The organism is Nocardia sp. NPDC004718 (assembly GCF_053601535.1).
In genome coordinates, this window is sequence record NZ_JBSGCA010000013.1 from 1 (window position 1) to 55579 (window position 55579).

Annotated in this window: 55 protein-coding genes and 1 pseudogene; 33 read left to right on the top strand and 23 right to left on the bottom strand. The window is 68.6% G+C overall.

What is annotated here, in order from left to right; all coding sequences use genetic code 11:
- Positions 1 to 524: 524 nt before the first annotated feature.
- Together ACWEH3_RS12150 and ACWEH3_RS12155 are read right to left on the bottom strand one after the other, a co-directional pair.
- A complete protein-coding gene (locus ACWEH3_RS12150; protein ID WP_364437868.1) occupies positions 525 to 926 on the bottom strand; it encodes a nuclear transport factor 2 family protein in 402 nt (133 codons plus the stop codon).
- 67 nt (positions 927 to 993) lie between these two features.
- Positions 994 to 1962 carry a helix-turn-helix transcriptional regulator gene (locus tag ACWEH3_RS12155; protein WP_450024908.1) on the bottom strand — a complete coding sequence of 323 codons (969 nt, stop codon included), beginning with the start codon at positions 1960 to 1962 and terminating at the stop codon, positions 994 to 996.
- A 63-nt stretch (positions 1963 to 2025) separates the two neighbouring features.
- Between ACWEH3_RS12155 and ACWEH3_RS12160 the strand changes: the two genes are divergently transcribed.
- The 6 genes from ACWEH3_RS12160 to ACWEH3_RS12185 all read left to right on the top strand — a co-directional run bounded on the left by ACWEH3_RS12160 (position 2026) and on the right by ACWEH3_RS12185 (position 9733).
- Positions 2026 to 4314, top strand: a complete 2289-nt coding sequence (locus tag ACWEH3_RS12160) for an ATP-binding cassette domain-containing protein (protein ID WP_450024910.1) — start codon at positions 2026 to 2028, stop codon at positions 4312 to 4314.
- Between the two features lie 38 nt (positions 4315 to 4352).
- Positions 4353 to 5231, top strand: a complete 879-nt coding sequence (locus tag ACWEH3_RS12165) for a glycosyl hydrolase family 32 (RefSeq protein ID WP_450024912.1) — start codon at positions 4353 to 4355, stop codon at positions 5229 to 5231.
- A 119-nt stretch (positions 5232 to 5350) separates the two neighbouring features.
- Entirely contained in the window at positions 5351 to 6763 is a 1413-nt protein-coding gene (locus tag ACWEH3_RS12170; RefSeq protein ID WP_450024914.1) for an L-fucose/L-arabinose isomerase family protein, read from the top strand.
- 2 nt (positions 6764 to 6765) lie between these two features.
- On the top strand, positions 6766 to 8247 hold the full coding sequence (locus ACWEH3_RS12175; RefSeq protein ID WP_450024948.1) for an FGGY-family carbohydrate kinase: 1482 nt from the start codon (positions 6766 to 6768) through the stop codon (positions 8245 to 8247).
- 56 nt (positions 8248 to 8303) lie between these two features.
- Positions 8304 to 8726, top strand: coding sequence for a thioredoxin domain-containing protein (locus ACWEH3_RS12180; RefSeq protein WP_450024916.1), 423 nt, complete (start codon positions 8304 to 8306; stop codon positions 8724 to 8726).
- Positions 8711 to 9733 (top strand): glycoside hydrolase family 172 protein, encoded by a 1023-nt coding sequence (locus tag ACWEH3_RS12185; protein ID WP_450024918.1) that lies wholly within the window; start codon positions 8711 to 8713, stop codon positions 9731 to 9733. The genes ACWEH3_RS12180 and ACWEH3_RS12185 overlap by 16 nt, the downstream gene beginning before the upstream one ends.
- Here the strand turns inward: ACWEH3_RS12185 and ACWEH3_RS12190 are convergent.
- Positions 9724 to 10215, bottom strand: a complete 492-nt coding sequence (locus tag ACWEH3_RS12190; RefSeq protein ID WP_450024920.1) for a hypothetical protein — start codon at positions 10213 to 10215, stop codon at positions 9724 to 9726. The two genes, ACWEH3_RS12185 and ACWEH3_RS12190, sit on opposite strands and share 10 nt — an antisense overlap.
- A 235-nt stretch (positions 10216 to 10450) precedes the next feature.
- Between ACWEH3_RS12190 and xylB the strand changes: the two genes are divergently transcribed.
- Positions 10451 to 11860: a xylulokinase gene (gene xylB, locus ACWEH3_RS12195; protein ID WP_450024922.1), complete on the top strand. Its 1410-nt coding sequence runs from the start codon at positions 10451 to 10453 to the stop codon at positions 11858 to 11860.
- 141 nt (positions 11861 to 12001) lie between these two features.
- Entirely contained in the window at positions 12002 to 12631 is a 630-nt protein-coding gene (locus ACWEH3_RS12200) for a maleylpyruvate isomerase family mycothiol-dependent enzyme (RefSeq protein ID WP_450024924.1), read from the top strand.
- 15 nt (positions 12632 to 12646) lie between these two features.
- On the opposite strand, the gene ACWEH3_RS12205 is transcribed toward ACWEH3_RS12200, so the two are convergent.
- Positions 12647 to 13432, bottom strand: a complete 786-nt coding sequence (locus tag ACWEH3_RS12205; protein ID WP_450024926.1) for a helix-turn-helix domain-containing protein — start codon at positions 13430 to 13432, stop codon at positions 12647 to 12649.
- Positions 13433 to 13520: 88 nt separating this feature from the next.
- Between ACWEH3_RS12205 and ACWEH3_RS12210 the strand changes: the two genes are divergently transcribed.
- On the top strand, positions 13521 to 13904 hold the full coding sequence (locus tag ACWEH3_RS12210) for a nuclear transport factor 2 family protein (RefSeq protein ID WP_450024928.1): 384 nt from the start codon (positions 13521 to 13523) through the stop codon (positions 13902 to 13904).
- A gap of 260 nt (positions 13905 to 14164) precedes the next feature.
- Here the strand turns inward: ACWEH3_RS12210 and ACWEH3_RS12215 are convergent, their stop codons facing one another.
- Complete coding sequence (locus tag ACWEH3_RS12215; protein WP_450024950.1) at positions 14165 to 15835, bottom strand: 2-isopropylmalate synthase; 1671 nt, start codon at positions 15833 to 15835, stop codon at positions 14165 to 14167.
- Positions 15836 to 16091: 256 nt separating this feature from the next.
- On the opposite strand from ACWEH3_RS12215, the gene ACWEH3_RS12220 reads away from it, so the two are divergent.
- From ACWEH3_RS12220 to ACWEH3_RS12240, 5 genes are all read left to right on the top strand, one after another.
- Positions 16092 to 16763, top strand: coding sequence for a FadR/GntR family transcriptional regulator (locus ACWEH3_RS12220; RefSeq protein WP_450024930.1), 672 nt, complete (start codon positions 16092 to 16094; stop codon positions 16761 to 16763).
- Positions 16760 to 17569 (top strand): ABC transporter ATP-binding protein, encoded by an 810-nt coding sequence (locus tag ACWEH3_RS12225; protein WP_450024932.1) that lies wholly within the window; start codon positions 16760 to 16762, stop codon positions 17567 to 17569. The genes ACWEH3_RS12220 and ACWEH3_RS12225 overlap by 4 nt, the downstream gene beginning before the upstream one ends.
- A 99-nt stretch (positions 17570 to 17668) precedes the next feature.
- On the top strand, positions 17669 to 18019 hold the full coding sequence (locus ACWEH3_RS12230; protein ID WP_450024934.1) for a YciI family protein: 351 nt from the start codon (positions 17669 to 17671) through the stop codon (positions 18017 to 18019).
- A 13-nt stretch (positions 18020 to 18032) separates the two neighbouring features.
- Entirely contained in the window at positions 18033 to 19310 is a 1278-nt protein-coding gene (locus ACWEH3_RS12235) for an RNA polymerase sigma factor (RefSeq protein WP_450024936.1), read from the top strand.
- A 94-nt stretch (positions 19311 to 19404) separates the two neighbouring features.
- Entirely contained in the window at positions 19405 to 19902 is a 498-nt protein-coding gene (locus tag ACWEH3_RS12240) for a hypothetical protein (RefSeq protein WP_450024938.1), read from the top strand.
- Positions 19903 to 19998: 96 nt separating this feature from the next.
- Here the strand turns inward: ACWEH3_RS12240 and ACWEH3_RS12245 are convergent, their stop codons facing one another.
- Both ACWEH3_RS12245 and ACWEH3_RS12250 read right to left on the bottom strand, forming a co-directional pair.
- The gene (locus ACWEH3_RS12245; protein ID WP_450024940.1) at positions 19999 to 20520 is read right to left on the bottom strand and encodes a hypothetical protein; all 522 of its coding nucleotides are present in this window, start codon (positions 20518 to 20520) and stop codon (positions 19999 to 20001) included.
- Positions 20517 to 20882, bottom strand: coding sequence for a hypothetical protein (locus ACWEH3_RS12250; protein ID WP_450024942.1), 366 nt, complete (start codon positions 20880 to 20882; stop codon positions 20517 to 20519). Before ACWEH3_RS12250 ends, ACWEH3_RS12245 begins: the two co-directional genes overlap by 4 nt.
- Positions 20883 to 20903: 21 nt before the next feature.
- Between ACWEH3_RS12250 and ACWEH3_RS12255 the strand changes: the two genes are divergently transcribed.
- Positions 20904 to 21497, top strand: coding sequence for a TetR/AcrR family transcriptional regulator (locus ACWEH3_RS12255; RefSeq protein WP_379256232.1), 594 nt, complete (start codon positions 20904 to 20906; stop codon positions 21495 to 21497).
- A 9-nt stretch (positions 21498 to 21506) separates the two neighbouring features.
- On the opposite strand, the gene ACWEH3_RS12260 is transcribed toward ACWEH3_RS12255, so the two are convergent.
- Positions 21507 to 22157, bottom strand: a complete 651-nt coding sequence (locus ACWEH3_RS12260; RefSeq protein WP_450024944.1) for an HAD family hydrolase — start codon at positions 22155 to 22157, stop codon at positions 21507 to 21509.
- A 198-nt stretch (positions 22158 to 22355) separates the two neighbouring features.
- On the opposite strand from ACWEH3_RS12260, the gene ACWEH3_RS12265 reads away from it, so the two are divergent.
- Positions 22356 to 23033, top strand: coding sequence for a PaaI family thioesterase (locus ACWEH3_RS12265; protein ID WP_450024946.1), 678 nt, complete (start codon positions 22356 to 22358; stop codon positions 23031 to 23033).
- A 498-nt stretch (positions 23034 to 23531) separates the two neighbouring features.
- Here ACWEH3_RS12265 and ACWEH3_RS12270 read toward each other — a convergent pair whose 3' ends face one another.
- From ACWEH3_RS12270 to ACWEH3_RS12280, 3 genes are read right to left on the bottom strand one after another with little or no spacing between them, the layout of a single operon-like run.
- The gene (locus ACWEH3_RS12270) at positions 23532 to 24695 is read right to left on the bottom strand and encodes a sulfotransferase family protein (protein WP_450025163.1); all 1164 of its coding nucleotides are present in this window, start codon (positions 24693 to 24695) and stop codon (positions 23532 to 23534) included.
- 9 nt (positions 24696 to 24704) lie between these two features.
- On the bottom strand, positions 24705 to 25481 hold the full coding sequence (locus ACWEH3_RS12275) for an SDR family oxidoreductase (RefSeq protein WP_450025165.1): 777 nt from the start codon (positions 25479 to 25481) through the stop codon (positions 24705 to 24707).
- Positions 25481 to 26644, bottom strand: coding sequence for a hypothetical protein (locus ACWEH3_RS12280; protein ID WP_450025167.1), 1164 nt, complete (start codon positions 26642 to 26644; stop codon positions 25481 to 25483). The genes ACWEH3_RS12275 and ACWEH3_RS12280 overlap by 1 nt, the downstream gene beginning before the upstream one ends.
- Positions 26645 to 26728: 84 nt before the next feature.
- Here ACWEH3_RS12280 and ACWEH3_RS12285 point away from each other — a divergent pair, with 84 nt between their 5' ends.
- The 3 genes from ACWEH3_RS12285 to cysC are packed head-to-tail and all read left to right on the top strand — an operon-like array spanning position 26729 to position 30405.
- Positions 26729 to 27628 (top strand): helix-turn-helix domain-containing protein, encoded by a 900-nt coding sequence (locus ACWEH3_RS12285; RefSeq protein WP_450025169.1) that lies wholly within the window; start codon positions 26729 to 26731, stop codon positions 27626 to 27628.
- A gap of 9 nt (positions 27629 to 27637) precedes the next feature.
- Complete coding sequence (cysD, locus tag ACWEH3_RS12290; protein ID WP_450025171.1) at positions 27638 to 28570, top strand: sulfate adenylyltransferase subunit CysD; 933 nt, start codon at positions 27638 to 27640, stop codon at positions 28568 to 28570.
- Complete coding sequence (cysC, locus tag ACWEH3_RS12295) at positions 28570 to 30405, top strand: adenylyl-sulfate kinase (protein ID WP_450025173.1); 1836 nt, start codon at positions 28570 to 28572, stop codon at positions 30403 to 30405. The genes cysD and cysC overlap by 1 nt, the downstream gene beginning before the upstream one ends.
- 96 nt (positions 30406 to 30501) lie before the next feature.
- Here cysC and ACWEH3_RS12300 read toward each other — a convergent pair whose 3' ends face one another.
- The 5 genes from ACWEH3_RS12300 to ACWEH3_RS12320 form a co-directional block, all read right to left on the bottom strand.
- Positions 30502 to 30792 (bottom strand): hypothetical protein, encoded by a 291-nt coding sequence (locus ACWEH3_RS12300; protein WP_450025175.1) that lies wholly within the window; start codon positions 30790 to 30792, stop codon positions 30502 to 30504.
- 251 nt (positions 30793 to 31043) lie between these two features.
- Positions 31044 to 31454, bottom strand: coding sequence for a VOC family protein (locus ACWEH3_RS12305; protein ID WP_450025177.1), 411 nt, complete (start codon positions 31452 to 31454; stop codon positions 31044 to 31046).
- Between the two features lie 309 nt (positions 31455 to 31763).
- On the bottom strand, positions 31764 to 32204 hold the full coding sequence (locus tag ACWEH3_RS12310; protein WP_450025179.1) for a hypothetical protein: 441 nt from the start codon (positions 32202 to 32204) through the stop codon (positions 31764 to 31766).
- 74 nt (positions 32205 to 32278) lie between these two features.
- A complete protein-coding gene (locus tag ACWEH3_RS12315) occupies positions 32279 to 32446 on the bottom strand; it encodes a hypothetical protein (protein WP_450025201.1) in 168 nt (55 codons plus the stop codon).
- A gap of 85 nt (positions 32447 to 32531) precedes the next feature.
- Positions 32532 to 32969, bottom strand: coding sequence for an alpha/beta fold hydrolase (locus ACWEH3_RS12320; RefSeq protein ID WP_450025181.1), 438 nt, complete (start codon positions 32967 to 32969; stop codon positions 32532 to 32534).
- 308 nt (positions 32970 to 33277) lie between these two features.
- Here ACWEH3_RS12320 and ACWEH3_RS12325 point away from each other — a divergent pair.
- Positions 33278 to 33451, top strand: a pseudogene (locus ACWEH3_RS12325) (NAD-dependent epimerase/dehydratase family protein); the annotation flags it as partial.
- Between the two features lie 14 nt (positions 33452 to 33465).
- Here the strand turns inward: ACWEH3_RS12325 and ACWEH3_RS12330 are convergent.
- The gene (locus ACWEH3_RS12330) at positions 33466 to 34230 is read right to left on the bottom strand and encodes a metalloregulator ArsR/SmtB family transcription factor (protein WP_450025183.1); all 765 of its coding nucleotides are present in this window, start codon (positions 34228 to 34230) and stop codon (positions 33466 to 33468) included.
- A gap of 63 nt (positions 34231 to 34293) precedes the next feature.
- Between ACWEH3_RS12330 and ACWEH3_RS12335 the strand changes: the two genes are divergently transcribed.
- Entirely contained in the window at positions 34294 to 34767 is a 474-nt protein-coding gene (locus ACWEH3_RS12335) for an SRPBCC family protein (protein ID WP_355158435.1), read from the top strand.
- A 386-nt stretch (positions 34768 to 35153) separates the two neighbouring features.
- On the opposite strand, the gene ACWEH3_RS12340 is transcribed toward ACWEH3_RS12335, so the two are convergent.
- A complete protein-coding gene (locus ACWEH3_RS12340) occupies positions 35154 to 35522 on the bottom strand; it encodes a hypothetical protein (RefSeq protein WP_450025185.1) in 369 nt (122 codons plus the stop codon).
- Positions 35522 to 35863, bottom strand: a complete 342-nt coding sequence (locus ACWEH3_RS12345; protein WP_450025187.1) for a hypothetical protein — start codon at positions 35861 to 35863, stop codon at positions 35522 to 35524. The genes ACWEH3_RS12340 and ACWEH3_RS12345 overlap by 1 nt, the downstream gene beginning before the upstream one ends.
- Positions 35864 to 36219: 356 nt before the next feature.
- Here ACWEH3_RS12345 and ACWEH3_RS12350 point away from each other — a divergent pair, with 356 nt between their 5' ends.
- Positions 36220 to 37476: a hypothetical protein gene (locus ACWEH3_RS12350; protein WP_450025189.1), complete on the top strand. Its 1257-nt coding sequence runs from the start codon at positions 36220 to 36222 to the stop codon at positions 37474 to 37476.
- Here ACWEH3_RS12350 and ACWEH3_RS12355 read toward each other — a convergent pair.
- Together ACWEH3_RS12355 and ACWEH3_RS12360 are read right to left on the bottom strand one after the other, a co-directional pair.
- Entirely contained in the window at positions 37460 to 37996 is a 537-nt protein-coding gene (locus tag ACWEH3_RS12355) for an NUDIX hydrolase (RefSeq protein WP_452358312.1), read from the bottom strand. The genes ACWEH3_RS12350 and ACWEH3_RS12355 overlap by 17 nt on opposite strands.
- Before the next feature lie 105 nt (positions 37997 to 38101).
- Complete coding sequence (locus ACWEH3_RS12360; RefSeq protein WP_450025193.1) at positions 38102 to 39247, bottom strand: epoxide hydrolase family protein; 1146 nt, start codon at positions 39245 to 39247, stop codon at positions 38102 to 38104.
- On the opposite strand from ACWEH3_RS12360, the gene ACWEH3_RS12365 reads away from it, so the two are divergent.
- The 11 genes from ACWEH3_RS12365 (at position 39246) to ACWEH3_RS12415 (ending at position 54378) form a co-directional block, all read left to right on the top strand.
- Positions 39246 to 42500 carry a helix-turn-helix transcriptional regulator gene (locus ACWEH3_RS12365; protein ID WP_452358313.1) on the top strand — a complete coding sequence of 1085 codons (3255 nt, stop codon included), beginning with the start codon at positions 39246 to 39248 and terminating at the stop codon, positions 42498 to 42500. The genes ACWEH3_RS12360 and ACWEH3_RS12365 overlap by 2 nt on opposite strands.
- A 187-nt stretch (positions 42501 to 42687) precedes the next feature.
- Positions 42688 to 44481, top strand: coding sequence for an acyl-CoA dehydrogenase (locus tag ACWEH3_RS12370; RefSeq protein WP_450025195.1), 1794 nt, complete (start codon positions 42688 to 42690; stop codon positions 44479 to 44481).
- A gap of 46 nt (positions 44482 to 44527) precedes the next feature.
- Positions 44528 to 45139, top strand: a complete 612-nt coding sequence (locus ACWEH3_RS12375) for a QsdR family transcriptional regulator (protein WP_450025197.1) — start codon at positions 44528 to 44530, stop codon at positions 45137 to 45139.
- Positions 45136 to 46131 carry a 1-aminocyclopropane-1-carboxylate deaminase/D-cysteine desulfhydrase gene (locus tag ACWEH3_RS12380; protein WP_452358314.1) on the top strand — a complete coding sequence of 332 codons (996 nt, stop codon included), beginning with the start codon at positions 45136 to 45138 and terminating at the stop codon, positions 46129 to 46131. Before ACWEH3_RS12375 ends, ACWEH3_RS12380 begins: the two co-directional genes overlap by 4 nt.
- A 236-nt stretch (positions 46132 to 46367) precedes the next feature.
- The gene (locus ACWEH3_RS12385; protein ID WP_450025250.1) at positions 46368 to 47123 is read left to right on the top strand and encodes a GntR family transcriptional regulator; all 756 of its coding nucleotides are present in this window, start codon (positions 46368 to 46370) and stop codon (positions 47121 to 47123) included.
- Positions 47124 to 47351, top strand: coding sequence for a 4Fe-4S dicluster domain-containing protein (locus tag ACWEH3_RS12390; protein WP_039797742.1), 228 nt, complete (start codon positions 47124 to 47126; stop codon positions 47349 to 47351).
- A 12-nt stretch (positions 47352 to 47363) separates the two neighbouring features.
- A complete protein-coding gene (locus ACWEH3_RS12395) occupies positions 47364 to 48791 on the top strand; it encodes an ABC transporter substrate-binding protein (protein ID WP_450025252.1) in 1428 nt (475 codons plus the stop codon).
- Positions 48788 to 49645: an ABC transporter permease gene (locus tag ACWEH3_RS12400; RefSeq protein ID WP_450025254.1), complete on the top strand. Its 858-nt coding sequence runs from the start codon at positions 48788 to 48790 to the stop codon at positions 49643 to 49645. Before ACWEH3_RS12395 ends, ACWEH3_RS12400 begins: the two co-directional genes overlap by 4 nt.
- Entirely contained in the window at positions 49642 to 50382 is a 741-nt protein-coding gene (locus ACWEH3_RS12405) for an ABC transporter ATP-binding protein (protein ID WP_450025256.1), read from the top strand. The genes ACWEH3_RS12400 and ACWEH3_RS12405 overlap by 4 nt, the downstream gene beginning before the upstream one ends.
- Positions 50379 to 53090 (top strand): fumarate reductase/succinate dehydrogenase flavoprotein subunit, encoded by a 2712-nt coding sequence (locus ACWEH3_RS12410; protein ID WP_450025258.1) that lies wholly within the window; start codon positions 50379 to 50381, stop codon positions 53088 to 53090. The genes ACWEH3_RS12405 and ACWEH3_RS12410 overlap by 4 nt, the downstream gene beginning before the upstream one ends.
- Positions 53091 to 53232: 142 nt before the next feature.
- Positions 53233 to 54378 carry a MarP family serine protease gene (locus tag ACWEH3_RS12415; RefSeq protein ID WP_450025260.1) on the top strand — a complete coding sequence of 382 codons (1146 nt, stop codon included), beginning with the start codon at positions 53233 to 53235 and terminating at the stop codon, positions 54376 to 54378.
- 7 nt (positions 54379 to 54385) lie between these two features.
- Here ACWEH3_RS12415 and ACWEH3_RS12420 read toward each other — a convergent pair whose 3' ends face one another.
- On the bottom strand, positions 54386 to 54970 hold the full coding sequence (locus tag ACWEH3_RS12420; protein WP_450025262.1) for an NAD-dependent epimerase/dehydratase family protein: 585 nt from the start codon (positions 54968 to 54970) through the stop codon (positions 54386 to 54388).
- Between the two features lie 112 nt (positions 54971 to 55082).
- Entirely contained in the window at positions 55083 to 55571 is a 489-nt protein-coding gene (locus ACWEH3_RS12425; RefSeq protein WP_450025284.1) for a GNAT family N-acetyltransferase, read from the bottom strand.
- Between the last annotated feature and the right edge of the window lie 8 nt (positions 55572 to 55579).

Here is a 55579-nt window from a genome sequence, read left to right on the forward strand (position 1 = left end):
GTCCGAAAACCCAGCAAAACAATCGCCAGCCGGAAAATTAGCTGACTAAAAATATCCGACCCTCCACACGGGGGTATGAAGAGCCGAAACCAAAAATAATTGGCACTGACATTCATCGACACACTATTGAGTTCTCAAAGAACACACGCACACACATTCAATCCGAATTACTCCGGACCTTCAGTGAGGCAACTTTTCCAGCTTAGCCCATTCGTTCACCCGATCAAAATCGGGCTCCCGATCGAGCCAGTGTGATCGTCAGGCGCTCCTCGTCCTACCTCGTTTCCCGGTCCTTCCGCTCGGCGTCTCCGCCTCGCTTCTCGGCTCCGGGTCGGTGTCCGTGTCGCTCTGACTTGGAATAAGTTACGCGGCGGATAACGCTTCGTCAAATCGCCTGCCCAGCGCGCTTTTTCGCAGGTCAGCGGCGTGCGCGCAGGGAAACTCCGGCGCGAATGACACAAGTGTGATTCAGACCACGACAAGATCGATTGGCAGCGCTTCTACGACAATGCGCCCCTCGGCGATCAGCCACCCAGTGGAGCGCGGCGCGGAATGACTTTGCGATACGTGATCCGCCAGCCGACGGGTTCTCGCACCACCACGTCCTCATACGTAACGCTTCCGCAGCGACCATCGGCGGCGATCCCGATTCCCTTCGACAACACCTGTGCGCGGTCGGCCTCACTTTCGGTGACGATCACATTCGTGACGTGATGGCCGACCGGATTCGCGTCGCCGAGCGCGAGGGCCGCGTCACGCACAGCGGCGATGCCGCGCAATTCGCCGTATCCCATGGCGGTCAGGTCGTAGACGACCTCCGCGCTGAACAGCTCGTCCATGCGATCCAGTTCGCCCGCATCGATGATGTGGCCGTGCCGGGCGATGAGGTCGGTGATATCGAGGCGGTCTTCCACTGAGAGCGTCATGCGCAGCACCGTAGTGCCGCTTCCCGCATCGGGCAGCCGAGTATCCGCACGCCGCGGCGGCCTTCGCTCAGCCAGGCTTGTCCGCCGCACGAAGCAGTTTGGCGCCGAGCCGAGCGAGCAGGTCTTTCATCTCGACGGGTTCGACGACCTCGAAGTCCAGGTCGAGGTGCGCGATGCGGAGGGCGGTCCACTCCAGCGAATCCGCGGAGGTGCGCAAGAGACAGGTTCGCTCGTCCAGCGGTTCGACTTCCTCCGCGCGAACGCGGAACGTCTCGGCCAGCACGGCGGCGCGGGCATGCACCCGCAGCACCACGGGACGAACCGGTCTGGAGCGCGCCAACTGGCTGGTCACGAAACTCGCCGCGTCGGCGGTGGGCAGCGTGCGAGGTGCGCAGCGTATTCCGATCGGCCGCGGTGAGGTCACACGGTCCACGCGGAAAGTGCGCCAATCGGCGCGGTCGACATCCCAGGCGACCAGGTACCAGCGGCGACCCGCCGAGACCAGACTGTGCGGTTCGGCGAGGCGGCTGCTTTCCGTATCGGTCTTGTCGCGGTATCGGAAGCGGATCCGCTCGCTGTCGCGCGCGGCGGCGGCCAGGGCGACCAACACCTCGGGATCGATCATCGGACCGGCGGCGGGCCCGCCGAGCGAGACGGTGGTGGCGTCTATCGCGTCGACTCGGCGGCGCAAGCGCGACGGCAGGACCTGCTGCAGCTTCACCAAGGCGCGAGCAGCCGATTCCTCGATACCCGCGACCGCGCCCTGCGCCGCGCCGCGCAGTCCGAGCGTGATCGCGACCGCTTCCTCGTCGTCGAGCAGCAGCGGCGGCAGTGCCGCGCCCGCTTCCAGGCGGTAGCCGCCTACCGCGCCGAGGCTCGCGACCACCGGATACTCCAGCTCGCGCAGACGCTCCACGTCTCGGCGCACCGTCCGCACCGTGACGCCGAGCCGCGCGGCCAGTTCGGGACCGCTCCATTCGCGGCGGGTCTGCAACAGCGACAGCAGCTGGAGCAGTCGCTCGGCGGTCCGGGTCACGTACTCGAGTATGGCCGCGAAGGAGGACAGAAACCGACCTCATCGCTGCCTAGCGTGAGGTTCGTGCATGCAGATCGAGACACCATCAGGATCGTCGGGGCTCGCGAGAACAATTTGCGCGATGTCTCGCTCACGATCCCCAAAGGCAAGATCGTGGTCTTCACCGGCGTCTCCGGTTCGGGCAAGTCGTCGATCGTCTTCGGGACCGTGGCGGTCGAATCGCAGCGGCAGCTCAACGAGACCTTCACCTGGTTCATCCGCAATCGGCTGCCCAAATACGAGCGTCCGGAGGCGGACGCGATCGACAACCTGGCGCCCGCCGTCGTCGTCGATCAGAAGCCGATCGGCGGCAATTCCCGTTCCACGGTCGGGACCATGACCGACATCCACTCCGTCATCCGCGTCCTGTTCTCCCGGCACAGCGTGCCGAGCGCGGGCGAGGCCACGCGCTATTCGTTCAACGATCCGCTGGGCATGTGTCCCGCGTGCGGCGGTCTCGGCAATGTGGTGCGGCCGGATCTGGGCAAGCTCATCGACCGCGGCAAATCGCTCAACGAGGGCGCCATCACCTTCGGGCCCTTCGCGGTCGGAACGTTTCAATGGCAGCTCTACGCCGAGTCGGGGCTCTTCGATCCGGACAAGCCGCTGCGGGACTTCACTGCCGAGGAGTGGCGATTGTTCCTGCACGGCAAGGGTTTCCGGGTGCCGCGCAAGAATCGGAACGGCTCGGCGGGAAACAACGCGTACGAAGGCCTGTTGGAGCGGTTCGACCGCCTCTACATCAAGCGTGATCTCACCGCGTTGTCGGACAAGAATCGCGAAGCCGCCCGCGCGGTGGTCACCGAGGAGGTCTGCCCGGACTGCGGGGGCGCACGGCTCAACGCCGCCGCGCTGGCGAGCCGGATCGATGGGCTCGGCATCGCCGACTACGGCAGGCTGGAGATCACCGACCTCATCGAGGTGCTCGACCGCCTGGACGATCCAGTGGCTCGGCCGATCGCCCAAGCCGCCGTCGCCCGGCTGCGCCGGATCGAGGAGGTCGGGCTCGGCTACCTGTCGCTCGATCGGGAAACCGCCACCCTGTCCGGCGGCGAGGCGCAGCGCCTGAAGGTCGTCCGGCATCTCGGCTCCAGCCTCACCGGCATGACCTATATCTTCGACGAGCCCAGCGTCGGCATGCATCCCCGGGATGTGGGGCGGCTGAACACTCTGCTGAGCCGGCTGCGCGACAAAGGGAACACGGTGCTGGTGGTGGAGCACTCCCCCGATGTCATCGCCGTCGCCGACCATGTGGTCGACATGGGGCCGGGCGCCGGTTCCCGCGGCGGGCAGGTGGTGTTCGAGGGCACGGTCGATCGCTTGCGGCGTGCGGAGACGCCGACCGGTGCTGGCCTGCGCCGGGTGCGGCGGGTGAAGGAGGACGTCCGGGAGCCGGCGGGATGGCTCACCGTCGCCGATGCCGACGCCTACAACCTGAAGAACCTCGCCGTGCGGTTTCCGACGGGCGTGCTCACGGCGGTGACCGGCGTGGCGGGCTCCGGGAAGAGCACGCTGGTGTCCGGCGCGTTCGTCGCGGCGCATCCGCAGGTCATCGCGGTGGACCAGGCCGCGATCGCCGCCTCCCGGCGCTCCAGCCCCGCGACCTATCTCGGCATCATGGATCCGCTGCGTCAGCTGTTCGCCAAGCGGCACGGCGTACGACCGGGCTTGTTCAGTTTCAATTCCGACGGCGCCTGCGGCGAATGCGACGGCGCCGGAGTGATCTTCACCGATCTGGCGTACATGGATCCGGTCACCACGATCTGCCAGGCCTGCCACGGACGCCGATACCGTCCGGAGGCGCTCGCTTACGAGATTCGCGGGGCGTCCATCGCCGACGTGCTGGAGATGCCCGCGGCGGAAGCGCTGGACTTCTGGGCCGCGGAGGGGGACCGGCGGATCGGCACGCCGTTGCGGTCGCTGCTCGACGTCGGTCTCGGGTATCTCACCCTCGGCCGGTCGTTGTCCTCGCTGTCCGGCGGCGAACGCCAGCGCGTCAAGCTGGCCGATCACCTCCAGCGTCGCGCCGAAGCCGCCGTCTACGTGCTGGACGAGCCGACCACGGGGCTGCACATGGCCGATGTCGACGCGCTGGTCGGGCTGCTGGACCGGCTGGTCGACGCGGGCAACACGGTGATCGTCATCGAGCACGACCTGGACGTCGTCGCGCGGGCCGACTGGGTGATCGACCTCGGACCCGACGGCGGAAAGCACGGAGGCGAACTCGTTTTCGCCGGGACACCGGCGGACTTGCTGGCGGACGACCGGTCGCTGACCGCGGAATACCTGCGGCGCAGTGTCGTTGCCCGATGATTCCGCCACCGGGGACGTGATCGCGGCATCATGAATCCATGGCGACACGGGAGGTGGTCCGGGCGGGAGCTTTCGCGCGGATCTACGATCCGAGCGCCGGGGAGTCGGAAGCCTGGTACATCAACGATCACACATTCGTTCGCGACGCCGCCGGGAGGTGGCACCTTTTCGGGATCACCCACCCCGAGCCCGCGGATCCGTTCGACGAGATCGAGTTCGCTCACGCCACCGCCGACCGGCTGCGCGGTTCGTGGACCAAGCAAGCCTCGGCGTTGCGGGTGGATCGGGACTACGGCGAGACGCATCTGTGGGCGCCTTTTGTGCTCGGCGCTCACGGCCGCTACTACATGTTCTACGCCGCAGGCGGCGACGACCGCACCGCCGCGGCGATGAACCTGGCGACCTCGCCCGATCTGTTCCACTGGACCAGATCGGCGGAGGGCCCGCTGTTCCGCGACGGCTACGACGCTCGCGATCCCATGGTGGTGCGCGTCGGCGACCAATGGGTGATGTACTACTGCGCGACCAGCGCCCCGGCGGGTGGTCACCATGTCGTCGCCTACCGCACCAGCGCCGACCTCGTGCACTGGGGCGATCGGCACATCGCGTACACGGACCCGGCCAAAGGCACCGAGGCGGGCAACACCGAATCGCCTTACGTCATTCGGTACGGGGGATGGTGGTACTTGTTCATCGGTCCGCGCCCGCATTACGTCGGCACCGACGTCTTCCGCAGTGACAATCCTTTTCACTTCCGCATCGGCGACAAGGTCGGGCACATCGCCGCGCACGCCGCCGAGGTGGTCGACGAGGACGGCCGCTGGTGGATCACCAGTGCGGGGTGGGGGCAGGGCGGGGTACATCTGGCGCCGCTCGGCTTCCCGCAGTCGCGGGTCGTCAAAACGGTTCCGCGCTAAGCGGTCCGAAGCACCAGGCCGAGCGCTATTTCGGCGAAACGCGTCTCCGGGCGCGGTCGCGGCTGGTATCTCTTGAGCGAGTCGAACTTTCCGATCACCCACCTACGGGAGGGACCGGCATGGCCCGTATCGGCATCATCAGCATCTCCGATGGCCGCGACTATGTGCATGCGGGCATCGCCGATTTCATCGTCTCCACCGAAGACCGGCTGGTGGCCGCGCTCGCGGACGCCGGCCACGATGTGGTCCGTGGCGCGGCGCCGATCAGCGACAACGCGTCGGCCGGTGCGGTGGCGCGCACGGTCGCCGCGGCGGGCGTCGATCTCACCGTCTTGCATTACGCGGTCTGGGCGTTCCCGCATTTCACCATGCTGGCGGCGGGCGCGATTCCGGGGCCGCTGCTGTTGCTGTCGAATATCGACCCGGTCCAGCCGGGAATGGTGGGCATGCTCGCCGCCGGAGGTGCGCTGGATCAGATCGGACGTCGGCACAGCAGGCTGTGGGGTGATCCGTCCGATCCCGAACTCATCGATGCGATCGGCGTGCGCGCGCGGGCCGCGGCAGCCGTGGCGAGCCTGCGCGGTTCGACGTTCGGGCGCTTCGGTGGGCGGCCGATGGGTATGAACACCGCGGTCGCCAACACCGATCAGTGGCAGCGCCTATTCGGCATCGACGTCGAGGAAATCGATCAGTGGGAGATCGTGCGGCGCGCGGAACTGGCCGACGCGGGCGAGGCGAAGGCCGCGCGCGAGTGGCTGGAGCGCAACACCGCGGGCGTGCACTACGACGGCGCCAAGCTCACCCCGCAACTGCTGGAACGTCAGATCCGCTCGTATCTGGCGGTGCGCGAGCTGATCGACGAGTGGCGCCTGGACTTCTCGGGGATCAAGGGGCAGCCCGAGCTCACCCAGTATTTCGCCACCATGGACGTCACCGAGGCCTTCCTCAACGATCCCTACGACTGGAACGGACCGAAGAAGCCGCACGTCTGCGCGACCGAGGCGGACATGGACGGCGCGCTGACCATGCAGCTGCTCAAAGGGATCGCGGGCACCCCGGTGCTGTTCGCCGACGTCCGGCACTATCACGCCGATCGGGACATCTGGGATCTCTGCAATTCCGGCCAGCACGCCACCTGGTTCGCCGCTCGCAGCGACGACCCGGCGGAGAACCTGGCGAAGGTGCACTTGTACCCGGAGGTGTTCTTCTTTCCCGCGGGCGGCGCCTCGGTGCATCATCTGGCCGCGCCGGGCCGGATGACTCTCGCCCGGCTCACCCGGCTCGACGGCGACTACCGCATGCAGCTGATGCTCGGCGAATTCGAGGAATACGACGAGCAGACCAACGAAGCCCTGATGAAGCAGTCGACCCGGGAATGGCCGCACGCGTTCGCCCGGCTGGACGCGCGCGCCGAGGATTTCCTTAACCGCTTCGGCGCCAACCACATTCACGCGGTGCCCGGCGACCACCGCGAAGCCGTGCGTGCGACGTGCGAATTGCTCGACGTCACGGTGGACGAGTTCACGCGGTGACGATGTTTCTCGGTATCGACATCGGGACCTCGAGTTCGAAGGGCGTGCTCACCGACGCGCGCGGCACGGTCATCGCCAGGGCCGAGCGGGCGCATGAGGTATCCATGCCGCACCCCGGCTGGGTCGAGCACGACGCGGAGAAGGTGTGGTGGGCGGATTTTCTCGCACTCGCCCGTGAGCTGGTGGCGGCGGCAGGCGGCGCCGCGCTCGAGGGACTCGCGGTGTCCGGTATCGGCCCGTGCCTGTTGCCCGCCGACGCGGAGGGCAGGCCGTTGCGACCGGCCATCCTCTACGGCGTCGACACCAGGGCGAGCGTCGAGATAGCGGAATTGAACGACGAATTCGGCGCGCGGGCCGTGCTCGACCGCGCCGGATCGCCGCTGACCAGCCAGGCTGTCGGCCCGAAAGCCCGGTGGCTGGCCCGGCACGAGCCGGATGTCGCCGCACGCACCGCGATGCTGCTGATGGCGAGTTCTTTCCTGGTGCACCGGCTCACCGGCCGGTACGTTCTCGACCACCAATCGGCCAGTCAGTGCGTGCCCCTCTACGACCTGCGCGAACGTGCGTGGGCGAACGACTGGGCCGAGCGGATCGTGCCCGGCTGGCGGCTGCCGGAGCTGGCCTGGCCCACCGAGATCGTGGGCCGGGTGAGCGCGGACGCGGCGGCCGCGACTGGACTTCCGTCGGGGCTGCCCGTCACCACGGGGACCATCGATGCCTGGGCCGAGGCAGCCAGCGTCGGCGTCCGCGCTCCGGGCGACGCGATGATCATGTACGGCACCACCATGTTCCTGGTGCAGGTGCTCACCGACCCGCGCCCGCATCCCGGCCTCTGGGGCACCTGCGGCACCTGGCCGGGCACGTATACCCTCGCCGCGGGCATGGCCACCTCCGGCGCGGTCACCGACTGGCTGCGCAAGCTCGTGGGTGGCGAGTTCACCGACTTGGTCGCCGCGGCAGCGGAGGTGCCCGCGGGGAGCAGGGGGTTGCTCGCGCTGCCCTATTTCGCCGGGGAACGCACGCCCTTGTTCGATCCGGACGCGCGCGGCATCGTCGCGGGATTGACCCTCGGGCACGGACGGGCCGAGCTCTACCGCGCGGTTCTGGAGGGCATCGCCTACGGAGTGCGCCACAACCTCGAGGCCATGACCGAAGCAGGCGGGCAGGCGGGGCGTCTGGTCGCGGTGGGCGGCGGCACCAGAGGCGGGCTGTGGACCCGGATCGTCTCCGATGTCACCGGGCTGCCGCAGCAATTGCCCGCCGACACCGTGGGGGCGAGCCTCGGCGACGCGCTGCTCGCGGCCGAGGCCGCCGGGGTCGACACCTCGGGGTGGAATCCCGTCGTCGACACCGTGCGACCGCAACCCGAAAGTGTCGCGATCTACGACGAGTACTACCGGCACTACCGCGATCTGTACGACCGAACGACGAATATCGCGCATTTCCTCGCGGCCGAACAGCACCGCGCCGGGGCGGCTTCCTGATCGCGAATATCCGTACGACGATGCACAGTTGCTCCGCGGAACGATACGAGGATTTCATGCCCACGATCACCTTGACCCAGGACGATTTCGACTCCGTCGTCACGTCGCGTCCGATCGTGCTGGTGGACTGGTGGGCCGGTTGGTGTGGGCCGTGCCGGTATTTCGCTCCGGTGTACGAAGCGTCGTCGCAGCGGCATCCGCAGATCGTGCCCAGCAAGGTCGACACCGAAGCCGAGGTCGCGTTGACCGCTGCCGCCCAGGTGACGCGGTGTCCGACGGTGATGGCGTTCTGCGACGTCGCCTCGGACGCGCTGGAAGACCTTGTGCAGCAGATCCTCTGGCTGGACATGGACCGGTTCCGCCGGGAACTCGCCCAGCAGACCGACACCCGGCAGCTGGCCGCGACCGACGGGGCCGCCACGGCGCACCGGGCCGGGCTCGCGCCGACCGCAGCCCGTTACGGGTGGCCGGGACTGTGACCGCGCCGGGCGGTGAACTGTGGCGGCTGGACGGCACGCGAACGCGGTCGATCAGCGCCGAGAATCCGACGGGGGCGCCCGGCGCGGGCGCGCGGGCGACCGACGGCACCGGAGCGCACGCGGCACGGCTGCTCGGGGCGGGATGGAAGATCTCCCCCTCGATCGCGCTCGCCCACGGCGAAACCGCCACGCTGGCCGACGTGTCCGGTCCCGGCGTTTTCCGGCATTTCTGGTTGACCACCGAGCGTTCCGTCCTTCGCGGGCTGACGCTGCGGATGACCTGGGACGACGCGGCACGGCCCGCGATCGCCTCGCCCCTCGGCGACTTCTTCTGCAACGGATGGGGCGAGACCGCCCTGCTGAGTTCGGAGATGGTGGTCGTCGCGCCCGCGGGTGGATTGAACAGCTACTGGCCCATGCCGTTTCGGCACCGCGCTCGCATCACGCTCGAAAACCACTGCGGCCGTGCGGTTCCGGTGTACTACCAGGCGACTTACACCGAAGAGGACGTACCGGACGAAGCGGGGTATCTGCACACCCGATGGACGCGGACCACCGGCCTGGGGAACCCTGCCGTCCACACCGTGCTCGACACGGTGCCGGGGCCGGGCCGCTACGTCGGCACCTACCTCGCCATCCGCCCGGGCGCGCCGGGATGGTGGGGCGAGGGCGAGGTCAAGTTCTTCCTCGACGGAGACACCGAGCATCCGACCATTTGCGGGACGGGCACCGAAGACTATTTCGGCGGCGCCTGGAATTTCGATCTCGACGGGACATACCGGACATATTCCACGCCTTATCTCGGGCTGCATCAAGTGCTGCCGCCGGAGGAAATCTATCGAGCGGATCAGCGCTTCGGCATGTACCGCTGGCATGTGCGCGATCCGATCTGTTTCGACCGCGAACTACGCGTCACCGTCCAAGCCCTCGGATGGCAGGACGCCGAGACCTATCTCCCGCTGGAGGACGCCGACGTGGCGACCACCGCCTGGTGGTATCAGGCCTGAGGGGGGTCGTCGGCATCCGGCGGAAGCTCCGACGCCAGCAGTTCGTCGGCGCGCGCCAGCGCCGCGTCCATGCCCGCGGTGAGATCGTCCATCACGGTCAGGCCGTCCAGGAGTCCGGTGAGTTCGTCCTGCACGGCGCGCAGCTCGGCGATCGCCGGGTCGACGGGAAACCACGCGACCGAGTCGCGCCACCACGGATCGTCGCAGAGCCAGGCCCACAGCACATCACGCACCAGCACCGGGTCGGAGGTGTACACCTGGAACGACTCGGTCGCCGACCCGGCCCGGTGCTCCAGCTCATAGACCCCGTCGGGCAGCAACCTGGCCCGGATCTCGTGCAGGTCGGCACGGCTGAGTTCGAGCACGGCGTCTTCCGGCCCGGCCGGTTCGCCGAGCAGGTCGCCGAGCGCCTCCTCGGTCAGTTCCGGCAGCTGCGTCCCGTCTCCCGTGCGGATGCGCACGTCGGTGGGGTCGATGCTCATCGCGACAGTCTGCCCGATACGGCGGCGGAATACCCGAAATGCTCCGGTGCGGGGCAGCGAGGTGCAAGGTGGTCGGTATGGGTGTGCTCCAGACGATCGGACGATTCGCCGGATCGCGCGACGGGCTCGTCCTCGAAATGCGACCGGTTTCCTCCGAGGCGTCGATCCGCCCGCGTCCGCTGTGCGACGGGGGCGGTGTCGGCGACGCGAGCGGGCTTCGATCGGGGCAGGCGCCATGACGACGGTGGCGGGAGTCGACAGTTCCACCCAGGCGTGCAAGGTCGTGGTCTGCGACGCCGACAGCGGTGAGATTCTCGCTCAGGGGCGGGCCACGCACCCGGAGGGGACCGAGGTCGCCCCGGCCGCGTGGTGGGACGCGCTACAGACGGCGAGTGCGGGATTGCTCGACGACGTCGACGCGATAGCCGTCGCGGGACAGCAACAGGGCTTGGTCCCGTTGGACGCGGCGGGTGTTCCGGTGCGGGACGCGCTGCTGTGGAACGACGTCCGCTCCGCCGACGCGGCGAAGGAACTGATCGCCGACCTGGGTGGCCCGCGGGCATGGGCCGATGCGGTCGGTAACGTACCGGTGGCAGGCCTGACCGTCGCCAAACTGCGCTGGCTGGCAGACCACGAGCCGGCACTCGCCGACAACACCGCGCACGTCGTGCTGCCACACGACTACCTGACCTGGCGACTACGGGGCGGCGGGCCGGGACGCATGCTCGAGCCGACCACCGACCGGGGCGATGCTTCCGGCACCGGCTATTGGTCACCAGCCGACGGCGACTATCGCGAAGACCTGCTCGCCATGGCTTTTCGTGGGCGCCACCCGGGCCTGCCCCGGGTCCTCGGCCCGGACCAGCCCGCCGGGCACACACCGTCGGGCGCACTGGTCGCCGCCGGAACGGGGGACAACGCCGGGGCCGCGCTCGGCTTGGGCATCACGGATGGCGACGTGGTGGTCTCCCTCGGTACCAGCGGAACGGCATACGCTCGCACCGACCGTCCGGCCGCCGACGCGACCGGCGCGGTGTCCGGTTTCGCGGATGCCACCGGCGCCTTCCTGCCGCTGGTCTGCACGCTCAACGCCGCCCGCATCCTCACCTCGACCGCCGATCTGCTCGGCGTGGATCTGCCGACGCTGGAATCGCTGGCCGCGCAGGAGCCGCCGGCCGCGGACGGCGTGGTCATGCTGCCCTATCTCGCCGGTGAACGCACGCCCAACCTGCCGCACGCCGCGGGTAGCCTGCACGGGTTGCGGCCGGAGGCGATGCGACCCGGCACGGTGGCCCGCGCCGCCTTCGAGGCTCTGCTGTGTCATCTCGCCGACGCGCTCGACCACCTCACCGAGATCGGCGGGGTCTCGCCGCGGCGCGTGCTGCTCATCGGCGGCGCGGCGCGCTCTCGGCTGGTGGCGGCGATCGCCGCGCAGGTCTTCGGCGTCACGGTGACGGTGCCGGAACCGGCCGAGTACGTGGCGCTCGGCGCTGCCAGGCAAGCGGCATGGGCGCTCAGCGGCACGTCCCGGCCGCCGTCCTGGCCCGCATGCTCGGTCGCGGAGATTCCGCCACCGGCCGACACCGCGACCGGACGGGACATCCGGGCCGCGTATCGGAGAACCCGCCAGGCGCTCTACGGCTGACCACCGTCTTCACCGCGGTCCCGGCGTGCGCAGCGAATCCGGAACACCCTGTTTCCGCTCTGCGGGTGGCCGATTTTCGTCGCCGGGTGGCGCCTCGACGGCCGGAGGGGTTGGATCACCTCGTCGAAGAGAGGTGGACGAATGATCGATACCCAGGTGCGAAGGGCGGTGACGGCGGAACGAACCGAACTCGCCGAACTCCTGGCCGGACTGGACGCCGAGGGCTGGGACTCGCCGACCCTCTGCGCGGGCTGGCGGGTACGCGAAGTGGTCGCGCACATCACCATGCCGTATCGCCTGTCGAGCGCGCGCCTGGCGCTGGGGATGGTCGCGGCGTTCGGGAACTTCAACCGCTTGGCCGACCGCACCGCCCGGATGGACGCCGCCACGCTGAGCACCTCGGATCTGCTGAAATCACTGTGGGACAACGTCGATCACCCCTGGCGCCCGCCGGGCGGCGGGCTCTCCAACGCGTTGAGCCACGATGCGATCCACGGGCTGGACATCACCGTTGCCCTGGGCCTGGACCGCTTGGTGCCCGAAGACCGGATGCGCTTGGTGCTGGACACGATCGACCCCAGGACCGTCAAGCTGTTCGGCGCCAAACTCGGCGGCATCGAACTACGCGCCGACGACCTGGACTTCAGCTACGGGTCCGGGACGGTGCTGTCGGGGCGGGCCCAGGACCTGCTGCTCGTCCTCTGCGGCCGCAAGCTGCCCGCCGGACACCTCAGCGGCGAGCCCGCGGAGCGATTCACCGTACGCGACTGAGCCGACGCCCGTCGCTCACCGGCCGGTTTCGGCGCACGCACGCAGGTAGGCAGCCGTTTCGTCGTCGGCGGGGAAGTACGCTTCGACCGCGACCTCATCGAGCGTGATGTCGAAGGCCGCGCCGAAGGTCGTGATCGTGCTGAAGAACGCGAGTTCCGTGTCGCGGTGGCGCAGTCGGATCGGCAGCAGGATGTCCGCGATGTCACTGTCCGCGCCGCCCGGCGAGCCGTAGGAGCGCAGTTCCTCGTGCAGCGCAGCCAGATCGGGATCTCCGGTCGCCATCACCTGGCGCGCCAGGCGGGGCAGCAGGAAAGCGCGGACCTGCTCGAGGTTGCGCAGCCGGGAGGCGAAGCCCGCCGGGTGCAGGCCGAGCCGCATCATGTTGATCGGCGGTTCGAGCAGTTGCGGATCCACACCGTCGAAGAACACGCCCACACAGTCGTTGGCCTGCACCAGATTCCAGCGCCGGTCCACCGCCAGCGCCGGATATGGTTCGTGCAGCCGCAGTACCCGCTGCACCGCGTCGCGGGCGCGCCGCAGCGCGGGGTCGTTCCAGTCGCTGCGCCGGAACTCGGGGGCATGTCCGGCGGCGATCAGCGCACGGTTGCGTTCGCGCAGCGGAATGTCGAGCTGTTCGGCCAGGTGCAGCACCATGGCTCGGCTGGGCGTCGTGCGGCCGGTCTCGACGAAACTGACATGCCGGGCGGACACGTCGGCTTGGATGGCCAGGTCCAGCTGGCTCAGCTTCCGCCGGTGCCGCCACTCTCGCAGCAGCTCGCCGACCGGTCGATCACCGTTCATCGACCCAGTATCACGACGCCCGGGTCACGCCCGCCATTACACGGCGGGTAATCGACACCCCGGTTCGCTCGCTGCCAGTCTCGTCGGCATGACGAACGACAGCGCGGCAGCGCGCAACAGGGAACTGCTCCTGAACGGCTTCACGGAGTTCGCGGCGGGCAACGTCGACGTGCTGCGCACTCTGTTGCACGACGACTTCCTCGAGCACAGCCCCGGAAATCCCTCCGGGAAGGACGCTTTCATCGAGTTCATCGCACAGGCACCGGTGGCCGGGTCGAAGCTGGAGCTGGCGCGGGTGATCGCCGACGACGAATACGTGGTCATGCACTACCGCACGATCCCGCCGGGCGACGAAGAGCCCGACCTGGCTGTGGTCGACATCTGGCGGGTGGCCGACGGAAAGATCCTGGAGCACTGGGATGTCGTGCAAACGGTGCCCGAGCCCGCGCAGATACCGCACGGCATGTTCTGACCGGAAAAGTCGGTTCTCCGGGGAACACGTGCGGGGATACGGTCGAGCCCGTGACGTGGATCGCGCCCGACCTGGTGCGCGAGCGAATCGACGGTTTCACCGGAGCCTGACCGTCACCTGCCGTGCGGCGCCCGCATCCGATCGGGTACCGGGAACCGAGTACCCGATCGGATCGTCGGCGGTACGCGCGTGATCCGCGCACCAGCCGCGACCTGCCGTCGCGCCACGAGTCGGTCAGCGCGAGAGCGGGTGCCAGATGATCACCGCCGGGCCGAGCGTCCGGCAGCGCGCAGGATCGCGGCGAATGCCGCCGCCTGCGCGGAATCGGCTCGGCCGCAGGACCAACCGAGGTGTTCGCCGCTGCGGTATTCCAGGTAAGCGATGGCGCTGTCGTCTCGATCCGTCATCTGCTGGGTCAGGCCGAGCACCTCTACGCGATACCCCGCCTCGGCCAGAGCCTCGGTGAGCGCCGCGACCGGGCCGCCGCCGCACCGCGTACGGTGGGTGACGCCGTCGACGATCAGTGTGATCTCGGTGTCCGCTTCGGCGCCGTCGCCGCTGGTGCGCCAGTCCTTCACGGCCGGCCCCGACGGATCGTCGCAGTAGATCGCCTCGAACAGGTCACGCAGTTCGGCGGCGCTGATCTCGACGCCGGTGTCGTCGGCGAGCGCCTGCACGTGCCCGGCGAAATCGATCTGCAGGCGTCGCGGCAGGTCCATGCCGTATTCGGTGTGCAGCAGGTAGGCGATGCCACCCTTGCCGGATTGGGAATTGACCCGGATCACCGCGTCGTAGCTGCGGCCGAGGTCGGCGGGATCGATGGGCAGATACGGCACGTGCCAGTCGGCTGCGCGCTCGGGAATGCCCGTCGCGGCGGCCCGGGCGCGATGCTCGGCCATGCCCTTCTTGATCGCGTCCTGATGAGTCCCGGAGAACGCGGTGTGCACCAGATCGCCGACATACGGGTGTCTTTCGTGAATCGGCATACGCGTGCAATATTCGACGGTTCGCCGGATCTCGTCGATGTCGGAGAAGTCGATCATCGGATCAACGCCCTGCGCGTGCAGATTCAGCGCCAGCGTGGCGATGTCGACGTTGCCGGTGCGCTCACCGTTGCCGAAGACGCAGCCCTCGACGCGTTGCGCGCCCGCGAGTACCGCCAGCTCGGCACACGCGACGCCGGTGCCGCGATCGTTGTGCGGGTGCACCGACAGGATGACGCTGTCGCGGCGAGCCAGATTGCGGTGCATGTATTCGATCTGGTCGGCGTAGACGTTCGGGGTGGCGACTTCGACGGTGGCGGGCAGGTTCAGGATGACCGGCCGCCGCGGTGTGGCGTCCCACAATGTCGTCATCCGGTCGCAGATCTCGAGGACGTAGTCGGGCTCGGTCAGGTTGAACACCTCGGGCGAGAACTCGAACCGCACGTTCGGCAGGTCCCCGGCGCAGTCCAGCACGGCGCGCCCGCCGTCGAGGATCAGCTCGCGCAGCGCCGCGCGGTCCTTGCCGAGCACGAGGTCCCGCCACGCGGGAGCCGTCGCGGTGTACATGTGGATCACGACGTCGTTGGGGATGCCGCGGATCGATGCGACGGTGCGCTCGATGAGATCGCGGCGCGCCGGGGTGAAGACGGCGATCGTCACGTCCTCTGGCGCGAGATCCTCCTCGGCGATGAGCCGAACGAAGTCGAAGTCGGTCTGGGACGCCGACGGGTAACCGACCTCGATCTCCTTGTAGCCCATGGCGACCAAGAGCTCGAAGAAGCGTTGTTTGCGCGCCGGGTCCATCGGCTCGGCGAGTGCCTGATTGCCGTCGCGCAGATCGACCGGCACCCACAGAGGCGCCTGCGTGAGCCGGGCGTCGGGCCACTTCCGTCGCATGAGCGGTACTTCCACGCGTCGGTGGATGTCACGATAGCGGTGCGACGGCATTTGCGAGCGCCGCTGGCGATTCCACGCCGGAGCCTGATCGGGCACCTGCCCCGCAGGCGTGTGGATGGTGGGGAATGCGGTGGTCATGGGTCTGCTTCCTGGCCATTGTGGCCGTCACGACAAGGGTGACCGGCCACGACGAAGCCCCACGGCGGGCGGCCGGTCGTTCAGGCCCCGCCGTGGCGGCTAAGCAGAAGCATGGTGCGCATCATGGCTAGACTGTACACGACTCCTCAGACAAGTAGAGAGGTAGTGAATGATCTCCCAGGTACGGCGCCATCCACTGGCCGCGCAGGCGGCCGAAGTGCTGCTCGCCCGCATCCAGGCGGGCGAATGGCCGCTTGGTCACCGCCTGCCCGGTGAGACCACCCTGGCCGCACAGCTCGGCGTCGGACGCTCGACGCTGCGGGAGGCGATCCGCGAGCTGGCCGGTAAAGGCGTCCTGGACAGCAGGCAGGGCGCGGGCGTTTTCGTCACCGCGCTCGAGGCGACCGAGGAATGGGACGCCGTGTTGCGCCGCGCCACCATCGCCTCGGTGATCGAGGCGCGCATCGCGATCGAGGCCGAGGCCGCCGCACTGGCCGCCCAGCGGCGCACCCCCGCCGACCTGCGCATGATCCGCCGGGCGCTGGCCGCGCGCGAAGCACACGGCGAGCCGGTGGCCGAGCACGTCGACGCCGATATGGCGTTCCACCGGGCGGTCATCGTGGCCGCCCACAACGACGTGCTGACCCAGTTGTTCGACAGCTTCCTGCCCCGGTTGCGGCTGGCGATGATCGACATGCTGAAGATCCGCCCGGTGCCGTCGGAGTCCGTGGATCACGCCGCGCACCAGCGGCTGGCCGACGCCATCGCCGCGCGCGACCCGGCCGCCGCGGCCAAGTACAGCCGCACCCACCTGACCACTCTGAAAGAGGCTTTCACGTGACCGAACCGGTGCTGGAACTGACCGACGTGACCTTCCGCCGCGAGGGCAAGAAGATCATCGGCGGGATCTCGCTGACCGTGCGCGCGGGCGAACGCTGGGCGCTGCTCGGTCCGAACGGCGCGGGAAAGAGCACCCTGCTCGGCTTCTGCGGCGCGGTCACCTTCCCCACGTCGGGTTCGGTCCGTGTGCTCGGCGCGGAACTCGGCCGCGTCGAATTGCAGCAGCTTCGCCGCGGCATCGGCCAGGTGAACCCACGCCACCCGTTGCGCTCTCCGCTCACCATCCGGGAGGTCGTGCTGACCGGCCTGACCGCGACCATCGACACCCCCATGCGCTGGACACCGACCGCCGACCAGCTCGACCGAGCCGACGCGATGATCGACACCGTGGGCCTGACCGGGAAGGCGACGGAGATCTGGCCCACGCTGAGCCAGGGCGAGCGCGGCCGCACCCTCATCGCCCGAGCGCTGATCGCCGAGCCACGGCTATTGCTGTTCGACGAACCGTCCACCGGCCTGGACGTCGCCGCGCGCGAGCAGTTGCTGGACACTCTCGACACCCTGGACCGTACCCACCCCGACGTCGCCTCGATCCTGGTCACCCACCATCTGGAAGAGCTGCCGAGCACGACGACGCACGCGTTGCTCATCGCGGGCGGTCACGCCGTCGCGTCGGGCCCCGCCCTGGAGACGATCACCACCGAGAACGTCACCGCCGCCTTCGCACACCCGGTGGAGGTCCGCCACGACGACGGTCGTTGGACCGCACGAGCGGCCCGCAAACCCATCGCGTGGCCGACGCACTAGAAAAAAATCGGCTCGGCATGTCGATTGCGGCGGCAGTCGTTCGATGCAGTGATGTGGGGATCGACCGATCCTGACGCCACATCGACCGAGGATGCCGAGATGCGATACATGATGCTCATCCGCCTGGACCCCGCCACCTCTCCGGAGCCGGACGAAGCGCTGCGCGAACAGGTGGGCAAGGTGATCGAAGAGATGACCAAGGCGGGGGTGCTGCTGGACATCAACGGCCTGCACGCGATCACCGAAGCCACCAGGGTCACCCAGTCCGGCGGCAAGCAGACCGTGCTGGACGGACCGTTCACCGAATCCAAGGAGATCATCGGCGGATACTGCATTCTGCAGGTCAAGTCGAAGGAAGAGGCGGTGGAATGGACTTCTCGTTTCCTCGCCGTGCACGGACCCGAATGGGACATCGAGGTCGAGGTGCGGCAGATCGCCGACCCTTCCTGAGCGGGCACGGCGGATGAGCGGGCAGCCGTCCGCGGATTCGGCGCGACGCGCCGCCGAAGCCGTGACCCGGATGGAATGGCCCCGGTTGGTCGCCGGGCTCACCCGGGTGGTCGGCGATATCGGCGCCGCCGAGGAACTGGCGCAGGACGCGTTGGTCGCGGCGTTGGAGCAGTGGCCGCGCGACGGCGTGCCGCCGAACCCGGGCGGCTGGCTCATGCTCACCGCCAAGCACCGGGCGATCGATCGGGTGCGGCGCAACCGCACCTTCGCCCGCAAGCTGGAGCTGCTCGGTCGCGATCTCGTGACCGAGCAGCCGCCGCCCGATACGAACGACGACCTGGTCGAGGACGACCTGCTGCGGATGATGTTCATCGCCTGTCACCCGGTGCTCACCGAACCGGCCCGCGTCGCGCTCACCCTGCGGCTGCTCGGCGGGCTGACCACCGAGGAGATCGCCCGGGCGTTCGTCGTGCCGGAATCGACCGTGGCGCAACGGATCGTGCGCGCGAAACGCACCATCGCCGACAAGCGGGTCCCCTACACGGTGCCACGCGGCGCCCAGCTGGCCGACCGGTTGGCCTCGGTGCTGGCCGTGGTCTACCTGATCTTCAACGAAGGCTACGCGGCGACGGCGGGCGAGGACTGGGTCCGCGAGGAGCTGTGCCAGGACGCGCTGCGCCTGGCCCGCATGCTCGGCGAGTTGTTGCCCGCCGAGCCGGAGACGCACGGCCTGGTCGCGTTACTGGAGCTACAGGCTTCCCGGCTGCCTGCGCGCACCGGAACCGGCGAAGAGGTGGTGCTGCTCGATGACCAGGACCGCGCACGGTGGGATCGCCTGCTGATCCGGCGCGGGCTGGCCGCCCTCGGGCGGGCGAACAGTGCGGCATACGAGCGCGGACTGCCGCCGGGACGGTACGCGCTGCAAGCCGCGATCGCCGCGGTGCACGCGATGGCGGCGACGCCGGCAGAGACCGATTGGCGGCGCATCGCCGGACTGTACGCCGTTCTGGCGCAACGCTTTCCCTCCCCCGTCGTGGAGCTGAATCGCGCGGTCGCGGTGAGCAAGGTGCACGGCCCCGCCGCGGGGCTCGAGCTGGTGGACGCGCTCGTCGCCGCGGGTGCCCTCACCGACTACCACCTGCGCTACGCCGTGCGCGGCGACCTGCTCGCCCAGCTGGGCCGGTATGCGCAGGCCCGCGCCGAATTCACGCGCGCGGCGGAACTGACGGGCAATACTTCCGAGCAGGCACTCCTGCTCGACCGGGCGGTCGCCTGCGCGCAGGCCGATTGACCGCACCACGGTGGTAACGCCGCTGTAATCGCCACACCGCAAACGCGTGTGAGCATGCAACGAAATCGATTACCACCGAAGGGAATACGACTACGTGTGGCAGCTCTATCGAGCAGTACTCCGCACCGGCGACCACCGCCTGCTCGGCTACGTGGACGCGGGCCCGCGGCTGATGGAACACGCCAGGATCGGCCACCACCTCGTCCAAGGGATCGAGCGACTGCTCACCGAACCCACTCGGGTCACCTGGGCGGGACGGGATGCGCAACGACCCCTACTCGGCGAAAACCTTTATCGCACAGCAGGTTCGGTCGCCGCACTGCTGCCGCCGGAACACGGCGCCGTCGGCCGCTATCTCCTCAATCACGACCTGCGGATCTTCGTGGACAAAGCGACAGTACTGGAGAACGAGGCCCGTCACCGCATCCACCCACTCCCCTTGCTCACCGCCGAACCCACACCGGATCCCGGCCGCACGGTGGGCGACCGCACCCTCCTCGGCGCATGGGCACACGCCCTGATCTCGGTCCGCGACACCGTGCCGAAAGGCTATGAACAACGCAAGTTCGATCTGGTCGAGCGCCTTTGCTGAACCTCACCCCTTCGCTCGTACGGATGACCTCCATATGCACGTCTCCCACACCACCAGGATCGCGCTACCGTCGTCGCGTCGGGCACCTCGCGGCCGTCACCGTTCCGGCGGCCCCGGGGAATCCGCTGGGGCGGAGTGGTATTCGGCTTCGGCGAGTTCCTTCAGCGTCAGCAGTTGCTTACGCATCATGAGCAGGTCGCCGAGGGCCAATGCCATCGCGACGAGTCTGGGCGCGCCGCAGCGTATCCGGACCAGCAGGCGAGTTCCCGTGCCTTCTGGTCGCACCGCGTAGGTGACGCGCACCTTGCCCGAGACCAGCGTGATGTGCCTGCCCAAGACGAAGGAGACCAGCTCGAATTGGGACATGAACCGTTGACCGACCGCCAGTTCGGTGAGCATCGGGTCGCGCCGGCGCGGGCTGCGTCTGCCGAAGTTGTCCAGCAGGTCGTAGCTGTAGGGCGCGACGCGCAACTGGCACAGCCAGGCGTAGACGAGAGCGGGCGGCGCATCGACGCTGATCGCGCGATCGGCCTGGAGGCCGCCGGGTAGCCGGTCGTCGCACGGCAAGGGAGCCTCGCGTTCGGCTTCGGTGGCGCCCCACACCGTCCCCGGGATCATGCCGCCGCCGCGATCCTGCGCAGCATCTGACGCACCGCCAGTCGGTGACCACCCGTCCCCACGACCAGCGCACGATAGATCCGGCCGTGCAGACCGGGAAAGTCGCCGTAACTACGCGCGCGGACGCGAGTCCGGCCCGGGCCCTCCTCGTCCAATTCGAAGATCAGCGCGTATTTCGAGAACCAATGCTGGCCGCGCAGCGCCAAACGGTGCGGTTCCGCGACGGAATCGACGACGAACCCGGTGGGCGGCGACGGCTCGTGCGGGTCGCGACAGACGACTCTCAGCGTCGCTTGCCACGCCCGGTCGCGATTCGCGTCGACCGATCTGGCATGCTCGTCAATATAGGACAATCGCTCCATATAGAAGGAACGTACTAGTACATGGCGCCGCCCCGCAAGCACGACAGCGACGTGATCCTCGACGCAGCGCGCGCGCTGGTCCTCGCCGAAGGGCCCCGCGCGGCCAGCGTGTCGGCCATCGCCGAGGCCAGTGGCGCTCCGGTCGGCACTCTGTATCACCGTTTCGGCAACCGCAACGGTGTGCTCACCGCGGCGTGGCTGCGCGCGCTGCGCCGTTTCCAGGACGGCACCCTCGCCGCCGCCGACCAGCCGGATCCGGTGGACGCGGGCGTCGGGATGGTGCGCGCCGCCTTGCGGTTCGGCCGCGAACTCCCCCAGGACGCCAAGCTCCTGCTAGAGCTGCGTCCCAGCGATCTGCTCGACGGCGAGCCGGACGCCGAGTTCCGCGCGACCCTGGCCGAGATGAACGCCCCGCTGATCGAGCATCTGCGCCGCATCGCGCTCGCCTTGTTCGGGAGGGACGAGGAGCGAGAGATCGATGCGGTCAGCCGCGCGATCGTCGACCTGCCCTATGCGGCGCTGCGCCGCCACGCCCACGCCGCGCAGCTGCCCGCCTGGCTGGAAGAGGACCTGGCTGCCGCCGCCCGCACCCTGCTGACCTCTTACCGTCCCTGACCCGGCGACTCAGCCGGTGATCAGCCCAGGAGTGAGTTCGTCGAGGCCGGAGATGACCTTGGCGGCCAAGCCGAGCGCATCGGAGGCGGGCGGGTACTCCGGGCGCGGCGCCGCGATCACCCGCATCCCGGCCGCGTGGGCCGAGCGCATGCCGTTGCTCGAGTCCTCGACGGCCGCACAGTCACTCGGCCGCTGACGCAGGAACGTCGCGACCGTCAGGTAGACGTCCGGTGCCGGTTTGCCGCGATCGACCTCCTCGGTGGAGAAGGTGACGGAGAAGTACTCGATCAGACCCGTCCGGCCCAGCACCGTGTCGATGAGCGCGCGCGGCGACGAACTGGCCAGCCCCAGCGGCCAGTGCTCACAGATCCGCTGCACGGCCTCGACCGCACCCGGCAGCACCGGCACGCCCTCGGCGTAGCGCTCGGACATCCGCTCGATCACCTCCCGCGCGACGGTCTCCGGGGGTTCGCCGACCCCGAGTTCGCCGCTCAGATAGGCCGACCATTCCCCGGTGCTCATCCCCATCAGCCGCTGCTGGGTGTCGGGCAGCCATCGCCCACCCTTCTCCGTGACGTAGCCACGCCGCACCAGTTCCCAGACCGGCTCGGAGTCGATCAATACGCCGTCCATGTCGAACACGACCGCGGTGATACCCATGCGCACAGAGCCTTTCGCCAGCCGAAGCGGTCAGGGATCCAGCGCGGCCGCAACGCGTATCCGGCCGCCGGAACCAGGCCGATACCACCCGGGAAAGGCGATATGCGGTCGCGCACCAGCCTAGGCGGTGACGGCTCGTGACGACGGACACAGCACCCGCGCGGCGAGCATTCACCGGGCAACCGATAACTTGTTCTTATGAACGAACCGCGGGACGGCGACTCGCTGCCGAGTCAGGAGCACCACGAGGGCGGGTTCCGGCCGATGACCCAGCTGATCGCCGCCCACGAGGCAGCCAAGGACGACATCTCCCGCGGCGGGCCGCACTACGGCCAGTTCATCGAGCAGGTGCGCGGCCTGATGGACCGCGTCCGGCTGGCCTCGCCCTCCGACGAGCTGGCGGTGGAGGCGATCGGCATTCTCAAGGAGCTGAACGACAAGCTCGACGCCGCACGGGTGGACGAGTGGTCGACGCCCAACTGGACCCGCTTCGACCTGCCCGCCCGCGGCAACATCACCCTGCCGCCGTTCGTCATCGACCATGTCGACCCGCAGCACGGCGTCGACGCGCGCCTCACCTTCCGCACCTTCCACCTCGGCGGCAACAGCGCCGCCCACGGCGGTCAGATCGCCATCGCCTTCGACGACCTGCTCGGCATGGCGGCCGCGGTGCGCTCCGGCGCGGTGACCAGAACGGCGTCGCTCACCGTCGACTACCGCTCCATCACTCCGCTGAACACCGAACTCGAGGTGCGCGCGTGGGCCGAACGGCAGGAGGGGCGCAAGGTCTATGTGCGGGCCACCCTGCACGACGGCGACCGGCTGTGTGCGGAGGCGAACGGCTTGTTCATCGTGCTGAAGCCCGGACAGCCCTGATCCTCGGCGCCTGCGCGGCGAGGATCGGCCGGTTCGAGCCTCGGTACCGCATCTGCCGGAGTCCGCTGGTCGGCGTCGACTTCGCGCACGGGTGGTGAACGGCGCGGCCACCGAATGCTGGGGAGAACGTGGGCCCCGGTTCCCTTGTCCACTACGCTCGCGCCGCCCTCATAGCGCCCGTGCTCGCTGACCCCCGGTGCACGCTTCCGCGTCGACGGATCGCGACTCCGCCGACACGGAAATGGTTGCGCACCTGGATGACCGGATCACCTGCCGACGAGCCGAACGCCGGGCGCCCTCGCGAATGGCGCACTGTGCACGGCCGCATGGAATGCCCTGTCGGCCGAAGTGGTTCCCGTCGATCTCAAAAGCGCAGGCAGGCGGGCCGCCCGCGAATCCGGCGCGACCGCATCGGCACACGATGCAGACTCGCTTGACATGTCGTCGCAGTGTTCCGGCGCTCGCCGGTCGGACGTGCCACCGGCGAGCGCCGTCCGATCACCGCCCCGGGAAGTGCGCTTCCCGGTACGCGCCGAACCGCGCGTCCACCTGCTCGGCGGTCAGCCCGAAATCGGCGAGGGTGTAGCGGTGCGCCGGGCGTGCCGCCCCAGACGTGCTCTCCGCGTGCAACGCGGTCATCGCCGCCTCGGCCTCGGCGGTCAGCGGCAGCCCGAAGTGCCGGTAGATCGACGTCACCGTGCCGATCGGGTCGGCGACGAACTCGTCGTAGTCGACATCGCAGAACTGCGCCGCGTCGTGGCGTTTGCGGTCGGCGAGGAACCGCTCCGCGCCGCGCGCCCACAGATCCAGCTGCGTCGCGCCGACCACCGGACCGCGGAACTTCTCCGACCAGCCCGCCGACGCCTGCTCGTTCAAGCTGCACACCGACGCGATGATGGTGCGCGGATCGCGGTGCATCTGGATGACCAGCGCGTCCGGATAGACCTCGAAGATCGCGTCCAGCGCGAACAGGTGACTCGGGTTCTTCAGCACCCATCGCTTGCCCGCGTCCGGCAGCCCGATCAGTTGCAGGTTGCGCCGGTGCCTGCGATAGGCGGATGTCCAATCCCGCTCGCGCAACCACTCGGAGTAGGTGGGCAGGTAGGCCAGGCACTCGTAGGACACCGACATGGCCGACTGCCGCAGCAACTGCCAGCACTCCTCGACCTGGTCGGCCGAGATGTGGTGCACTCCCATGAACTCCGGATGTTCGACGTGGTGCTTGTCGTAGGCGGCGGCGAGGCGCTGGTAGACCGGGTTGCCCGCCCACGTCGCGCGCGGCGGGCGCGGCTGCGGCATCTCGGTCAGCCACATCTCCAGCCCTTGGTGCGCCGGGTCGGCGTTGAGCAGGCGGTGCACCGCCGTGGTGCCCGAGCGCGGCAGACCGGTCACGAAGATCGGGCGCTCGATCGCCACGTCGGCGTGTTCCGGATGCTGCCGCCAGGACGCCTCGCTGAGCAGCCGGGCGATCAGCGCGCCGCGCAGGAACGCGCGGTTCACCTTGTTGCCGAAGGGCGTGAGTTCGGCGTCCTTCGCATAGGACTCGAGCAGCACCTCGAGCCCTTCGCGGTAGTCGTCGCCGCCGAAGTCGTCCAGCCCGACCACCTTGGTCGCCGAGGCGTGCAGATCGTCGACGGTCCCGACGTCGTCCCTACCGATCACGGTCATCTCCTAGTGGTGGAATTCGCCGGCGTTGACGTCCAGGCACGCGCCGGTGATCGCGCGCGCCATGGCGGACGCGAAGAACACGACCGCGTCGGCGATCTCGTCGGGTTCGGGCAGTTTGCGCAGGTCGGTGGTCTTCGCGGTCTCGGCGTAGACCTCCTCGGAGGTGATCCCCCGCTGCTGTGCCAGGTAGTTGAAGTACCACTTCAGGTTGTCGGCCCAGATGTAGCCCGGGGCGACGGAATTGACCCGGATGCCCTTCGGACCGAGTTCGGTGGCCAGGCTCTGCGCCAGCGCGAGCAGGCTGGCCTTGGCCATCTTGTACGGCCCGAAGGTGCGCCGCGAGTGGTGCAGCACGGCAGAGTTGATCATCACCACCGAGCCCTTGCTCTCGGCGAGGGCGGGCACGAACAGCCTGGTCAGACGCAAGGCGGCCAGCACGTTCGTCTCGAAGCCCGCGCGCACCTGATCCAGGTCGACGTCGGCGAGGTCGACGATCGGCGGGATCGCGAAGGCGTTGTTCACCAGCGTGTCGACCTTGCCGAAGGCGCTGTGCGCGGTCTCGACCAGATTCACGACCGCGGCCTCGTCGTTGATGTCGGTCGGCACGACCACCGCGCGCCTGCCCAGGTCGGTGATCTCCTTGGCCACCTCGTTCAGTCGCGATTCGGTCCGCGAAGCCAGCACTACGTCCGCGCCCGCCTTCGCGCTCTGCACCGCGATCGCACGCCCCAGTCCCGGCCCCACGCCGGAGACGACGACCACTTTGTCCCGCAACAACATCAGCCGAGCATCCTCTCCGCGACGGCGGCCTGACGCGCCGCGATCCGGTCGCGCCACTGCTCCGGCGTGACCAGCGCCTGTTCGTGGAACGGCAGGCGATCGGGCAGGTCCGCGACGGAAACGATCTCCACGGTGGGCCCGTCGTCGGGTTTCATCTCCCGCGACAGCCGCTGCCAGCGGAACTGGAGGTAGCCGCGGGAATGGCCGGTGCGCTCGATCCAGTTGGCCAGGCCCGCATCGCGCTCGCTGACCACCAGCCGGATCATCCCGTCCGGGTCCACGTGTGCCTGGTCGGCGGTGAGGCTGGTCTGATGGTTGATGTAATCCAGCGACAGGTACCACATGCTGCCGAGCTGGAAGCCCTGGTAGGGGGCGTCGGATTTGGGCACCGTGATGATCATGGCCTGGTCGTCGTCCAGGTCGTAGTGACCCACCGAGGAGAACTGGGTGCTCAGCCCGCCCGGCGTCGGCCTCGGCTCGGTCAGCGTGTTCACCGGCAGGTTCAGATAGAACCACTCCGGGAAGGCCAGGAAGGTCTTCAACCGCGAGACCAGCATCTTGCCCGCCACGCCGTATCGCTTGGTGAGCACGTCCTTGGTCAGCGGCGGCGGCGCGTCGCCGATCCGGTCGACGCGCTGGATGCGGATCGTGCCCGCCTTCTCCGTCAACCAGTCGCTGTGCACCTCGCGGACCACGAGCATCGCCGCGTCGGCGCCGAGGTGCACATAGCCGGGGCCCGCTTCGCCGGGTCCGAAGCGGATCTCATAGGTCCCGTCCGCGCGGATGTCGAGCTTTCGGTCGTCGAAAGCGGTGAGGCTGTCGGGCACGTCGACAGGCGAATAGTTGCCGTTGAGCACCTGGAAGCTCAGGTCACGGGTGGTGCCGCGGGTGCCGGTCACCACATATTCGGCGTCCGGGCGCAGGTAGGAGTGGTAGTAGAGGGTGTCGGGGTTGTCCAGGCCCATCTTGGTGTACGGGCCGGTGGACATGACGAAGAACGGGAAGTCCAGCTCGTAGGCCCAGGCCATCTGCAACGACGCGCGGATGCTGCCCGCCAGATAGTCGTAGCCCTCGACGAGGTCCTGTTCGGTGCGAATGTGCGCGGCTCCGGTGATGATCTGCTCGGCGGCGGCGATGGCGTCCGCGAACGGCTGTGTCAGCAAGAGGCTCTCTCCGGTGTTCCAAATATGTACCACTCTGGTACATTTCGATAGAAGAAAGATTAGAACGTGTTCTAGGAGTGGTCAATGGTCGGTCGTCGGTCCACGCCCACCGCCCGCGTGGTGCAGGTCCTGGATTTCTTCGTCGAACAGCGCGGGAAACGCTTCGGGCTCTCCGAGCTCGCCCGCGAACTCGACCTGGCCAAGCCGACCTGCCTGGGCATCCTCACCGAGCTGACCGCGGGCGGCTACCTGATGCGCGACGCCGATACCCGCACCTACGGACTCGGGCCCGCACTGATCGCGGCGGGCCGGGTGGCGCAGGACAGCTTCGCCATCTCCGCGCTCGCCCGCGTCGAGCTGGACAAACTCTCCGCGCGCTACCACACCACCTGCACCGCGTCCGCGGTCGTCGGCGAGCAGATCATGGTGCTGGAGAGCACCGGTCCCGGGCTGGTGAAGGTGGGCGCTGCCTACCATTTCGCGCCGCCGGTCGGCCTGATGTACGTGCTCTGGGATACCGACGCGGCGTTCGACGCCTGGCTGGCCAAGCCGCCCGCGGTGCCGTTGCGACAGGACGAGACGCGCCTGCGTCAAGTGGTCGCCGAATGCCGCGAGCGGGGATTCCTGGTGGAGAGCATGACCACCGCCGGACGTCGGCTGTACTCACTGCTGGCCGGGGTCGCCGATCGGGACCTACCCCCTGAGCTGCGCGAACTGGTCGGCGAGCTGGTGACGAGCCTCGGCGAGCGGGTGTACGTGGGCGCGGATCTACGGCCGCGCAAGGAACACGCGGTGAGCCTGCTCGCCGCACCGACCTACGACGGCGACGGCAGGCAGAACATGGTGCTCACGATGTACGTCGGCCGCTCGATCACCGGGGCGGAGATCGCCCGCCGCGGCGCGGCACTGGTGGACGCCGCTGACGCGGTGACGGTGAACTCGGGCGGACGCAGACCATTGACCGAAGACCGAAACGTGTTCTAGTTTTGCGGTGTGAGCCAGTACGCGAAGTCGACGGCGAGCACCTACGAGCTGCCCCATCTGGACGCGCTCGAGGCCGAGTCGGCGCACATATTCCGTGAAGTGGCAGCGACATTCGAGCGCCCGGTGTTGCTGTTCTCCGGCGGCAAGGATTCGGTGGTGATGCTGCACCTGGCGGCCAAGGCCTTCTGGCCAGCGCCGCTACCGTTCCCGGTGCTGCACATCGACACCGGGCACAATTTCGACGAGGTGATCGCCTACCGCGACGAGACGGTGGCCCGCCTGGGCCTGCGCCTGGTGGTCGGACGGGTGCAGGAGGACATCGATGCCGGACGGGTCGTCGAGGAGACCGGGCCGCGCGCCTCCCGCAACCGGTTGCAGACGACGACGCTGCTGCGGTCGATCCAGGAGGGAGCGTTCGACGCGGTCTTCGGCGGCGCGCGCCGCGACGAGGAGAAGGCCCGCGCCAAGGAGCGGGTGTTCAGCTTCCGTGACGAGTACGGCCAGTGGGACCCGCGCAGGCAGCGCCCCGAACTGTGGAACCTCTACAACGGCAGGCACCGCGCGGGCGAGCATATTCGCGTCTTCCCGCTGTCGAACTGGACCGAACTGGACATCTGGAGCTACATCGCCGCCGAGGGCATCGAGCTGCCCCCGCTGTACTACGCGCACCGCAGGCCGGTGGTCCAGCGCGACGGAATGCTTTTGGCGCACACCCGTTTTCTGCAGTTGCTCGACGGCGAGGAGCCGTATGAGGCCACCGTCCGTTTCCGCACCGTCGGCGACGCGACCTGCACCGGCTGTGTCGAGTCCACCGCGGCCACACCCGCGGACGTGGTCGCCGAGGTCGCCGCGGCGCGGGTGACCGAGCGCGGCGCCACCCGTGCCGACGACCGCATCTCCGAGGCGGGGATGGAAGACCGCAAACGCGAAGGCTACTTCTGATGACGACCACACTGTTGCGCCTTGCCACCGCGGGCAGCGTCGACGACGGCAAATCGACGCTGATCGGCAGGCTGCTGTTCGACTCCAAGACGCTGTTCACCGATCAGCTCGCCGCCGTGGAGCGCACCAGCCGCGACCGCGGCGACGACTACCCGAACCTCGCGCTGCTCACCGACGGCCTGCGCGCCGAGCGCGAACAGGGCATCACCATCGACGTGGCGCATCGCTATTTCGCCACGCCCAGAAGAAAGTTCATCATCGCCGACACCCCCGGGCATGTTCAGTACACCCGCAATATGGTGACCGGCGCGTCCACCGCGGACCTGGCGCTGATCCTCGTCGACGCCCGCAAGGGCGTGGTGGAGCAGACCCGCAGGCACGCGTTCCTCGCCAGCTTGCTCGGCATCCCGCACCTGGTGTTGTGCGTGAACAAGATGGACCTGGTGGACTGGTCGCAGGACCGGTTCGAGGAGATCCGCGAGGAGTTCGCGCGGTTCGCCTCCAAACTGGACGTCTCGGATCTGACGTTCGTGCCCGTGTCGGCGCTGCACGGCGACAACATCGTGCACCGGGGTGCGAGCATGCCGTGGTACGAAGGCACTCCGTTGCTGCACCATCTCGAAGAGGTGCACATCGCCTCGGATCGCAACCTGATCGATTCGCGTTTCCCGGTGCAGTACGTCACCCGCAGCCACGCCCAGGACTTCCGTGGCTACGCGGGCACCGTGGCGGGTGGAGTGTTCAAGCCGGGTGACGAAGTGGCGGTGCTGCCATCGGGCTTCACCACCACGGTTGAGGCGATCTGGGGGCCGGGCGGCGCACCCGTCACGGAAGCTTTTCCGCCGCAGGCGGTCACCATCCAGCTCGCCGACGAGCTGGACATCTCCCGCGGCGACCTGATCTGCCGCCCGAACAACCGCCCGAACACCGGGCGCGATCTGGACGCCATGGTGTGCTGGTTCGCCGAGGACACCCAGCTCACGCCCGGCGCGACCTACACCATCCGGCACACCACCCGCGCGGCCACCGCCGAGGTGCGCTCCCTGGACTACCGGCTGGATGTCAACACCCTGCACCGCGACGAGCATGCGGAGTCGTTGTCGCTCAACGAGATCGGCCGCGTCCAGCTGCGCACCCGCCAGCCCTTGCTGTTCGACCCGTACCGGCGCAACCGCACCACCGGCAGCTTCATCCTGGTCGACGACACCACGAACAACACCGTCGCGGCGGGCATGATCACCGGTCCGAGCCTGCCGTCCTCCCGGGTGGTCTGGCACTCCACCGCTGTCGAGCGCGACGAGCGCGCCACCCGCGGCCTGACGGTCTGGCTCACCGGCTTGTCGGGCTCCGGAAAGTCCACTGTCGCCGTGGAACTGGAGCGCAGGTTGGTGGCGGCGGGCCGCCCGGCGTTCCTCCTCGACGGCGACAACCTGCGCCACGGCCTGAATTCCGATCTCGGATTCAGCGCGGCCGATCGGGAGGAGAACGTGCGGCGCGTCGGCGAAGTGGCGAAATTGTTCGCCGAAGCCGGTGTGGTGGCTGTTGTTTCGCTGATCAGCCCCTACCGCGCCGACCGTGACCGCGTCCGCGCCGCCCACGAAGCGGCGGGCATCCCGTTCCTGGAGGTGTTCGTCGACACTCCCCTGTCGGTCTGCGAAGCGCGCGACCCGAAAGGCATGTACGCCAAGGCCCGCGCAGGCGAGATCCACGGCTTCACTGGCATCGACGCCCCTTACGAAGCGCCAACCGAAGCCGAGATCGTCCTGCGGCCCGACCACGGCGACCCGGCGGCGATGGCCGCCGCGATCATCGCGCGGTTGAGCCGATTGGATTGATCCCGCCTCGGCGCCAACTATCCGGAGAGCAGCGGCGGCGCAGGCGCCCATCTCCGGATGTACCGCGTCAGCCTGATCGGCACGGCGCCACACCAGTCAGCAGACGATGTCCGCGCTCGGAACGATGTACCGGATGCGGTCGGTGTTGTGTGGCTCGGCTTTGAGATCGACCACCGTCGAGTCGCCGACCTGTTCGACGAGGTCCACGCCGATCTCGACGGGCACCGGGTAGGCCGAGTCCGACCCCAAGTCGTCGGGTGCGCCAAAGATCCACACTTTGTCGATCAAGCTGTGCGTCACACCCTCGGCGTCGGTGAACTCTACCTCGATGACGCCCGGCTGAGTATCCGACACCCATCGAACGGCGTCCCCCCATATCATGGCCATTTGATTCCCGTATGCCAGCGATCCCCTGCGGCACGAAATGCGAACGCTTCCACCGACCGGTACCAGCAGCCTGCCAGCGCTGCCCGACACCGAAGCTGCGGCACGCGCCAGGAAGGCCATGCACGACATTTATATGGCCGAAGGTTTCGGCGCGGGCCTGGCACACGCCTGCTGATGCCGGGTGCTTTGTTCGGGCGCTGAGGATTGATACGGCGGACCGCGTTGGAGCGGATGGGGAATGTGCTCATCGGTCAGCGGGTCGCCTGTCCGAGGGCGAGTAAGTTGCCTTCGCTGTCGCGGAAGAACGCGCCGCGCTCGCCGTTGCCCTTGCTGGGGTAGTTGCTGGGGGCCGTCACGATATCGCCGTCGACCATGAAGCGGGGGACATCGACTGTTTCGAAGCGCAGTCCGCGTTCACGGAGTTCGGCCATGACCTTGTCGAGGTTATCGACCTCGAAGCCCATTTGTGTCGCGATTCCTGATGCGGTGCCCGACGACAGGAACAGGTGGAACTCCGTCGCCCCGCATACGTAGCGCAATCCACCCTCGCGTTCCTCGACAGCTTCGAGCCCGAGGACGTCACGGTAGAACCGTCGCGCTCGATCGAGGTCCTGAGCGGGGAGCTTGGTGATGGCATGCGCGGAATTCAGCAGCCCGGCCATGGTGTCGTCCTTCTCGTCGTGGCGGTCAGTGGGCGCCGTCGAGATCGTCGTCAGCGGCGGTTCTCATCACTGACCAAGTCACGCGGGAGGTCTCATTCCCGAGGCGGCGGCGTCCCGCAGGGTAGAAACGGTCTGATGAATGTTAGTGCGCGCACGACCCACTCACGGTGGTCGGTGAGGCGCTGCAGCAGGAGGTGCACTGTGTCGATGTCGCTGAGCACGAGCTCCACCGCGCCCGGCCACTCCACGGCTGGGCACGCTGCACCGACGGCAGCTGGGGTCGGCTCGGTCGAGCTCCTGGCCGCGCGGTCAGGCCGACCGCCATGGCAGGAGCCGACGGACCGCCTTTCGTCCCGAGGTGATGTGCGGGGGTTGCGACATCAGGGAATCCTTGCCCCGAATACACCACCCGAACGCCACCCACCGGTCGTCGTCATCGGTGATCACATACTCTTCGGCGCCCCCGAGAATGATCGCCTCGACCGCCGCGGCCGCCTGGGACGGCTTGTCCTCGAATTGGATTTCGTAGTCGGCGATGGCGCGGACGCACCAGCCCGTTTCGATGCGCACCGCGGCGTCACCCATATCCACCAGTTTGATGTGTGGATTGGCCCCGCGCACTTCGGCTTCCGTGGACGAGGATCCGCTGGAGAGCACCAGGGTGCCGGGATTCGAAAACGTCTGGATGGCGTAACGCTCGGCGATGGCAAACACCTCCGAGCAGAACATCTCCCATTCCGTCCCACTCACCCCGGCTCCCACCCCACTCGCAATGTTGCCCCGCTCGACACTACTTACCGCACGGATTCACCACCCTGTCCTTTTCATCCGCCCTCCGCCATCGCCCGAACCCGCCCCAGCACATCGGGATTCTGCCGCAGATGCGCACCCCCGTTGAGATCGATTACCTCCCCATTCATCCAGGCCGCCTTGTCCGACGACAGGAACACCGCGACATCCACGGTCTCCGCCGCGCGCCCGCTACGCCCCAGCGGAGTCTTCTCGAGCTACTCCTCCTCGTCGCCACGCATGGCGTAGGCAGGCGGTGACAACCGCCTGCCTATGACTTCCAGCCGATCAACCGAGCGCGCTGAAGAACTCGCGGATGTCGCCGATCAGTAGGTCCGGCACCTCGAGGGCCGGGAAATGGCCGCCGGAGTAGAACTCCGACCAGTGGGTGATGTTGTGGGTTCGTTCGGCGAAGCGGCGGATGGCGTAGTCGCCGTCCTTGAAGACCGCGACGCCGGTGGGCACGGTGCCCTTCGGTTTCGGGGCGAACATGGTGGCGTCGTGGAAGCGTTCGTAGTAGAGGTTGGCGACGCTGCGGGCGGTGTCGGTGAACCAGTAGATGCTGACCGTGGTGAGCAAGCGATCGAGGTCGACGGCCTGGTCGGGCAGGTCGTGGGAGCTGTCGGTCCACTCGCGGTACTTCTCCACGATCCAGCCGAGCTGGCCGGCCGGGGAATCGGCGAGCAGTTGGGCGATGATGTTCGGGCGGGAACCCTTCAGGTTCATGTAGGCCGAGGGTGGGGCCGTACTGTTCGGCGAGGCGCTGCGGGACGAGGCCGACGTAGCGGCTCGTGGCGACCAGTAGCGCCGCGACCGCGAAGGACGGGACGACGGCCGCGACGTGGCGTTGCAGCCCGACGGCGTCGATGCGCTGCGCAACCACCGGTCGCCGTGTCAGCACCCGCAGCCGACCAGCGCATACCGCTGCACGGGTTACGGGCGTCCGCCTACATCACAGACCGCTGGTTGCCGCTCTGCTCACCGCCGGATCGAATCAGCGAAGTAGTCGCGGACCTACACGAAGGAGTTTCAGCATGGAAATCTTTGTCACCGGAGCGACCGGATGGATCGGTTCTGCCGTCGTCGACCAGTTGCTGGACGCTGGTCACGAGGTCACCGGGCTCGCCCGTTCGGGTGCATCGGCCGCCGCGCTCGAGCGGAAAGGAGCCCGGGCGAGGCGCGGCGACCTCGATGATCTCGACAGCATCAGTCGGTAGCCGAATCAGCTTGTGGCCGAGTTGATGACGTGAGCGAGGGTGTCCAGCAGCTGATTCCAGCCGAAGCGGATGCCGGCCATGGCCGGTTCCGAGCCCGGGGTCGGGTCGGACACGTCGATCTGTAGGTCGACGCGGGTGCCGCCGGTGACGCTGGTCAACTCGAGGAGATGGTCGGCCCGGAACAACGGGGTCCCGTTGCCGTCCAGTGGTGACAACTCGAACCGGAGCCGTTCGGGCGGAACGACTTCGAGGTAGCGCCCGGCGCTGGAATACAGCGCACCGTCGCCCTCGCGGAGCACGATCGACAGGGCGCCCCCGACGACCGGCCGCAGGACGCAGTCGGCGACCTCGAAATGCGCCGGGTGCCACCACCGGCGCGCCAGATCGGGCGAGGTCCACCACTCCCACACGGTCGCCGGCGGCGCCGACAGCGTCCGATGAAATTCGTGGGCCGACAACGGCTCGGCGGCGATTGCCACCCGGTATTCCGCGAGCACCGACTCCGAGGGATGGTCGGCCTCGAATCCCGCCAGCCACTGTCGCAGCTCGCGCAGCGGACCCCGGCGCAGGGCGTAGATGCGGCGCTGCCCGAGCGGTTCCATTACCACCAGGCCCGCGCGCTGGAGCGCCTGGAGATGTTTGGTCGTCTGCGGTTGTCTCAGGCCGAGTGCGGTAGCGATCTCGCCGACCGGACGCGGCGCGGCGTTCAGCAACTCCACGATCCGCATGCGGTTCGGTTCGGCCAGAGCGGCGAATAGTGCGGGGTCCATTGACCAAGCATGCCTCCTCAGATATATTCCTTTCAAGGAATACTTCTGAACCAGGAGCACGCCATGTCCGAGCAGATCCGCATCGAACGCGACTACCCCGCCACCGCCCAGGCGATCTGGGAACTGTGGACCACCCCGGCGGGCATCGAGAAGTGGTGGGCGCCCGACGGTTTCACCGTCCGCGTCGATCAGCTCGACCTGCGCCCTGGCGGCGAACTGGTCTACACGATGACCGCGACCGCCCCCGAGCAAATCGAATTCATGCGATCCGCGGGCATGCCACTGTCGACCGAGTCCCGCAAGACGTTCACCGAGATCGACGGCCCCGACCGGCTCGCCTACACCTCCCTGGCCGACTTCATCCCCGGCGTCGAGCCGTACGAATTCCTCACCACCGTCGAGCTCGAGCCGACCGACGCGGGCGTCCGCGTGGTCATGACCGTCGACGCCATGCACGACGACGTCTGGACTCAGCGCCTCACCCAGGGACGGGAGAACGAGCTCGCCAACCTTGCCGCCATCGTCTCCGGCGGCTAGTTTTCGGACCGGACAACCGAACCCGAAACCAGCAGCGCGGGCAGCTTCGACGCGGCCTTCAACGCACCACGTCGACTGATCAGTGGGCTCACAAGAACGTATCGGGCGCGGGCGGTGTGATGGGCTCGGACTGACATCGATCACCGTCGCCTCGAGCCATACCGCAGTCCAGCCCTGCCTCGGGCAGCATGAACCTATGGTGCGAGCACTACGGGATGCGGAGATCACCGAACTGCTGGACGCGGATGTCGTCGCGCGGTTGGCGACCATCGACCCGGATGGCTATCCGCTTCGTGCCGTTGCTCCGCGATGCCGAGGCAATTTACGGCCCGTCGTGACGACGGGCCGGTGGTTTGCGGAGCACGCGACGGTTGCCGGCCGACGGGTCAATGGCGGTCCGGTCGACGCGGATACTTGGAAGGACGCATCCGGCCCGCGAGCCGCAGAGCGTCGACCGCCGCGCATTTCCACGAGCATTCATTCGCATCGCATTCCAGATGCACCTGCATGAGCGCGTGCGCATCGCCGGGAGCGACTTCCGGGCCGTCTCTCGGCTCTACTGCAGGCCAACCCAATGGCGGCCAGCCCAGCAGGCACAGTTGCTCATGGCCCACGCGTTCGGCGATGTGATAGACGCTCGGACCACGCAACGGCTTCCGCCACCATCGGCTCGCCGCGAAGAAGACAGTCAGCAGCACCGCGGCCGCCGCCGCCCCCAGCATCAGCGCTGTGCCGAACTCGGACCAGCCGGACATCAAACGCCCACCCCGCTATCCGACGATCCGAACGGCAGCCACCGGTGCCCGCGCTCCCACATCTGTTCGGGCGCAACGACAATCAGCGCCACCTCCTCCGTGAGCGCACGCCTGGCAGTCCAGATGTGCTCCCGAGTCGGAGCGATGACGGCCGAAGCGCCCACCCGGCGGATCGCCTGCACGAGCAGCAGCGTCGGCATCAGCGCATCGCGATCCACGACCAGCACTTCCGGTTCGGGATAGCCCTTTCGTTCGGCTAGCGCCCGAATCGCGCGCTCCTCAGCTTTGTGATCACTGCCGGACCGATCCAGCCTGATGTAGCCGAGCACGATTTCCGCCATGTCCACCCCTCGATTGGTTGGTTGGTATGGCACCCGGCGCCGGGGACTGCGAACCTCCCGCGGCGTCATAGCGGCCCAGAAGGTACCCGGCTTAGGAACCGGCTCACCCGGCGCCGAGGCCGGATCAAGAAGACCCCGCGGAGACGAGCCCGCGAAAGGCGTGCGTCTACGGGGAATGTGTGCAAAGGGGGTGTGCGTAGTTGCCCGAACCTGGCGCCGCTCGTTCAGCCCGTGTCACACTCGAGGACATGGGGCGGAATCCTAAGCTGCCGAATCGCCAGCTGGCAGAATTACTCGAGGAAACCCGAATTAGCCGAAAAGGCCTGGCTCGTAGAGTTGTGGAGCGTGGACACAGTGTGGGCGTCGAACTCTTTTATGACCACACATCGGTAGGCAGATGGCTGGCTGGCGAGCAACCGAATACACCAGTTCCCGAATTGATCGCGGAAGTCCTGACGGAACTCATTGGTCGTCGGCTCGTTCCGTCGGACTGTGGCATGTCGCGTGGCCAGGAGTCAGCCGATCTGGGCCTGGAGTTTTCATTGAGCCTTGCCGAGGCGACGGCCGCTGCGACCGCGTTATGGAGGAGTGATGTGGAGCGCCGCCGATTCCTAACCGGTGCTTCGTATGCCGTGGCCGTCTACCCGGCTGCGTCAATGCGATGGCTGACCATGCGGGAAGCGGAGCATCCGATGTCCGGCAGCGGTGGCCGACTGATCGGACAATCCGACGTCGCTGCGGTCCGAACGATGACGGCAGCGTTCCGAGACCTCGACAATCGTGTCGGTGGCGGCAAGGTCCGCTCGACAATCGTGCATTATCTGCACAGCTCAGTTGCACCGCTGCTGCACGGGAGTTACACGGAACCGGTCGGCCGGCAGTTGTTCGCCGTCACTGCCGAACTGACCAAGCTCGCAGGCTGGGCAGCTTATGATCTCGAACAGCACGGCCTCGCTCAGCGGTATCTGATCCAAGCACTGAGAATGTCCCGGGCAGCAGGCGATGCGGGCCTCGGTGCCGAAATCCTCGCCGCGATGAGCCACCAAGCAACCTACGTCGGGCGCGCAGGCGACGCTATCGACCTGGCCCGCGCAGCCCAGATCACCGCGCGCACAGCTGGGCTTCCGGCGCTCGAATCCGAATGCCATCTGGTCGAAGCGCATGGGCATGCCGCGCGCGCGGACGGATCCTCTTGCGCGGCTTCGCTCAATGCAGCCGAAGCTGCCTTCGGGCGAGCGGACGGCGCGCGGCCACCGTGGCTCGACTATTTCGATCATGCATATATGTCGGCGAAGATCGCTCACTGTTTTCGCGACCTCGGTGACCACGCGCGGACGGCTCAGTTTGCGAAACAATCCTTGAAGATGTCGGAAGGGTACACCCGCGGACGTGCGTTCAATCTTTGCCTGCTGGCTTCCGCCCTCGTCGATGGCGATCCACACGAAGCTGTCCGACTCGGTACTGAAGCGCTCGAACTCGTCAGTGGGTTGCGATCCCAACGCACAATTGCTTACCTGCGTGATTTGCGCAGTCGCCTCGCTACACACGCGGCGCTGCCCGATGTCGCAGAGTTCCGACAGCAGGTCAGGACGATCGCTAGGCGGGTAGACTGAGTGCTCGGTACACCGCGACTACCGTTGCGGCGCCGACGATCTCGCCCCGCCCGATCATCCGTTCCGCTTCCTCCAGTGCAATCCAGCGGATCTCCTCGGCCTCGTTGATGTCCGGCTGGGTGTCGGTCGAGCACGCCCCACGGGCCAGGTAGATCTCCTGCGGTTGATCCAGCGTGCCGATGGCCGGTTGATAGGTGACCAGATGCTCCATGGTGTTCGGACGCCAGCCGGTCTCCTCTTCGACCTCCCGTGCCGCGGCGGTCGCTACGTCCTCGGCACCATCGACGTAACCGCCCGGGAGTTCCCATACCCAACGATCGATGATGAAGCGATGCCGGTACATCAGTAGCGCCTCGCGCTTGTCGTTCAGTACCAACGTCATTGCGCATCGCGGCATGCGCGCAACGTATTGCGTGAACTTCACTCCGTCAGGTAGCTCCACATCCACGGTCGACAATCTGATATGGCGATTCTCGTCCACGAGACGCTCGCCGTGGATAGTCCACTGAGTGCGGTTCACCTGCTCGACGTTATCTCAGTCCGGCGGGCCGCCGACGAGCATCGGTAGTCGTGGCATGACCTCAGGCAGGCGGCGACGACCGCCTGCCCAACGGCTCCATTCGGATCAACCGAGCGACCGGAAGAACTCGCGGATGTCACCGATCAGCAGCTCCGGCACCTCGAGTGCGGGGAAATGGCCGCCGGAGTAGAACTCCGACCAGTGGGTGATGTTGTGGGTGCGTTCGGCGAAGCGGCGGATGGCGTAGTCGCCGTCCTTGAACACCGCGACGCCGGTGGGCACGGTGCCCTTCGGTTTCGGGGCGAACATGGCGGCGTCGTGGAAGCGTTCGTAGTACAGGTTCGCGACGCTGCGGGCGGTGTCGGTGAACCAGTAGATGCTCACGGTGGTGAGCAAGCGGTCGATATCGACGGCTTGGTCGGGCAGGTCGTAGGCGCTGTCGGTCCACTCGCGGTATTTCTCCGCGATCCAGCCGAGCAGCCCGGCCGGGGAGTCGGCGAGTAACTGGGCGATGGTGTCGGGGCGGGAACCTTGCAGGTTCATGTAGGCCGAGCCGTCGTCCTGGAACTTCTTCATCGCGGCGAGCCGCGCCTTTTCCGCGTCGGTGAGGGCGGCCAGATCAGCGGGGTCGCCGGTCGGGAAGGTGACCAGTGCGTTGACGTGCACACCGAGCACGTGGTCGGTGTCGATCCGCGCCAGGGCCGGGGCGATGAACGCGCCATGGTCGCCGCCCTGCACGCCGTAGCGGTCGTAGCCGAGGCGAGCCATGAGTTCGGCGAGCGCCGCCGCGATCCGGCCGTCGTTCCAGCCCGTCTCGGTGAGCGGGCCGGAGAAACCGTGGCCGGGCAGCGACGGAATGACCAGGTGGAACGCGGGCGCGTTCGAGTCCGGGTCGGTGAGCGGGCCGATCACGTCGCGGAAGTCGGCCACCGAACTGGGCCAGCCGTGCAGCAACAGCAACGGTGTTGCGTCCTCCCGCGCCGAGCGCACGTGCAGGAAGTGCACGTTCTGGCCGTCGATGGTGGTGGTGAACTGCGGGTAGGCGTTCAGCTCCGACTCGGCCGCACGCCAGTCGAATTTCTCGGCCCAGTACCCGGCCAGCTCCTTCAGGTACGCCGTCGGCACACCGCGCTCCCAGCCGGCGCCGGGCAGCTCATCGATCCAACGGGTACGCGCCAGCCGCAGCCGAAGCTCGTCCAGGTCGGCCTGCGGAATGTCGATACGGAAGGGGCGGATCTCGGTGTTCGTCATGCCATTGATACTTCGCGTAACGAGGTGGCAGCCGAATCACGAGAAATCACTATTTCCGCGCTTGCCCAGCCCACCGACGAGTAACGCAGAACCCGGGCCGTACCACTATGGCCACGAACCCGCCGGCGCGCTGGTCGGGCCGAGGCCGCGCCCCCGGTCTCGAGTTCGCGAGTGGCACACCACTGCGGCATCGGCCGAGAAGACCTCTCGATGGTGTGCCACTCGCGAACTGGCGTCGAGCGCGCGGTGCGGGCATGATCGCGCCGTGGTCAGCCTTCCGGTGTGCGGCGCGTTTGTGGGGCGGGCCGCTGAGCTCGCGGCGTTGCAGGATGCCTGTCGGGACCCGGCGGTGCATACCATGCTGGTCGGGGGTGAGGCGGGTATCGGCAAGTCGCGGTTGGTCGCGGAGTTCCGGACGCGGCTCGGGGCTCGTACGGTAGTGGCGTACGGAAGGTGCCCGGAATTCGGCGCGAGAGGGGTGCCGTTCACGCCGTTCGTCGGGGTCATGCGCACACTGCTGCGTGACCAGGGCGTGGAGGCGCTCGCGACGCTGCTCCCAGTGCGACCGGCGCTGGCGCGCTGGCTTCCGGAACTGGCGGCGCGGTCGGGCGCGGCGGAGGCCGACACCGACAGGATCCGGTTGTTCGGCGAGATCCTCACCGTGCTGGAACAGTTCTCGATGACCAAGCCGCTGTTGGTGGTGCTGGAAGATCTGCACTGGGCCGACGACGCCAGCCTGGAATTGCTCGCCTTCCTGGTGGCCAACATCGCCGAAGGCGATCTGTTCTTGGTCGGCACCCACCGGCCTGCCGATTCCGAGCCGTTGCGCAAGCTGATCGCGAGCCTGCGCCGAGACCCGAGTGTCCGCTTGCTGAATCCAGCACCGCTGACCAGGCACGAGGTCGGCAGGCAATTGGCCGCGCTGCGCGGCAGGGAGCCCGAGCCAGGGACCATCGGGCGGATCTTCGAGCGCAGCAGGGGAATTCCGCTGTACGTCGAGGCACTCGATCCCGCACCGGAGGACACGCCCGCCGAGCTGTCGGAGCTGTTGCTCGATCACCTGTCCGACCTGCCCGATCAGGCCGCGTCGGTGCTGCGGCTCGCGGCGGTGGCCGGGTCACCGGTCCGGCACACCCTGCTGGCGGCCGCCGCCGACCTCCCCGAGGGGGCGCTCGCCACAGCACTGCGTCAGCTGGTCGACCAGCGGCTCCTGGTTTCCACCGACACCGGCTACCAGTTCCGGCACGTTCTCATCCGCGATGCCGTCTACGAACACCTCCTACCGGCGGAGCGAAAAGCGCTGCACAGCAGCCTTTCCCAAGCCCTGGCTACCCGGCGAAGGAAGCCGGGCGCGGACCGATGCCCGGCCGCCGAACTGGCCTACCACGCGTATGCCGCCGGAGAGCTGCCGCTGGCATTCGAAGCCGCGTGGGACGCCGCGGCGGAGGCGGAAAGGGTGAGCGCGCCTCGCGATCAGGTGCGCCACCTGGACCGGGTGCTCGATTTGTGGGATCGCGTACCGGATGCGGCGCGACGGGTGGACGCCGATCGGCTCGACGTCTTGGCAGCGCTCGTGGCCGCGTGTCATCGCGGCGGCGTCGTCGAGCGCGGGATCGCAGCGGCCGACGAGGCGCTGGCCACCATCGATGCGGGGACCGACCCGGAGCGTGCCGCGCGCCTGCATTACTACCGCGCCGGACTGCGCAATCAGAGCAGCGGCGGCGGCGAAGACGATCTGCTCGCGGCGCTGACCTATCTTCCTTCGGACCAGCCGACCCTGCTGCGCGGTGAAATCCTCGCCGAACTCGCCGCGGCGCGGGTGTTCAGCGGCGCGACGGCGGCCGAGAACGACGCGCGGGACGCCGTCGAGGTAGCCGAACAGTTATGTGGTGACCCGCCCGTCGACGACACCTCGCCGGTCATGGCATCGGCGCTCCGCGCGCCGGGCGCGGTCGCAACGAACCCGGGCGGAAGCGTCGAAGCGGAGGACACGGACGCCGCGAGGCACCGGCGGCGTTCGAGCGACCCTCGCGAAGACCGGAGCGCCGCGTCGCTGGCCGCGCGTGCCCACGCCTATCTCGGGCTGGCCACCGCGAACCGTCCCGACGCCGCCATGACCCATTTCGAGCGGGCGCATGCCGCCGCTGAGGCCGCGGGAGATCCGGGCACCTTGCTGACCGTGGTGCTGTGGGAGACGGCGCTGCTGGTCTCGGCAGGCGCCGACGAAGCGGCCATCACGGCGATCCAGCAGGGGCTGCGCGCCGCGCACGAGAGTTACCGATTCGCCGAGGCCGCGCCGATCCTGCTGGTCAAGTGGACGCAGGCGCTCACAGCGCTGGGCCGCTGGACCGAGGCGTTGGATCTGATCGACGAATCGCTCACCGAGCAGTTGCCCCCGTTGAGCACCGCCGCGCTGCTGCTGTGTCACGCGCGGATCATGCTGGCGCGTGGGGACGACCAGGCCGCGGCGGCGAGCGCGGCGACCGCGCAACCCTTGCTCGGGAATCGGCGCTGGGCCAGGCAATATCAGATCCAGCTGCACACCGTGCAGACCGAGATCGCGCACGCGGCGGGCAATCCGCAGCGCGCCGCCGAGATCGGCGCCGCGACGCTGACCGCGGACGATCTGGTCGCGCACCCGCACGAGGCATGGGCACTGGCCGAGGCGATCGCCCGGACCCGCTGCGCGCCAATGGTTCTCGACTCCGCTGTCGCCAAGCTGCCGGTGACCACCGCGGTCGACGCCGCGTACCGGAATTCCTGCCACGCGGTGCGCAGCGGCCGTCCCGCCGACTGGGCCGCGGCGACTTCCTCCTGGCGAGCCCTGGGTCGGCCGTACGAGCTGGCGCGCGGCCTGCTCGAATCCGGGCGCGCGGAATTGGCCGCGGGTGATCGCGCGGCGGCACGCGACGCACTGCGGACGGTCCTCGGGCTGGCGGACGAGTTGGCGGCGGCGCCACTCGCCGAGCAAGCCAGACAGCTGGCCCACCGCGCCGGGATCGACCTGGCCGAAGCCGGGAACCGGCCCGCGCCTGCCCGGTCGGCGAGCGCCTCGGGCCTGACCCCGCGTGAACTCGACGTCCTACGCCTGGTGGCCACAGGCGCGAGCAACCGGCAGATCGCGGCCGAGTTGTTCATCAGCGCCAACACCGCGGGAGTGCACGTCTCGCGAATCCTCACCAAGCTCGGGGCGTCCAGCAGAACCGAGGCGGCCGCGATCGCGCGAGAACGCGGATTGCTCGTCTCCGGATGACGACCACCGGCGGACGACCGAAGTGGAAGCGGGGACGATCCGCCTGGTGGGCGCGTCGGCGAGGACATCGTCGACAGCCGGTCCGGCGTCGCACCCGAATACACATTCGGCAGGGACTACCGGTCCCGCACCCGCCCACCGGCCCGTAAGATACATTAAGTCGAACATGTCTCGAAAGGACTGGCTGATGCGGTCGACCTTGTTGTCCCGGCGCGATCTCGAGTTCCTGCTCTACGAGTGGCTGGACGTCGAAGCGCTCACCAAACGCGAGCGGTACGCCGAGCACTCCCGGGAGACCTTCGACGCCGTGCTCGAGCTCAGCGAGCAGCTGGCCACCAAGTATTTCGCGCCGCACAACAAGCTCAACGACGCCAACGAACCCACCTTCGACGGCGAGCGCGTGACCATCATCCCGGAGGTCGGCCAGGCGCTGGCCGCCTTCGCGAAGGCCGGTCTGCCTTCGGCCGCAATGGATTACGAACTGGGCGGCGCCCAGCTGCCCGCAACCGTCGCGCAGGCGAGCTACGCCTGGTTCCAGGCGGCCAACCCGGGTACCGCGGGCTACCCGTTCCTCACGGTGGCCAACGCGAATCTGCTCCTCGCCCACGGGCCGGAACACGTCGAGAAGTTCGTCAAGCCCATGCTCGCGGGCCGTTTCTTCGGCACCATGTGCCTGTCGGAGCCGCAGGCCGGTTCCTCGCTCGCCGACATCGTCACCCGCGCCGAACCGCAGGGCGACGGCACGTATCGCCTGTTCGGCACCAAGATGTGGATCTCGGGCGGCGATCACGAACTCGGCGAGAACATCGTGCACCTGGTGCTGGCCAAGATCCCCGGCGGCCCCGCGGGCACGAAGGGCATCTCGCTGTTCGTGGTGCCCCGGTTCCTGGTCGGCGACGACGGCGCGATCGGTGAGCGCAACGACGTCGCCCTGGCCGGACTCAACCACAAGATGGGCTACCGCGGCACGGTCAACACCGTGCTGAACTTCGGCGAGGGCCGCTGGACGCCCGATGGCGCGCCCGGCGCGATCGGCTACCTGGTCGGCGAGCCGCAACGCGGACTGACCTACATGTTCCACATGATGAACGAAGCGCGCATCGGCGTCGGCCTGGTCGCCACCGCCCTCGGCTACACCGGATACCTCGAGTCGCTCGACTACGCCCGCACGCGCACACAGGGCCGGGCCAAGCTTCCCGCCGACCCGTCCGCGCCGCAGCGGCCGATCATCGAGCACGCCGACGTGAAGCGAATGCTGCTGGCCCAGAAGTCCTATGCCGAAGGCGCGTTGGCGCTGGTGCTCTACTGCGCGCAGCTGGTCGACGAGCAGCGCACCGCCGAATCCGAGGACGACCGCCGCGCGGTCACCCTGCTGCTGGACATCCTGACCCCGATCGCCAAGAGCTGGCCCTCGCAGTGGTGCCTGGAGGCCAACAGCCTCGCCATCCAGGTACTCGGCGGCTACGGCTATACCCGCGAATACAACGTCGAGCAGCACTACCGGGACAACCGGCTCAATCCGATCCACGAGGGCACGCACGGCATCCAGGGCCTGGACCTGCTGGGACGCAAGGTGACCCAGCAGGGTGGCGCGAGCCTGCTCGCGCTCGGGGCCCGGGTGGACGCGACCATCACCGCCGCGCGCGCGGCCGGCGGCGAGGCCGCCGAGCTTGCCGCGCAACTCGATTCGGCGTGGCGGCGTCTGGTCGAGGTGACCGCGGGACTGTTCGCCTCCGGCGACATCGAAGCCGCGCTGGCCAACAGCTCGGTGTACCTGGAAGCGTTCGGGCACACCGTACTGGCCTGGATCTGGCTGGAGCAGTTCCTCGCCACCGCGGACCGGTCCGGTGATTTCTACGATGGGAAGCGGCACGCGGCCCGGTTCTTCTATCGTTTCGAATTACCCAAGACCGCACCGGCGCTGGATCTGCTCGCCACCTTGGATACGACCACCTTGCAGATGCGGGACGAGTGGTTCTGAGCACGGCGCGTTTCGATACATGTTCTAAACGATGTACCATTCCTCGGTGATCGATTCCAGTCAGCGGACCACCCGTCCTCCCGGCCGCCCGGCCTCCGCGACCAGGGAACAGGTCATCGAGCATGCTCGCCGGGCGTTCCTGTCCGGCGAGCGCGTGGACATCCAGGCGATCGCCGGGCAGCTGGGACTCAGCCGCGCCTCGGTCTACCGCTGGTTCGGCTCCCGCGACGGAGTGCTCGGTGCCGTTCTGGCCGGCGAGTTCGAGGCGCTGCTCACCCGCGCCGACGCCCGTCGCCGCTCGACCGGCGCGCGGCGCATCCTGGACGTGCTCTACCGGGTCAACCGCTGGATGACCGACAACGAGCCGTTCCGGCGCTACTTCGAGAACGAGCCGCTGTCCGGCCTGCGCATCCTCACCGCGAGCGACGGGCCGGTACAGCCGCTGGTCGTCGGCACCGTCCAGGAGTTGATCGCGCGCGCCGCCGAAGAGGACGGATACGATCCGCCGCTGGAACCCGCGCTGCTGGCCTACGCGCTCGTCCGGCTCGGTGAGGCGTTCCTGTACAACGACAACGTCGCGGGCATTCGCGGCGACGTCGACCGGCTGCACGAGGTCCAGGCGGCGCTGCTGGGCATCCCCGACGCGATCACACCGTGACCGGGGCGCTGCTGCACCAGCGTTTTCCCGAGGTCGCCGACACCTTGCCGTTCGTCCGCCTCGGCACCGCTCCGACGCCCGTCGGCCGGTGCGACCTCGGCACCACGGCCCAGCTGTGGTGCAAGGACGAAAGCGGATACGGCGACGGCGGATGGGGCGGCAACAAGGTCCGCAAGCTGGAGTGGCTGCTGCCGGAGGCACGGCGACGCGGCGCGCGCACCATCCTCACGGTGGGCGGTACCGGAACCAACTGGGGGCTCGCCACCGCCCTGTACGGCCGTGCCCAGGGCATCGATACCGAGCTCGCCTTGGTGGACCAGCCGGTCGACGACCACGTGCGCGCGCAGCTGCGGCGGCTGGAGAAATCAGGCGCCGCTCTGCATTTCACGCACACCAAACTGCGCACGATCCTCGCGGCGCCCTGGCTGTATCTGCGACGCGTCCGGGGCGGCGCGCGTCCCTACTTCCTACCCGCGGGCGGGTCGTCGCCGGTCGGAGCCTTGGGTTACGTCGAGGTGGCGTGCGAACTCGCGGCACAGATCGCGGCGGGTGAGCTGCCCGAGCCGGGGCACATCGTCACCGCGGTCGGATCCGGCGGCACCGCCGCGGGCCTCGCACTCGGCCTGCGCCTGGCCGGGCTGCGCACGCGCGTGGTCGGAGTCGTCGTCAACGACACGCTGCCCCTCGACGCGAAGCACATCGTCCGGCTCGCCGGACGGACCGAGCGTCTGCTCCGCGCCCGCGGAGCGCGCTTCGCGCCGACCGGGCTGCGGCCGGAGGACCTCACGCTGACCACCGAGTGGCTCGGCCCCGGCTACGGCCACACCACGCCCGCCGCCGTGGATGCCGCACAGCGCGCCGAACGGGCCGGGCTGCACCTGGAGACCGTCTACACCGCCAAAGCGCTCGCGGCGCTGCTCGCTCTGGATCGTGCGGGCTTCTTCGGCGCCGGGCCGGTGCTGTTCCTCAATACCTACGGTCCGCGATCGTAGATTGGCGTGACGCAGCCCGCGGGGACCCGCTTTCGAATCGCTGTGATCCGAATTCGGCCGCCGGAACCCGACGTGGCGTATTGGCCGGACGGCCGCGCATATCGCCAGGTCGGGCCGCGAGGCTCCCGGCGCAATAACATCCCCTGATTTCTCCCGGCGGCGACGCGGGAAAGCGCGCGACCACAACCACACTATCGTCGCTATTCGTGCAGGTCAGCGATAGAAAGGCGGAGACGGTGGCAGCGGAACCCACGCCGGTGCGGCAGTTGCGCGCCGATCAAGCGCGGCGGGTGGCCGACATCCTGCGCCACCAGTTGCACGCGGGCGCGTTCGAGAACACGCTGCCGAGCGAACAGGAACTCGCCGCCGAGTACGGCGCCTCACGCAACACCGTGCGCGACGCCTTGGCGCTGTTGAAGGACGAGGGCTTGATCGACCGGGCGCCGAAAGTGGGCACCCGAGTGGCCACCCGCAAATACGACCACGGGCTCGATGCTCTACTCGGGCTGCAGGAGACCTTCAAGGGCCACGGCACCGTGCGCAACGAGGTGCGCGCGGCGATGCACGTCGCCGCGCCGCCCGCTGTCGCGCGCAGGCTCGGTCTCGCGCCTGGCGAGCGCGTGGTCTATCTGGAGCGCCTGCGCTATCTGGCGGATCTTCCGCTGAGCCTCGACCTCACCTACCTCGTGCCCGACATCGGCACCGAGGTACTCGGCCACGACCTCGAGCACACGGACGTCTTCGTGCTGCTGGAACGCATCAGCGGCCAGTCGCTCGGCTCGGCCGACCTCGCCTTGGAGGCGGTGCCCGCCGACCCGCACACCGCCTCCACCCTCGACGTCCCCGGCGGCGCGCCGCTGCTGATGCTGGAACGACTGACCCGGCTCGACGACGGCCGTCCGATCGATCTGGAGTACATCCGCATGCGCGGCGACCGCATCACCATGCGCGGCAGCCTGACCCGCAGCACACCCGAATGGAAGGTCCTCTAGATGGCACTCGTCAACCAGCGCGCCGACATCCCCGTCACCATCGACGAGTCGCTGTGCATCCAGGGGTGCACGCTGTGCGTCGAGATCTGCCCGCTCGACTCGCTGGCCATCAACCCCGAGAACGGCAAAGCCTTCATGCACGTGGACGAGTGCTGGTACTGCGGTCCCTGCGCGGCCCGCTGCCCCACCGGCGCCGTCACCGTCAACATGCCCTACCTGCTCCGCTGATCTGGAAGACCGATGAAAGTGAAACTCGCCCCCGTCCTGCTCGCCGCCGCGCTCGCGTTGACCGGGTGCTCGCTGGAGCACTCCGACGACACCCCCGCAGGCACCGTCAAGGTGGTCGTCGGCTACCAGTCCAAAACCATCAACACCGTCACCGCGGGCACCCTGCTGCGCGCGCAGGGCTATCTCGAGCAGCGGCTACAAAAGATCACCGACAATGGTGGGGCGAAGTACCAGGTCGAGTGGCAGGACTACGACACCGGCGCGCCGATCACCGCGCAGATGGTGGCCGAGAAGATCGACATCGGCTCCATGGGCGACTACCCGTTGCTGATCAACGGCTCCCGCACCCAGGTCAACGAGCGCGCGCGGACCGAACTGGTGTCGGTCACCGGGTACAACCCCAAGGGCGCGCTGAACATGGTCGTCGTGCCGAACGATTCGGCGGCCACCAGCATCGGCGACCTGGCGGGCCAGAAGATCTCGGCCAGCGTGGGCTCGGCCGGGCACGGCACGCTGGTGCAGGCGCTGTCCCGGGCGGGCATCGATCCGGCCAAGGGCGTGGAAGTGCTCAACCAGCAGCCGCAGATCGGCGCGACCGCCCTGGAATCCCATCAGGTGGGCGCGCTGTCCCAGTTCGTCGCGTGGCCCGGTCTGGTCGTCTTCCAGAACAAGGCCAAGCTGCTCTACGACGGCGCCGAACTCGGCGTGCCGACCTTCCACGGCGTGGTGGCCCGGCGCGCGTACGCCGCCGATCACCCTGAGGTCCTGCAGGCGTTCCTGGCCGCGCAGTTGGATGCCACCCAGTTCCTGCACGAGAAGCCGTTCGAAGCCGCCAAGATCGTCGCCGACGGGTCCGGGCTGCCGCAGGAGGTGGTGTACCTCTACAACGGTCCCGGCGGAACGAGTTTCGACACGACGCTCAAGTCGAGCCTGGTCAACGCGCTCAAAGGCGATGTGGCCTACCTGAAGTCGATCGGCGACTTCGCCGACCTCGACATCGATCGGTTCGTCGAGGACGGGCCGCTGCGCAAGGCGTACACGGAGACCGGACGCGCCGACTACGACCGCGACCTCGCCGCCACCGCCAACCCGACCAGGGTCACCGGCGCCGACCCGGTCTGCGGCAAAGCGGCGGACAACCCCGCGCTGGCCGGCGAACTGTGGGTGGACGGCGCGGCGAAGCCGCAACCGGCCGCGGACCCGACCTGCCTGCTGCGCGCCGTCCAGGCCGCGAAAGCGCAGGGCCGGACGATCCGCGCCGCCTATGTCCCGGACACCGAGCTCGGCACCCGCTGGTTCGCCGACAAGTCGATCTGGTTGCGCGACGGCGCCGCCTACCTGCCCTTCACCACCGCCGCGGCCGCGCAGCGCTACCGGCAGGCCCACCCGGCCGCCACGCCGGTCGGCTACGACCAGGCCGTCACGGAAGTACGCGGATGACCAGCGAACTCGCCGCCCCCGCGGTACGGGCCGCGGCGGATGCCACGACGACGCCATCGGCCGCCGCCCCCGCGGCACGGTCGGCCTGGCGCTCGCGCGTGCTGCGCGTCGCCTCGGTCGCCGTGGCGGTCGGTGTGTGGCAGCTGCTCACGGTCAACAACGTGCGGGCGGGCCTGCGGTTCGACACCCTGCCGACCGTCACCGAGATCGTCGCCGAATTCGGCACACAGTTGCGCTCCGATCAGTACTACCTGGACATCGCGCAGTCGCTGATCCGGATCGTCACCGGTTTCGGGCTCGCGGCCGTGGTCGGCGTGATCGCGGGCATCGGGCTGGGCCGGTCGCGGCTGCTCGCCGACACCTTCGGCCCACTGGCCGAACTCGTCCGCCCGATCCCGGCCATCGCCCTGGTGCCGGTCGCGATCCTGATGTTTCCCAGCGACGAGTCCGGCATCGTGTTCATCACGTTCACCGCGTCGCTGTTCCCGGTGCTGGTCAGCACCAGGCACGCGGTGCGCGCACTGCCCACGATCTGGGAGGACGCGGTGCGCACGCTGGGCGCGTCCCGGCTGGACGTGCTCACCCGCGTGGTGTTCCCGGGCATCCTGCCCGGCGTCTTCAGCGGGTTGTCGGTCGGCGTCGGCGTGGCGTGGATCTGTCTCATCTCCGCGGAGATGATCTCCGGACGCCTGGGTGTCGGCTACCGCACCTGGCAGGCCTACACCATCGTCGACTATCCGGCGGTGTTCGTCGGCATGATCACCATCGGCGTCCTCGGTTTCGCGACATCGGGGCTGGTCGAGCTGGCCGGCCGCCGCATCACCCGCTGGCTGCCCAGGGAGGTCGAAGCATGACCACAGTGATCGACGCACCGGCATCGACCGGAATGGCCTTGAGTCTCAGCGGTGTTCGCATCGCCTATGGCGGCGAGCCGGTGCTCGACGGGCTGAACCTGTCCATCGCGCCGGGCGAAATCCTCGTCGTGGTCGGCAAATCCGGCTGCGGCAAGTCGACGTTGCTGCGCGCGGTCGCCGGACTGCGGAGGCCGGAAGGCGGAGCCATCCTGGCCGACGGCGACCACGTCACCGGGCCCGCCGCCGACCGCGCCTTGGTATTCCAGGACGACGCGCTGCTGCCGTGGCGCACCGTGCGGCAGAACATCGAACTCGCCTTGCGCCTGCGCGGCACACCGCGAGCCCAGCGGCGGGCCACCGCCCTGCACTGGGTGGACGAGGTCGGGCTCACCGGCTACGCCGACTACCTGCCGCGCGACCTGTCCGGCGGCATGCGCCAGCGCGTCCAGCTCGCGCGCAGCCTGGCCGCCGCGCCGCGCGCCGTGCTGATGGACGAGCCCTTCGGCGCACTGGACACCCAGACCAGGGAAACCATGCAGCGCCTGTTGATCCAGACCTGGCGCGCCCACCCCACCACCATCGTCTTCGTCACCCACGACCTCGACGAGGCCCTGCTGCTCGGCGACCGCATCGCCGTGCTAGGCGGCGGCACGCTGCGGGCGCTGGTGCCGGTGCCCCGCCCGAGGGACGCGATCGACCGTGCCGCGACGAAGGCCGAGATCCTGGAGAAACTGTGAACATTCCGCCGCTATCGGAACGGATTCGGCTGGACTGCGACGTGCTCGTCATCGGCGGCGGCACGGCGGGCACGATGGCCGCGCTCACCGCCGCCGAGCAGGGCGCGAACGTGCTGCTGCTGGAGAAGGCGCACGTGCGGCACTCCGGCGCGCTGGCCATGGGCATGGACGGCGTGAACAACGCCGTGATCCCGGGCAAGGCCGAGCCGGAGGACTACGTCGCCGAGATCACCCGCGCCAACGACGGCATCGTCGACCAGCGCACGATCTACCAGACCGCGACGCGCGGCTTCGCCATGGTGCAGCGGCTGGAACGCTACGGCGTGAAGTTCGAGAAGGACGAGTACGGCGAGTACGCCGTGCGCCGAGTGCACCGGTCCGGCTCGTACGTGCTGCCGATGCCCGAGGGCAAGGATGTCAAGAAAGCGCTGTATCGCGTCCTGCGCCAGCGCAAGATGCGCGAGAAGATCCGCATCGAGAACCGGCTCATGCCGGTGCGCGTGCTCACCGACAACGGACGCGCCGTCGGCGCCGCCGCCCTGCACACCCGCACCGGCGAATTCGTTGCCGTCGGCGCGAAAGCCGTGATCCTGGCCACCGGGCCGTGCGGCAGGCTCGGGCTGCCCGCCAGCGGATACCTGTACGGCACCTACGAGAACCCGACCAACGCGGGCGACGGCTACTCGATGGCCTACCACGCCGGGGCCGAACTCAGCGGCATCGAATGCTTCCAGATCAACCCGCTGATCAAGGACTACAACGGCCCGGCCTGCGCCTACGTCGCCAATCCGTTCGGCGGCTACCAGGTCAACGCCGAAGGCGAACGCTTCGTCGACTCCGACTACTGGTCCGGCCAGATGATGGCCGAGGTCAAGCGCGAGATCGAATCCGCGCGCGGTCCCATCTACCTGAAGGTGTCGCACCTGCCCGACGAGACGCTGAGCACGCTCGAAGGAATCCTGCACACCACCGAGCGACCCACCCGAGGCACTTTCCACGCCAACCGCGGCCACGACTATCGCACCCACGACATCGAGATGCACATCTCCGAGATCGGTTTGTGCGGTGGCCATTCCGCCTCCGGCGTGTGGGTCGACGAGCACGCGCGCACCACGGTGCCCGGCTTGTACGCGGCGGGCGATCTGGCGTGCGTGCCGCACAACTACATGATCGGCGCGTTCGTCTTCGGCGATCTCGCCGGTGCGCACGCCGCGTCCACCCTGCACGAGGTCGCCGCGCCCGCCGAGCTGCCCGAGGACCAGCTGGCCACCGCTCACGAGCTGATCTACCGGCCGCTGCGCCAGCCGGAGGGGCCGCCGCAACCGCAGGTGGAATACAAGCTGCGACGTTTCGTGAACGATTATGTCGCGCCGCCGAAGACGGCGACCAAGCTGGCCATCGCGGTGGAGACCTTCGACCGGATGCGCGGAGAGGTCGAGGGCATCGGCGCGCGTACCCCGCACGAGCTGATGCGCGCGGTGGAGGTGTCGTTCATCCGCGACTGCGCCGAGATGGCCGCCCGCAGCTCACTGACCAGGACCGAATCCCGTTGGGGCCTCTACCACGAGCGCGCCGACCTACCCGAACGCGACGATGTCGAATGGCGATACCATCTCAACCTGCGCAAGAACCCCGACGGAACCATGACGTTCCTGAAGCGGCCGGTGGCGCCGTACCTCGTTCCGGTGCCCGGGCTCGACGACCTGCCCTCGGCCGATGCCGAGGCGGTGCCGGTGCACCAGCCGCACCAGGTCGTCGGCCGTGCGCCGCATACCGGCGGCGGCGCTGAGCACGATCGCACCGCGGCCGGTTCGCCGTCGCAGCCCGTCACTCCCCCGTCTCCCCGGATCGTCGCGCTGCTCGCGCTCGACCAGCCCACCGTGGAGCAATTGTCCAGCTATCTGACGGATGCCGACGCGGGCGTGCGGGCCGCGGCGATCTCGGTGCTGACCGAGCACACCCCGGAGGGCTTCGCCACCGCCCTGGGCGACGCGCTGGACGACACGGCGGCCTCGGTCCGCCGCGCCGCCGCGGCCAGCCTGCGCGAACTCGTCGAGGTGTTGCCCTCGGCGGCAGGACTTTCCGACCGGCTCGGCTCGGCCGACCCCGTCGTGCGGTCCACGGTGATCGATCTGTTGCGCGCCCTGCGGGCAGGCGAACCCGCGCACTACCGCGCGGCGTTGACGGACGAGGATCATCGCGTCCGCATCGAGGCGGTCCGCGCGCTGGTCTCGCTGAACGATCGGGACGGCGTCGCCACCCTGGCCGCCGACGGCAACCGGGAAGTGCGGATCACGGTCGCCCAAGGCCTGGCCGCCATCGGCGACGGCGGAGCCGAGGTGATCCGCCGCCTCGCCGACGACCAAGACCCGCTGGTCCGCGCCGCGGCCCTGACCGCGTTCGCGCAGCTGGGCGCCGAGCCGGCCGACGTCACCGCGCTGGCGGCCGCCCTGCGTCACTCGGCCTGGCAGATCCGGGTGGGCGCGGCGCGCGGGTTCGCGGGTGCCGACCCGGACCTCGCGGTGCCGATCCTGGCTGCGGCACTGCACGATCCGCATCTCGACGTCCGCAAGGCGGCGGTGCTGTCGCTGTCGGCGTGGCCGGACCTGCCCGCCGCGCACGACGCGCTGCGCGCCGCGATCGACGACACCGATGCCGACGTGCGCGCGTATGCCCGGCGAGCGCTGGCCACCCAGCCGACGGCCTAGCGCGGCGTGGTTGCCGCAGCTCGAATCGCTGATTAGATTAGCGGCTCGACCGTTGCCGACTCGTCGGCCGTGACACAGCCGGATGGCGACGGGGCGGCCGACGACGAATCCGTCGCCGTTGTCCACCAGCAGCGACGGGAGTATGGCGTTGACCTTGCCGAACTGGCTGGATCTCGCCGTGCTCACCACCGTCGTGGTGGCCGCGGTGCTCGGCTGGCGCCGCGGCGCGATCGTGGGGCTGCCCGGTTTCGCGGGCGCCCTGGCAGGAGCGATTCTCGGCGCGGCGCTCTCGGCCACGGTGTTCGGTCAGCTGGCTCCCGGCGTCGTGCGGCTCCTGCTCGCGCTGACGGTGGTCGCCGGGTTGGTCGCGTTCGGCGCGGTCGCCGGGCACCGGGCCGGACGAGCCGCCCGCGCGACGGTGTCCGATCCCGTCGCGCAACGCGCCGACGCCGTCTGCGGATGTATCGCCTACGCGCTCGCGGTGCCGCTGGTGGTGTGGCTGTTCGCCGCACCGCTGGAATCGTCCGCCGTGGTGCGTGATTCGACGACCGTGCGGACCGTCGACGACGTCGCGCCGTTCTGGCTGTCCGGACTGTCGGAGGTGCTCACCGGACCGATCGTGGACGCCGGGCTCGGCCGCCCGCTCGCGCCGCCCGATCCGGGCATAGTCGAGGGACCGATGCCCGCCGCACTGCGCCAGAGTGTGCTTCGCGTCCAGGATCTCGCGCCGACCTGCGGCGTGCGCCAGTCCGGCTCTGGATTCGTCATCGCGCCGGAGCGCGTACTGACCAACGCGCACGTCGTCGCGGGCTCCAGCAAAGTCTCCGTCGACACCGCGGCTGGATCGCTCACCGCGACTGTGGTGCGGTTCGATCCGACCATGGATATCGCGGTGCTCGCCGTCCCCGGGCTCACCGCGCCCGCCCTGACCGTCGCGCCCGAACCGGCCGATCCCGGCGACGACGCGATCGCGCTCGGCTACCCCAGGGGCGGGTCCTACACCGCGTCCGCCACGCGGGTGCGCGGGCGGGCCGAACGCCAGGTGCGCGACATCTACCGCACCGGTTTCGGGGAGCGCGAGATCTACACCTTGGACGGTTCGATCCAGCACGGCAATTCGGGCGGGCCACTGGTCGACCGCGACGGCCGGGTGCTGGGCATCGTGTTCGGTGTCGACGAGAACAACAGCAATGTCGGATTCGCCACGAGCCTGCCGGAAGTCCTCGACCGGCTCGACCACGGATGGCGCTCCGACCGCCCGGTCGACACCGGCCCCTGCGCGTCCTGACCGCCGGTCAGGACGCGTCGGCGATGATCACCACACCGCTCGAGGCATCCAGCAGCGGAATGGTCCGCTCCGCGGCATCGTCGACATGCACGCGCGGGTGCGCGGGCAGTTCGGTCTCGTAGTAGGTGCCAGGACCGTAGAACTGGCCGTACTTCACCACCACGCCGTCGAAGTCCAGCACGGCCGCTTCGTGCTCCTGGATCACCGCGCCCCGGCCCGCGGGCGGCTCCCACGCGATACTCTGAGCGAGAAAGCGTTTCGCCCCGGCCGCCCGCGCGGCGGCGATCAAGTTACGGGTGCCCTCGGTACGGATGCGCGCGTTCGCCTCGGCCCGCTCCGGCAGCAGCGCCGCGTCGTCCGGCAGGTCCGTGAGCTGATGCATCACCATGTCGGGCCCGAACCCGACCACGGCGGCGGACACGGCGTCGGCGTCGTACACATCGCACACCACCGGCTCGGCCCCCAGCGCGCGCAAAGGATCGGCCTTCCCCGCCGATCGGGTCATCCCCGCGACCTCGTGCCCCGCCTCGGTCAACAGCGGAAGCAAGCGGACTCCGATAACGCCGGTCGCACCGGCCAAGAAGATGCGCACTGGACCATTTTGCCGCGACTTCGTCGCGGCGTGTTCGCGGCCCCCTCATGGCTCGCGTCCGAGCGAACGGCGCACGCGCGGTCTCGCTTCACTCACTCGCGGAGAACTGGCTTCAGCCGCAGCGAATCCAAGCGGTGGCCTCGTTGCCGTCCGGGGCGTAGTCGATTCCGCGTGCGGTCAACAGGCGGAGTACGGGAATGTTGTCCGGCGTCGTGCTCACGAACAGCCTCGAGTAGTCCTCGGCGGTTGCCCGCTCGATCAATGCGGCGAACACGGCGGTGCCGATTCCCGTGCCTCGGCGGGAGCGGCCGAGCCAGACTCCCGCCTCGGCGGCGCCGTCCGAGGCGGGCAACCGGCACAGTCGTGCCGCGCCGACCACCTCGCCGTCCACCCGTATGCCGTAGGTCGACTCGACGGGCGGGTCCGCCAGCGCGCGGCCGCGGTGGAAGGCTCGGAAATCCGCCGCTCGGTCGGCATTCCAGCTCGCGTCCGGCGCTTCCACCGGCATGACCTCGCCGGGATGCGCGTCGGCCACCGCGGTGTGCAGCAGATCGGTGAGCAACGCTTCGTCGAGCGGTTCGAGGACGAGATGGCGGGGCATGCGCCGAT

Excerpts from the sequence above, each read along its gene's own strand:
- ACWEH3_RS12205 (WP_450024926.1), bottom strand. The coding sequence starts at position 13,432 with ATGAACGGTGATCGACCGGTCGGCGAGCTGCTGCGAGAGTGGCGGCAC.
- ACWEH3_RS12340 (WP_450025185.1), bottom strand. The coding sequence starts at position 35,522 with ATGTCCGGCTGGTCCGAGTTCGGCACAGCGCTGATGCTGGGGGCGGCG.
- ACWEH3_RS12285 (WP_450025169.1), top strand. The coding sequence starts at position 26,729 with ATGGTCGGTCGTCGGTCCACGCCCACCGCCCGCGTGGTGCAGGTCCTG.
- ACWEH3_RS12345 (WP_450025187.1), bottom strand. The coding sequence starts at position 35,863 with ATGGCGGAAATCGTGCTCGGCTACATCAGGCTGGATCGGTCCGGCAGT.
- ACWEH3_RS12425 (WP_450025284.1), bottom strand. The coding sequence starts at position 55,571 with ATGCCCCGCCATCTCGTCCTCGAACCGCTCGACGAAGCGTTGCTCACC.
- ACWEH3_RS12235 (WP_450024936.1), top strand. The coding sequence starts at position 18,033 with ATGAGCGGGCAGCCGTCCGCGGATTCGGCGCGACGCGCCGCCGAAGCC.
- ACWEH3_RS12255 (WP_379256232.1), top strand. The coding sequence starts at position 20,904 with ATGGCGCCGCCCCGCAAGCACGACAGCGACGTGATCCTCGACGCAGCG.
- ACWEH3_RS12330 (WP_450025183.1), bottom strand. The coding sequence starts at position 34,230 with ATGGACCCCGCACTATTCGCCGCTCTGGCCGAACCGAACCGCATGCGG.
- ACWEH3_RS12180 (WP_450024916.1), top strand. The coding sequence starts at position 8,304 with ATGCCCACGATCACCTTGACCCAGGACGATTTCGACTCCGTCGTCACG.
- ACWEH3_RS12405 (WP_450025256.1), top strand. The coding sequence starts at position 49,642 with ATGACCACAGTGATCGACGCACCGGCATCGACCGGAATGGCCTTGAGT.
- ACWEH3_RS12190 (WP_450024920.1), bottom strand. The coding sequence starts at position 10,215 with ATGAGCATCGACCCCACCGACGTGCGCATCCGCACGGGAGACGGGACG.
- ACWEH3_RS12210 (WP_450024928.1), top strand. The coding sequence starts at position 13,521 with ATGACGAACGACAGCGCGGCAGCGCGCAACAGGGAACTGCTCCTGAAC.
- ACWEH3_RS12400 (WP_450025254.1), top strand. The coding sequence starts at position 48,788 with ATGACCAGCGAACTCGCCGCCCCCGCGGTACGGGCCGCGGCGGATGCC.
- ACWEH3_RS12275 (WP_450025165.1), bottom strand. The coding sequence starts at position 25,481 with ATGTTGTTGCGGGACAAAGTGGTCGTCGTCTCCGGCGTGGGGCCGGGA.
- ACWEH3_RS12220 (WP_450024930.1), top strand. The coding sequence starts at position 16,092 with ATGATCTCCCAGGTACGGCGCCATCCACTGGCCGCGCAGGCGGCCGAA.
- ACWEH3_RS12260 (WP_450024944.1), bottom strand. The coding sequence starts at position 22,157 with ATGGGTATCACCGCGGTCGTGTTCGACATGGACGGCGTATTGATCGAC.
- ACWEH3_RS12200 (WP_450024924.1), top strand. The coding sequence starts at position 12,002 with ATGATCGATACCCAGGTGCGAAGGGCGGTGACGGCGGAACGAACCGAA.
- ACWEH3_RS12165 (WP_450024912.1), top strand. The coding sequence starts at position 4,353 with ATGGCGACACGGGAGGTGGTCCGGGCGGGAGCTTTCGCGCGGATCTAC.
- cysC (WP_450025173.1), top strand. The coding sequence starts at position 28,570 with ATGACGACCACACTGTTGCGCCTTGCCACCGCGGGCAGCGTCGACGAC.
- ACWEH3_RS12215 (WP_450024950.1), bottom strand. The coding sequence starts at position 15,835 with ATGCCGTCGCACCGCTATCGTGACATCCACCGACGCGTGGAAGTACCG.
- ACWEH3_RS12370 (WP_450025195.1), top strand. The coding sequence starts at position 42,688 with ATGCGGTCGACCTTGTTGTCCCGGCGCGATCTCGAGTTCCTGCTCTAC.
- ACWEH3_RS12170 (WP_450024914.1), top strand. The coding sequence starts at position 5,351 with ATGGCCCGTATCGGCATCATCAGCATCTCCGATGGCCGCGACTATGTG.
- ACWEH3_RS12360 (WP_450025193.1), bottom strand. The coding sequence starts at position 39,247 with ATGACGAACACCGAGATCCGCCCCTTCCGTATCGACATTCCGCAGGCC.
- ACWEH3_RS12245 (WP_450024940.1), bottom strand. The coding sequence starts at position 20,520 with ATGATCCCGGGGACGGTGTGGGGCGCCACCGAAGCCGAACGCGAGGCT.
- ACWEH3_RS12365 (WP_452358313.1), top strand. The coding sequence starts at position 39,246 with ATGCCATTGATACTTCGCGTAACGAGGTGGCAGCCGAATCACGAGAAA.
- ACWEH3_RS12320 (WP_450025181.1), bottom strand. The coding sequence starts at position 32,969 with ATGAACCTGAAGGGTTCCCGCCCGAACATCATCGCCCAACTGCTCGCC.
- ACWEH3_RS12250 (WP_450024942.1), bottom strand. The coding sequence starts at position 20,882 with ATGGAGCGATTGTCCTATATTGACGAGCATGCCAGATCGGTCGACGCG.
- ACWEH3_RS12395 (WP_450025252.1), top strand. The coding sequence starts at position 47,364 with ATGAAAGTGAAACTCGCCCCCGTCCTGCTCGCCGCCGCGCTCGCGTTG.
- ACWEH3_RS12390 (WP_039797742.1), top strand. The coding sequence starts at position 47,124 with ATGGCACTCGTCAACCAGCGCGCCGACATCCCCGTCACCATCGACGAG.
- ACWEH3_RS12335 (WP_355158435.1), top strand. The coding sequence starts at position 34,294 with ATGTCCGAGCAGATCCGCATCGAACGCGACTACCCCGCCACCGCCCAG.
- ACWEH3_RS12175 (WP_450024948.1), top strand. The coding sequence starts at position 6,766 with ATGTTTCTCGGTATCGACATCGGGACCTCGAGTTCGAAGGGCGTGCTC.
- ACWEH3_RS12415 (WP_450025260.1), top strand. The coding sequence starts at position 53,233 with ATGGCGTTGACCTTGCCGAACTGGCTGGATCTCGCCGTGCTCACCACC.
- xylB (WP_450024922.1), top strand. The coding sequence starts at position 10,451 with ATGACGACGGTGGCGGGAGTCGACAGTTCCACCCAGGCGTGCAAGGTC.
- ACWEH3_RS12300 (WP_450025175.1), bottom strand. The coding sequence starts at position 30,792 with ATGGCCATGATATGGGGGGACGCCGTTCGATGGGTGTCGGATACTCAG.
- ACWEH3_RS12150 (WP_364437868.1), bottom strand. The coding sequence starts at position 926 with ATGACGCTCTCAGTGGAAGACCGCCTCGATATCACCGACCTCATCGCC.
- ACWEH3_RS12305 (WP_450025177.1), bottom strand. The coding sequence starts at position 31,454 with ATGGCCGGGCTGCTGAATTCCGCGCATGCCATCACCAAGCTCCCCGCT.
- ACWEH3_RS12230 (WP_450024934.1), top strand. The coding sequence starts at position 17,669 with ATGCGATACATGATGCTCATCCGCCTGGACCCCGCCACCTCTCCGGAG.
- ACWEH3_RS12265 (WP_450024946.1), top strand. The coding sequence starts at position 22,356 with ATGAACGAACCGCGGGACGGCGACTCGCTGCCGAGTCAGGAGCACCAC.